At 71.6% G+C, this 53,395-nt stretch carries 60 protein-coding genes and 4 pseudogenes (1 of these 64 cut by a window edge); 25 read left to right on the top strand and 39 right to left on the bottom strand.

Annotated elements, in window-relative coordinates:
* Window positions 1–331: the 3' portion of an AraC family transcriptional regulator gene (locus tag HZS56_RS17885; RefSeq protein WP_216721702.1), read on the top strand. The gene continues 539 nt to the left of window position 1, outside the view; the window shows 331 of its 870 coding nt (coding positions 540–870); its start codon lies off the left edge, out of view; the stop codon is at window positions 329–331.
* 20 nt (window positions 332–351) lie between these two features.
* On the opposite strand, the gene HZS56_RS17880 is transcribed toward HZS56_RS17885, so the two are convergent.
* A complete protein-coding gene (locus tag HZS56_RS17880) occupies window positions 352–732 on the bottom strand; it encodes a VOC family protein (RefSeq protein WP_216721701.1) in 381 nt (126 codons plus the stop codon).
* Between the two features lie 446 nt (window positions 733–1,178).
* On the opposite strand from HZS56_RS17880, the gene HZS56_RS17875 reads away from it, so the two are divergent.
* The 3 genes from HZS56_RS17875 to HZS56_RS17865 all read left to right on the top strand — a co-directional run bounded on the left by HZS56_RS17875 (window position 1,179) and on the right by HZS56_RS17865 (window position 5,429).
* A complete protein-coding gene (locus tag HZS56_RS17875) occupies window positions 1,179–2,687 on the top strand; it encodes a peptide MFS transporter (protein ID WP_216721700.1) in 1,509 nt (502 codons plus the stop codon).
* Window positions 2,688–2,789: 102 nt separating this feature from the next.
* On the top strand, window positions 2,790–4,796 hold the full coding sequence (locus HZS56_RS17870; RefSeq protein WP_216721699.1) for a CocE/NonD family hydrolase: 2,007 nt from the start codon (window positions 2,790–2,792) through the stop codon (window positions 4,794–4,796).
* Between the two features lie 327 nt (window positions 4,797–5,123).
* Window positions 5,124–5,429 carry a hypothetical protein gene (locus HZS56_RS17865; protein ID WP_216721698.1) on the top strand — a complete coding sequence of 102 codons (306 nt, stop codon included), beginning with the start codon at window positions 5,124–5,126 and terminating at the stop codon, window positions 5,427–5,429.
* 118 nt (window positions 5,430–5,547) lie between these two features.
* Here the strand turns inward: HZS56_RS17865 and HZS56_RS17860 are convergent, their stop codons facing one another.
* The 7 genes and pseudogenes from HZS56_RS17860 to HZS56_RS17830 all read right to left on the bottom strand — a co-directional run.
* Window positions 5,548–6,513, bottom strand: coding sequence for a phosphotransferase family protein (locus tag HZS56_RS17860; RefSeq protein WP_216721697.1), 966 nt, complete (start codon window positions 6,511–6,513; stop codon window positions 5,548–5,550).
* Window positions 6,510–7,037: a DinB family protein gene (locus tag HZS56_RS17855; RefSeq protein ID WP_216721696.1), complete on the bottom strand. Its 528-nt coding sequence runs from the start codon at window positions 7,035–7,037 to the stop codon at window positions 6,510–6,512. The genes HZS56_RS17860 and HZS56_RS17855 overlap by 4 nt, the downstream gene beginning before the upstream one ends.
* On the bottom strand, window positions 7,034–8,077 hold the full coding sequence (locus HZS56_RS17850) for an NADP-dependent oxidoreductase (protein ID WP_216721695.1): 1,044 nt from the start codon (window positions 8,075–8,077) through the stop codon (window positions 7,034–7,036). The genes HZS56_RS17855 and HZS56_RS17850 overlap by 4 nt, the downstream gene beginning before the upstream one ends.
* Window positions 8,078–8,125: 48 nt before the next feature.
* On the bottom strand, window positions 8,126–8,716 hold the full coding sequence (locus HZS56_RS17845; RefSeq protein ID WP_216721694.1) for a TetR/AcrR family transcriptional regulator: 591 nt from the start codon (window positions 8,714–8,716) through the stop codon (window positions 8,126–8,128).
* 50 nt (window positions 8,717–8,766) lie between these two features.
* The gene (locus HZS56_RS17840) at window positions 8,767–9,045 is read right to left on the bottom strand and encodes a hypothetical protein (RefSeq protein WP_216721693.1); all 279 of its coding nucleotides are present in this window, start codon (window positions 9,043–9,045) and stop codon (window positions 8,767–8,769) included.
* A gap of 302 nt (window positions 9,046–9,347) precedes the next feature.
* Window positions 9,348–9,875, bottom strand: coding sequence for a hypothetical protein (locus tag HZS56_RS17835; protein ID WP_216721692.1), 528 nt, complete (start codon window positions 9,873–9,875; stop codon window positions 9,348–9,350).
* Window positions 9,876–10,005: 130 nt separating this feature from the next.
* Window positions 10,006–10,501, bottom strand: a pseudogene (locus HZS56_RS17830) (GntR family transcriptional regulator); the annotation flags it as partial.
* 219 nt (window positions 10,502–10,720) lie between these two features.
* On the opposite strand from HZS56_RS17830, the gene HZS56_RS17825 reads away from it, so the two are divergent.
* Both HZS56_RS17825 and HZS56_RS17820 read left to right on the top strand, forming a co-directional pair.
* Window positions 10,721–11,110, top strand: coding sequence for a hypothetical protein (locus HZS56_RS17825; protein WP_216721691.1), 390 nt, complete (start codon window positions 10,721–10,723; stop codon window positions 11,108–11,110).
* 222 nt (window positions 11,111–11,332) lie between these two features.
* The gene (locus HZS56_RS17820; protein WP_216721690.1) at window positions 11,333–12,019 is read left to right on the top strand and encodes a siderophore-interacting protein; all 687 of its coding nucleotides are present in this window, start codon (window positions 11,333–11,335) and stop codon (window positions 12,017–12,019) included.
* A gap of 140 nt (window positions 12,020–12,159) precedes the next feature.
* Here HZS56_RS17820 and HZS56_RS17815 read toward each other — a convergent pair.
* Window positions 12,160–12,498: pseudogene (locus HZS56_RS17815) on the bottom strand (Uma2 family endonuclease); the annotation flags it as partial.
* Window positions 12,499–12,904: 406 nt separating this feature from the next.
* A complete protein-coding gene (locus HZS56_RS17810; protein ID WP_216721689.1) occupies window positions 12,905–13,666 on the bottom strand; it encodes a phosphoglyceromutase in 762 nt (253 codons plus the stop codon).
* Between the two features lie 258 nt (window positions 13,667–13,924).
* Between HZS56_RS17810 and HZS56_RS17805 the strand changes: the two genes are divergently transcribed.
* Window positions 13,925–15,238 (top strand): MDR family MFS transporter, encoded by a 1,314-nt coding sequence (locus HZS56_RS17805; protein ID WP_216721688.1) that lies wholly within the window; start codon window positions 13,925–13,927, stop codon window positions 15,236–15,238.
* A gap of 28 nt (window positions 15,239–15,266) precedes the next feature.
* Here HZS56_RS17805 and HZS56_RS17800 read toward each other — a convergent pair whose 3' ends face one another.
* Window positions 15,267–15,731 carry a DUF2000 domain-containing protein gene (locus HZS56_RS17800; RefSeq protein WP_216721687.1) on the bottom strand — a complete coding sequence of 155 codons (465 nt, stop codon included), beginning with the start codon at window positions 15,729–15,731 and terminating at the stop codon, window positions 15,267–15,269.
* Between the two features lie 49 nt (window positions 15,732–15,780).
* On the opposite strand from HZS56_RS17800, the gene HZS56_RS17795 reads away from it, so the two are divergent.
* The gene (locus HZS56_RS17795; protein ID WP_216721686.1) at window positions 15,781–16,605 is read left to right on the top strand and encodes a helix-turn-helix transcriptional regulator; all 825 of its coding nucleotides are present in this window, start codon (window positions 15,781–15,783) and stop codon (window positions 16,603–16,605) included.
* Window positions 16,606–16,615: 10 nt separating this feature from the next.
* Here the strand turns inward: HZS56_RS17795 and HZS56_RS17790 are convergent, their stop codons facing one another.
* Both HZS56_RS17790 and mshA read right to left on the bottom strand, forming a co-directional pair.
* Window positions 16,616–17,161 (bottom strand): type III secretion system chaperone family protein, encoded by a 546-nt coding sequence (locus HZS56_RS17790; RefSeq protein WP_216721685.1) that lies wholly within the window; start codon window positions 17,159–17,161, stop codon window positions 16,616–16,618.
* Window positions 17,154–18,539, bottom strand: coding sequence for a D-inositol-3-phosphate glycosyltransferase (mshA, locus tag HZS56_RS17785; RefSeq protein WP_216721684.1), 1,386 nt, complete (start codon window positions 18,537–18,539; stop codon window positions 17,154–17,156). Before mshA ends, HZS56_RS17790 begins: the two co-directional genes overlap by 8 nt.
* 309 nt (window positions 18,540–18,848) lie before the next feature.
* On the opposite strand from mshA, the gene HZS56_RS17780 reads away from it, so the two are divergent.
* The 3 genes from HZS56_RS17780 (at window position 18,849) to HZS56_RS17770 (ending at window position 22,964) form a co-directional block, all read left to right on the top strand.
* Window positions 18,849–19,664, top strand: a complete 816-nt coding sequence (locus HZS56_RS17780; protein WP_216721683.1) for a class I SAM-dependent methyltransferase — start codon at window positions 18,849–18,851, stop codon at window positions 19,662–19,664.
* Window positions 19,665–19,845: 181 nt separating this feature from the next.
* Window positions 19,846–21,051, top strand: a complete 1,206-nt coding sequence (locus tag HZS56_RS17775; RefSeq protein ID WP_216721682.1) for a C40 family peptidase — start codon at window positions 19,846–19,848, stop codon at window positions 21,049–21,051.
* Window positions 21,052–21,419: 368 nt separating this feature from the next.
* Window positions 21,420–22,964: a PP2C family protein-serine/threonine phosphatase gene (locus HZS56_RS17770; protein ID WP_216721681.1), complete on the top strand. Its 1,545-nt coding sequence runs from the start codon at window positions 21,420–21,422 to the stop codon at window positions 22,962–22,964.
* A 55-nt stretch (window positions 22,965–23,019) separates the two neighbouring features.
* Here the strand turns inward: HZS56_RS17770 and HZS56_RS17765 are convergent, their stop codons facing one another.
* The 4 genes from HZS56_RS17765 to HZS56_RS17750 all read right to left on the bottom strand — a co-directional run bounded on the left by HZS56_RS17765 (window position 23,020) and on the right by HZS56_RS17750 (window position 25,913).
* Window positions 23,020–23,355, bottom strand: a complete 336-nt coding sequence (locus tag HZS56_RS17765) for a DUF2516 family protein (protein WP_216721680.1) — start codon at window positions 23,353–23,355, stop codon at window positions 23,020–23,022.
* 147 nt (window positions 23,356–23,502) lie between these two features.
* Complete coding sequence (locus HZS56_RS17760) at window positions 23,503–24,153, bottom strand: hypothetical protein (RefSeq protein ID WP_216721679.1); 651 nt, start codon at window positions 24,151–24,153, stop codon at window positions 23,503–23,505.
* Between the two features lie 47 nt (window positions 24,154–24,200).
* Window positions 24,201–24,683 carry a helix-turn-helix domain-containing protein gene (locus HZS56_RS17755; RefSeq protein ID WP_216721678.1) on the bottom strand — a complete coding sequence of 161 codons (483 nt, stop codon included), beginning with the start codon at window positions 24,681–24,683 and terminating at the stop codon, window positions 24,201–24,203.
* An 87-nt stretch (window positions 24,684–24,770) separates the two neighbouring features.
* Window positions 24,771–25,913, bottom strand: a complete 1,143-nt coding sequence (locus HZS56_RS17750; RefSeq protein WP_216721677.1) for an FAD-dependent oxidoreductase — start codon at window positions 25,911–25,913, stop codon at window positions 24,771–24,773.
* Window positions 25,914–25,966: 53 nt separating this feature from the next.
* Here HZS56_RS17750 and HZS56_RS17745 point away from each other — a divergent pair, with 53 nt between their 5' ends.
* Window positions 25,967–26,659 (top strand): TetR/AcrR family transcriptional regulator, encoded by a 693-nt coding sequence (locus HZS56_RS17745; protein ID WP_216721676.1) that lies wholly within the window; start codon window positions 25,967–25,969, stop codon window positions 26,657–26,659.
* A 78-nt stretch (window positions 26,660–26,737) separates the two neighbouring features.
* On the opposite strand, the gene HZS56_RS17740 is transcribed toward HZS56_RS17745, so the two are convergent.
* Together HZS56_RS17740 and HZS56_RS17735 are read right to left on the bottom strand one after the other, a co-directional pair.
* Window positions 26,738–27,106 carry a VOC family protein gene (locus tag HZS56_RS17740; RefSeq protein WP_216721675.1) on the bottom strand — a complete coding sequence of 123 codons (369 nt, stop codon included), beginning with the start codon at window positions 27,104–27,106 and terminating at the stop codon, window positions 26,738–26,740.
* Between the two features lie 104 nt (window positions 27,107–27,210).
* Entirely contained in the window at window positions 27,211–27,984 is a 774-nt protein-coding gene (locus HZS56_RS17735; protein WP_216721674.1) for an oxidoreductase, read from the bottom strand.
* A 79-nt stretch (window positions 27,985–28,063) separates the two neighbouring features.
* Here HZS56_RS17735 and HZS56_RS17730 point away from each other — a divergent pair, with 79 nt between their 5' ends.
* From HZS56_RS17730 to HZS56_RS17720, 3 genes are all read left to right on the top strand, one after another.
* Window positions 28,064–28,642 (top strand): TetR/AcrR family transcriptional regulator, encoded by a 579-nt coding sequence (locus tag HZS56_RS17730; RefSeq protein WP_216721673.1) that lies wholly within the window; start codon window positions 28,064–28,066, stop codon window positions 28,640–28,642.
* 246 nt (window positions 28,643–28,888) lie between these two features.
* Window positions 28,889–29,737: a helix-turn-helix domain-containing protein gene (locus HZS56_RS17725; protein WP_374201178.1), complete on the top strand. Its 849-nt coding sequence runs from the start codon at window positions 28,889–28,891 to the stop codon at window positions 29,735–29,737.
* A 108-nt stretch (window positions 29,738–29,845) separates the two neighbouring features.
* On the top strand, window positions 29,846–30,988 hold the full coding sequence (locus HZS56_RS17720) for a glycerol dehydrogenase (protein ID WP_216721671.1): 1,143 nt from the start codon (window positions 29,846–29,848) through the stop codon (window positions 30,986–30,988).
* A 29-nt stretch (window positions 30,989–31,017) separates the two neighbouring features.
* Here the strand turns inward: HZS56_RS17720 and HZS56_RS17715 are convergent.
* From HZS56_RS17715 to HZS56_RS17700, 4 genes and pseudogenes are all read right to left on the bottom strand, one after another.
* Window positions 31,018–31,266 (bottom strand): annotated as a pseudogene (locus HZS56_RS17715) (AAA family ATPase); the annotation flags it as partial.
* A gap of 46 nt (window positions 31,267–31,312) precedes the next feature.
* Window positions 31,313–32,392, bottom strand: coding sequence for an aminoglycoside phosphotransferase family protein (locus tag HZS56_RS17710; protein ID WP_216721670.1), 1,080 nt, complete (start codon window positions 32,390–32,392; stop codon window positions 31,313–31,315).
* Window positions 32,393–32,602: 210 nt separating this feature from the next.
* Window positions 32,603–33,355 carry an HAD family hydrolase gene (locus tag HZS56_RS17705; RefSeq protein WP_308408094.1) on the bottom strand — a complete coding sequence of 251 codons (753 nt, stop codon included), beginning with the start codon at window positions 33,353–33,355 and terminating at the stop codon, window positions 32,603–32,605.
* Complete coding sequence (locus tag HZS56_RS17700) at window positions 33,355–34,230, bottom strand: GntR family transcriptional regulator (protein ID WP_253914432.1); 876 nt, start codon at window positions 34,228–34,230, stop codon at window positions 33,355–33,357. Before HZS56_RS17700 ends, HZS56_RS17705 begins: the two co-directional genes overlap by 1 nt.
* Window positions 34,231–34,459: 229 nt before the next feature.
* On the opposite strand from HZS56_RS17700, the gene HZS56_RS38280 reads away from it, so the two are divergent.
* Window positions 34,460–34,648 carry a hypothetical protein gene (locus HZS56_RS38280; protein ID WP_253914437.1) on the top strand — a complete coding sequence of 63 codons (189 nt, stop codon included), beginning with the start codon at window positions 34,460–34,462 and terminating at the stop codon, window positions 34,646–34,648.
* A gap of 21 nt (window positions 34,649–34,669) precedes the next feature.
* Here the strand turns inward: HZS56_RS38280 and HZS56_RS17695 are convergent.
* Window positions 34,670–35,578, bottom strand: a pseudogene (locus HZS56_RS17695) (winged helix-turn-helix domain-containing protein); the annotation flags it as partial.
* 153 nt (window positions 35,579–35,731) lie between these two features.
* Here HZS56_RS17695 and HZS56_RS17690 point away from each other — a divergent pair.
* Window positions 35,732–35,917, top strand: a complete 186-nt coding sequence (locus HZS56_RS17690) for a hypothetical protein (protein WP_030403580.1) — start codon at window positions 35,732–35,734, stop codon at window positions 35,915–35,917.
* 214 nt (window positions 35,918–36,131) lie between these two features.
* Here HZS56_RS17690 and HZS56_RS17685 read toward each other — a convergent pair whose 3' ends face one another.
* From HZS56_RS17685 to HZS56_RS17675, 3 genes are all read right to left on the bottom strand, one after another.
* Window positions 36,132–37,388, bottom strand: a complete 1,257-nt coding sequence (locus HZS56_RS17685) for a GNAT family N-acetyltransferase (RefSeq protein ID WP_216721668.1) — start codon at window positions 37,386–37,388, stop codon at window positions 36,132–36,134.
* 236 nt (window positions 37,389–37,624) lie between these two features.
* Window positions 37,625–38,707 (bottom strand): asparaginase, encoded by a 1,083-nt coding sequence (locus tag HZS56_RS17680; protein ID WP_253914431.1) that lies wholly within the window; start codon window positions 38,705–38,707, stop codon window positions 37,625–37,627.
* Between the two features lie 86 nt (window positions 38,708–38,793).
* A complete protein-coding gene (locus tag HZS56_RS17675) occupies window positions 38,794–39,414 on the bottom strand; it encodes an RsiG family protein (RefSeq protein ID WP_216721667.1) in 621 nt (206 codons plus the stop codon).
* A 185-nt stretch (window positions 39,415–39,599) separates the two neighbouring features.
* Between HZS56_RS17675 and dtd the strand changes: the two genes are divergently transcribed.
* Window positions 39,600–40,025, top strand: coding sequence for a D-aminoacyl-tRNA deacylase (gene dtd, locus HZS56_RS17670; RefSeq protein ID WP_216721666.1), 426 nt, complete (start codon window positions 39,600–39,602; stop codon window positions 40,023–40,025).
* Between the two features lie 32 nt (window positions 40,026–40,057).
* Here dtd and ygfZ read toward each other — a convergent pair whose 3' ends face one another.
* Window positions 40,058–41,023 carry a CAF17-like 4Fe-4S cluster assembly/insertion protein YgfZ gene (gene ygfZ, locus HZS56_RS17665; RefSeq protein WP_216721665.1) on the bottom strand — a complete coding sequence of 322 codons (966 nt, stop codon included), beginning with the start codon at window positions 41,021–41,023 and terminating at the stop codon, window positions 40,058–40,060.
* 10 nt (window positions 41,024–41,033) lie between these two features.
* Window positions 41,034–41,483, bottom strand: coding sequence for a Fur family transcriptional regulator (locus HZS56_RS17660; protein ID WP_216721664.1), 450 nt, complete (start codon window positions 41,481–41,483; stop codon window positions 41,034–41,036).
* A gap of 87 nt (window positions 41,484–41,570) precedes the next feature.
* On the opposite strand from HZS56_RS17660, the gene HZS56_RS17655 reads away from it, so the two are divergent.
* Window positions 41,571–41,921: a DUF6247 family protein gene (locus HZS56_RS17655; protein WP_308408093.1), complete on the top strand. Its 351-nt coding sequence runs from the start codon at window positions 41,571–41,573 to the stop codon at window positions 41,919–41,921.
* A 27-nt stretch (window positions 41,922–41,948) separates the two neighbouring features.
* Here the strand turns inward: HZS56_RS17655 and HZS56_RS17650 are convergent, their stop codons facing one another.
* From HZS56_RS17650 to HZS56_RS17640, 3 genes are all read right to left on the bottom strand, one after another.
* Entirely contained in the window at window positions 41,949–42,524 is a 576-nt protein-coding gene (locus HZS56_RS17650) for a heme-binding beta-barrel domain-containing protein (RefSeq protein WP_216721663.1), read from the bottom strand.
* A gap of 172 nt (window positions 42,525–42,696) precedes the next feature.
* Window positions 42,697–42,990: a DUF397 domain-containing protein gene (locus HZS56_RS17645; protein WP_216721662.1), complete on the bottom strand. Its 294-nt coding sequence runs from the start codon at window positions 42,988–42,990 to the stop codon at window positions 42,697–42,699.
* The gene (locus tag HZS56_RS17640; protein ID WP_216721710.1) at window positions 42,972–43,811 is read right to left on the bottom strand and encodes a helix-turn-helix domain-containing protein; all 840 of its coding nucleotides are present in this window, start codon (window positions 43,809–43,811) and stop codon (window positions 42,972–42,974) included. The genes HZS56_RS17645 and HZS56_RS17640 overlap by 19 nt, the downstream gene beginning before the upstream one ends.
* Window positions 43,812–43,983: 172 nt before the next feature.
* Here HZS56_RS17640 and HZS56_RS17635 point away from each other — a divergent pair, with 172 nt between their 5' ends.
* The 4 genes from HZS56_RS17635 to HZS56_RS17620 all read left to right on the top strand — a co-directional run bounded on the left by HZS56_RS17635 (window position 43,984) and on the right by HZS56_RS17620 (window position 46,836).
* Window positions 43,984–44,376, top strand: coding sequence for a hypothetical protein (locus HZS56_RS17635; protein WP_216721661.1), 393 nt, complete (start codon window positions 43,984–43,986; stop codon window positions 44,374–44,376).
* A complete protein-coding gene (locus tag HZS56_RS17630; protein WP_216721660.1) occupies window positions 44,373–44,639 on the top strand; it encodes a hypothetical protein in 267 nt (88 codons plus the stop codon). Before HZS56_RS17635 ends, HZS56_RS17630 begins: the two co-directional genes overlap by 4 nt.
* A gap of 29 nt (window positions 44,640–44,668) precedes the next feature.
* A complete protein-coding gene (locus tag HZS56_RS17625) occupies window positions 44,669–45,031 on the top strand; it encodes a DsrE family protein (protein WP_003974797.1) in 363 nt (120 codons plus the stop codon).
* A 236-nt stretch (window positions 45,032–45,267) separates the two neighbouring features.
* Complete coding sequence (locus tag HZS56_RS17620; protein WP_216721659.1) at window positions 45,268–46,836, top strand: S1 family serine peptidase; 1,569 nt, start codon at window positions 45,268–45,270, stop codon at window positions 46,834–46,836.
* Here HZS56_RS17620 and HZS56_RS17615 read toward each other — a convergent pair.
* Together HZS56_RS17615 and HZS56_RS17610 are read right to left on the bottom strand one after the other, a co-directional pair.
* Window positions 46,826–47,212, bottom strand: a complete 387-nt coding sequence (locus HZS56_RS17615; RefSeq protein WP_216721658.1) for a VOC family protein — start codon at window positions 47,210–47,212, stop codon at window positions 46,826–46,828. The genes HZS56_RS17620 and HZS56_RS17615 overlap by 11 nt on opposite strands.
* Window positions 47,213–47,239: 27 nt before the next feature.
* Window positions 47,240–47,572, bottom strand: a complete 333-nt coding sequence (locus tag HZS56_RS17610) for a DUF3099 domain-containing protein (protein WP_216721709.1) — start codon at window positions 47,570–47,572, stop codon at window positions 47,240–47,242.
* A gap of 345 nt (window positions 47,573–47,917) precedes the next feature.
* Here HZS56_RS17610 and HZS56_RS17605 point away from each other — a divergent pair, with 345 nt between their 5' ends.
* A complete protein-coding gene (locus tag HZS56_RS17605; protein WP_253914435.1) occupies window positions 47,918–49,651 on the top strand; it encodes a sodium:solute symporter family protein in 1,734 nt (577 codons plus the stop codon).
* Window positions 49,652–49,718: 67 nt separating this feature from the next.
* Window positions 49,719–49,850: a putative transporter small subunit gene (locus HZS56_RS17600; protein WP_216721657.1), complete on the top strand. Its 132-nt coding sequence runs from the start codon at window positions 49,719–49,721 to the stop codon at window positions 49,848–49,850.
* A 110-nt stretch (window positions 49,851–49,960) separates the two neighbouring features.
* Here HZS56_RS17600 and HZS56_RS17595 read toward each other — a convergent pair whose 3' ends face one another.
* The 5 genes from HZS56_RS17595 to HZS56_RS17580 form a co-directional block, all read right to left on the bottom strand.
* Window positions 49,961–50,248 carry a DUF1416 domain-containing protein gene (locus HZS56_RS17595; RefSeq protein WP_216721656.1) on the bottom strand — a complete coding sequence of 96 codons (288 nt, stop codon included), beginning with the start codon at window positions 50,246–50,248 and terminating at the stop codon, window positions 49,961–49,963.
* Between the two features lie 40 nt (window positions 50,249–50,288).
* Window positions 50,289–51,134, bottom strand: a complete 846-nt coding sequence (locus HZS56_RS17590; RefSeq protein WP_216721655.1) for a sulfurtransferase — start codon at window positions 51,132–51,134, stop codon at window positions 50,289–50,291.
* A gap of 144 nt (window positions 51,135–51,278) precedes the next feature.
* Window positions 51,279–51,359, bottom strand: coding sequence for a putative leader peptide (locus HZS56_RS39085; protein WP_350240574.1), 81 nt, complete (start codon window positions 51,357–51,359; stop codon window positions 51,279–51,281).
* Window positions 51,360–51,636: 277 nt separating this feature from the next.
* Entirely contained in the window at window positions 51,637–52,374 is a 738-nt protein-coding gene (locus HZS56_RS17585; protein ID WP_216721654.1) for an LmeA family phospholipid-binding protein, read from the bottom strand.
* A gap of 175 nt (window positions 52,375–52,549) precedes the next feature.
* Window positions 52,550–53,395, bottom strand: an 846-nt coding sequence (locus HZS56_RS17580) for a hypothetical protein (RefSeq protein WP_216721653.1), incomplete at its 5' end; no start/stop codon positions are given.

The following is a 53,395-nucleotide window of genomic DNA, read 5'->3' as shown; positions in this document are numbered from 1 at the left end:
GGGCCTGCTCGCCGTCTGCGACGACCTGGCCCCCGACAACTCGGAGGGCAGCGAGCTGACGTACCTGCACGGCGTCGCCGTCTCCGCGGCCACCCCGGTCCCCGACGACCTCGACGCCATCGAGGTACCGGCCGGCACGTGGGCGGTTTTCCGCAGCTCCGGCGCCTACCCGGAGACCCTGCAGACGACCTGGGCGGCCACTGCCGCCGAGTGGTTCCCGTCCAACCCGTGGCGGCTGCGTCCGGGCCCGTCGGTCGTGGCGATCCTGGACCGCGCGGAGGACTTCACGACGGCGACGAGCGAGCTCTGGCTGCCGGTCGAACCGGCGTAGGCCGGTTCGACCGGGTCCGGTCAGACGGGGTTGAGGCGGGCCTTGAGCAGGCAGAACTCATTGCCCTCGGGATCGGCGAGGACATGCCACTGCTCCTCGCCGGTCTGGCCGATGTCGGCCGGGCGCGCCCCGAGCGCCAGGAGGCGTTCGAGCTCGGCGTCCTGATCTCGGTCGGTGGGGTTGACGTCGATGTGCAGCCGGGTCTTGCCGGGCTCGGGCTCGTCCCGGCGGCTGAGGATGATCGTCGGCTGCGGTCCGCCGAACCCCTCACGCGGGCCGATCTCGAAGAACTCGTTCCCCTCGCGGTCGAGCACGACGAAGTCGAGCACCTCGCACCAGAATCGCGCCAGCACCTCGGGGTCGCGGCAGCCGAGCACGAGCTCACTGATACGACATGCCATGGACGGAACCTGCTCTCCTCGTGGGGCGGATCAGGGACGCCCGCCCGGAACGCGCTGGTGACCGTACCCGGCGGGACGGGCGGACGCGACAGGTTTTCGAAAGCCGGAACCGGGCCGGGGCCGGACCGGAGAGGGGCTCCGGCGGACGCGGGACGGACCCCCGACGGACGCGGGGCGGACCCCCGACGGACGCGGGGCGGACCCCCGACGGGCGCAGGACGGACCCCTTGACGGGCGCAGGACGGACCCCTTGACGGACGCGGGACGCCCCCCCCGACGGACCCGGGCCGGACCCCGACGGACCCAGGCCAGACCCCGACGGACCCAGGCCAGACCCCGACGGACGTCGGCCGGCCCCCGACGAACCCGGGGCGGACCCCAACGGACGTGGGGCGGATCACTCGGTTAAACAGGTTATTCGCCGACTGGCTGGAAAGCATCGCCAAGTGTCCCAAACCGACGTGAAGAACGCACAGCCCGACGGCCCGCCCCCCTCCTCCAAGGACGACGCCGCCTTCTTCGGCCAGCCCCGAGGCCTGCTCACCCTCTCCGGACTGGAGGTGTGGGAGCGGTTCTCGTTCCTCGGCATGCAGGCGATCCTCGTCCTGTACTTCGCGGACACGGTCGCCAACGGCGGCCTGGGCATGGAGGCCGGCACCGCCGCGTCGGTCTCCGCCGCCTACGGCACCCTGGTCTACCTGGTCTCCGTCGCCGGCGGCTGGCTCGCCGACCGCATCCTCGGCTCGTACCGCGCGGTGCTGTGGGGCGGCATCCTGATCGCCTGCGGCCACTACGCGATGGCCGTCCCGACCGGCGCCATGACCTGGGTCGGCCTCGGCCTGATCAGCGCGGGCACCGGCCTGCTCAAGCCCAACGCGGCCACCATGGTCGGCAAGCTCTACCGCACCGACGACGAGCGCCGGGACGCCGGGTTCGCCGTCTACTACATGGCGATCAACATCGGCGCCTTCGCGGGCCCGCTGGTCACCGGCTGGCTCAGCGACCACCAGGGCTGGCACTGGGGCTTCTCGGCGGCCGCGATCGGCATGACGCTCGGCCTCGCCCAGTACGTGCTGGGCCGCCGCCACCTCGCCGGACGCCGGCACGCGGCCGAGTTCGCGCTCGCGCCGGACGCCATGCGCCGCGCGGTCCGCCGGATCGCCGCCGGGGTCGTCGCCGTGGCCCTCGTCGCCACGGTGCTCGCACTCGCCGGGTGGCTCACCATGAGCCGCTTCGTCGACCTGCTCACCCTGATATCGGTCCTCGCCCCCGTGGCGTACTTCGCGGTGATGTTCGCCAGCCCGCGGGTCACGTCGGAGGAACGCGGCAGGCTGAAGCCGTACGTGGTGATCTTCCTGGCCTCCACCGTCTTCAACTACATCCTGTTCCAGGCGTACTCGACGATGATGCTGCTGGCCTCGACGAACGCCGAGACGACGATCCTCGGCTTCGACTTCCCCGCCAGCTGGTACGCCTCGGCCCTCGGCGCCTTCGAGGTGGCGCTCGCGCCCGTGGTCGCCGCCCTGTGGGTGCGCATGGGCCGCAGGCAGCCGCACGCCTCCAACAAGATCGCGATCGGCGTCGTCCTGGGCGGCCTCTCCTTCCTCCTGATGGTCCTGCCGACCTCCGGGGACACCTCCGGCGGGCACCTGATGTCGGCCTGGTGGATCGTCGGCTCGTACCTCCTCCTGGGCCTCGGCGACATCGTGCTGGAGACCTCCGGCATGTCGGCCACCACCAAGCTGGCGCCGACCGCGTTCTCCAGCCAGACCATGTCCCTGTGGTTCCTGTCGCTGGCCCTCGCCAACGGCATCCAGGCCCAGACCGTCAAGCTCTACGACCACGTCTCCCAGCCCGCCTACTTCGGCGTGAACGGCGCGATCGCGGTGGCCGCGGGCCTCGCGGTGATGGCCGCCGCCCCGTACCTGCGCCGCACCATGCACCCCGTCCACTGAGGCTCCCGGGAGCCCTCTCCCGGAAGAACCCCCGCACGTTTCTCCGGGAGACCCCCTCCCGTTTGTCCCGGAAGAACCCCCTCACGTCTCTGGAAACCCCTCATGCACATCCGCACCGCCTTCCCCCACCCCACCACCTGCGAAGACGTCCGCATCCCCCTCCCCGACGGCACCCGCCTCTACGCCCGCGTATGGCGCCCGGTGACCGACGCCCCCGTACCCGCCCTCCTCGAATACCTCCCGTACCGGGTGACCGACTGGACCGCCCCCCGCGACGCCCAGCGCCACCCCTACTACGCGGGCCACGGCTACGCCTCCGTGCGCGTGGACGTGCGCGGCCACGGCAACAGCGAGGGCGCTCCGGGCGACGAGTACTCGGCGGCGGAGCTGGCCGACGGCGTCGCGGTGATCGAGTGGCTGGCGCGGCAGCCCTGGTGCAACGGCCGGGTCGGCATGTTCGGCATCTCCTGGGGCGGCTTCAACTCCCTCCAGATCGCCGCCCTCGCCCCCGAGCCGCTCAAGGCGATCGTCACCGTCTGCTCCACCGACGACCGCTACGACAACGACGTCCACTACATGGGCGGCTCCGTCCTCGCCGTCGACATGCACGCCTGGGCGTCGACGATGCTCGCCTTCGCCTCCCGCCCGCCGGACCCCCGGTACGCCGGCGAGGGCTGGCGGGAGATGTGGCGCGACCGCCTGGAGCAGCTGGACCCCTTCATCCACACCTGGCTGGACCACCAGACGCGCGACGCCTACTGGCGCCACGGCAGCGCCTGCGAGGACTACGACAGGATCGACGCGGCGGTCCTCGCGGTGGGCGGCTGGCACGACCCCTACCGCGACACGGTGTTCCGCCTCCTGGAGAACCTGCCCGCCGACCGCGTCCGCGGCCTGATCGGCCCCTGGTCCCACCAGTACCCGGACCGCGGTCTCCCCCCGGGTCCGGCGATCGGCTTTCTCCAGGAGACCCTGCGCTGGTGGGACCACTGGCTCAAGGGCGAGGACACCGGCGTCCAGCACGACCCCGCCCTCCGCGCCTACATCAGCGACTCCCACCCTCCGGCCACGGTCTACGACGCCCTCCCCGGCCGCTGGGTGGGCGAGCCGTCCTGGCCCTCCCCCCACGTCACCGCTACCCCCCTCGCCCTCCAGGGCCGTCCGGTCCCGGTCCGCTCGCCGCAGCACACCGGCCTCGACGCCGGCCGCTTCTTCCCCTTCGGCAACGACGCCGATCTGCCGCCGGACCAGCGGGAGGAGGACGCCCGCTCGGTCTGCTTCGACTTCGACGTGGACGCGGAGACCTGGATCCTCGGCCGCCCCCGGGTACGGCTGCGGATCAACTCGCAGGCGCCCCGCGGCCAGGTCGTCGCCCGCCTCTGCGACGTGGCCCCGGACGGCTCGTCGACCCTGGTCACCCGAGGCGTCCTCAACCTCTCCGCCCGCCACGGCCGCGACAGGGCGGAGGCCTGGCCCCCCGGCGCCACCGAGGACGTCGTCTTCGACCTCAACGGCATCGGCCACACCTTCCCGCCCGGCCACCGCATCCGCCTCGCCGTCTCCTCGGCGTACTGGCCGTGGATCTGGCCCCAGCCGGGCTCGGAGGCCGGATTCACCCTGGACCCGGCGGGCAGCACCCTGGAACTCCCCGTCCGCACCCCGCAGTCGGCCGAGGACGGCCGGGGCATCACCTTCGCCGCCCCGGAGCAGTCCCCGCCCCTCGACGTCCGCACCCCCGCCGGCCCGGCCGAATCCCCGCGCCCCGAGCGCCTGTTGACCCGCGACGTCGCCAAGGGCACCTGGCGCCTGGACGTCGACCCGCGCTACGGCGGCACGCGCGTGTACCCCGACGGCCTGGAGTTCACCGAGGACGCGCTGGAGACGTACACGATCCAGGAGTCGGACCCCCTCTCGGCCCGCACCCGCTCGGACTGGGCCGTCCGCCTCCACCGCCCGGACCTCGGCTGGGACACCCGGGTCCGCACCCGCTCCGAAATCACCTGCGACGCAACGCACTTCATCACCTCGAACGAGGTCACGTGCACGGAGGGCGAGGAGGTCCTCTTCCACCGCACCTGGGAGCGGCGCATCCCGCGCACGGCCGGCTGACCCGCCGCATCCGTCAACCGATCACCGACACCACTGCAGGGAGCATGAGGGGGCAGAGGCCGGGCAGAACCGGCAATCCGGCCCGGTCCCCGGACTGTGATAGTCCCGTAACAGAGAATTCTGAGCCCTTGAAGCGTCATCCGAACGCGTGATGGTGTCCAGATGTCCGAAAAAATCTTGGAGTGCGGGGAAGCGCTTCGACTCGGCCGGTCACGGCACCGGCCGAGCACGGACCGGCCGGTCCACCCGCACCCAGTGACAACCGGACCCGCACGCCGTCCGGGCGTGCACGCACGACCGCACCAATGAACGTGAAGAGGGGAAGACATGCGCAAGTTCCAGCGCGCAGCAGTCGCCGCCGTCGGCCTTCTGGCCTTCGCCGGCATCACCACTCAGTCCGCTCAGGCCGCTCAGGCCGACCCGTCCCCCCGCGGCGGCGGGTACGTCGCCGGCACCTACGGGAGCTGGTCGGCCTGCAACTCGGCGGCCCAGAGGTACAAGAACGCCTTCTGCGACGAGAACGGCAAGGGCGGCTGGTGGCTCATGGTCGTCGAGGACAGCTGTAAGCAGATTGTGAACAGCACTCCCGCTCAGGCTTCCACCAAGGACGGGATCTCCACGCGGGGATGCTGAGAACTCCTCGGCACGGATCCCGGTGACCGTCGGCTGACCGCCCGGTCCAGGTCAGGGGATCACGCAGAACGCTCGGCCGGTGTCCGTCGGCCGGGCGTCCTGCCTGTGGTGCAGGCCGTCAACGCAACGCGCCGCCCATCAGAGCCACGACATAGGCATCCAGCCGCTCTTCCACCACACGCGCCGTCAGCTCAATCCGTCCTGCCTCCCGCCACGGCCGCACCACCTGCGACACCTCTTCCGAGCACGCCAGCGCGTCCCGCACCCGCCAGTACAGCCGCTCGCTCTCCGTCGCGGCCAACACCCCGCCGGCCTCCTCGTACGCCCGGGAGAACCGCAGCCCCCACGCCGGTCCGTGCAACTGCGCGAGGACGGCCGAACAGTGCGCCACGTCGAGATCGGCCGGCCCCCAGGAGACCGACGCCCAGTCGACAACTCCCGTGATGCGAGCCCTTGCCGGGTCTGCGGACGCCACGTCGGACAGCACGTTGCCGGGCTGGAAGTCCCGGTGCAGGAACCGCCCCTCGTAGGACGGCCTCGGCCTCCGGATCACGTCGATCGCCGCAGCCCACACCGCCGCGTCGGCACACTGCGGAGTGACGACCGTGCCGGCGGTCGTCAACGCCGTGAACTCCGGCGGCCGCACGGCGGGCCGCACGGCGTGGATGGCCACGAGTTGGCGGGCCAGCCGGCGTACACGGTTCTCCAGCCCCGCATCGGTGAGGACGGTCCGGCCCGGCAGGTGCGTCATCAGGAGCGACGGATACTCGCAGTGCGCGGCGGTCGGATCGACCGCGACCAGTCCAGGTGCCGGCACGTCGGTCGCCGCCAGCCCGGTCAGGGCGTCGGCCTCCCTGTTCAGCGCGTCCTCGGCGTGCTCCACGTGGGAGGGCTCGACGAAGGACCTCAGCACCAGGCGACGCGTGCCTCCGTCGCGGGTACGGACGGTCAGTCCCCGCATCTCGGCGGTGATCCCGCCGTGCAGCACGTCGCTTCCCACGATCCGCTCCCCGACATCCAGCTGCCGACGGACCCAGGCCAGTGCAAGCGGCGGGACGACCACGGCCTCCCCGTACGTGCTCATGGGCGGCCCTCGTCGCCCGCGGCCGCCCGTATCATCAACAACTGTCCCAGCTCGGCGGCGTTCTTGGCGAGTTCGACGTTGACCCAGGCACACATGTCGCCCATGGTGAAGCCGGCCTCGACGGGCCACGGATATGCGGAAGCATCGTCCATGGTGTCGGCGCCGGCGAGCGCTCTGCTCCACTCGCTGTGCAGGGACCGGAGCCAGTCCGTCGTCGAGGCGGCGTCGCCCGGCCAGTGCGCGTCCTCCCGCGCCGGCACGCGCGCACCGGTCAGGTGGGCGAGCGCGGTACTCCACCACCAGCCGACGTGCCAGGTCACCCACGCCGCCGTGGGCACCGGGACGGGAGTCGGCTCCACGTCGGCGAAGTCGGGAACCCACAAGTCCCCCACCCGGCGGACCGCCCAGTGATGGTCTGCCGGTGCCCAGTGCAGATCGTCGTCGCCCAGTCGCTCGAGGTGGTGGTCCATGAGCGCCCAGGCAATGCCCAACTGCCGCTGGAGAAGCCGGCGCTCGGCACTCATAGGGCGGCCTCCTCACACTCTTCACCGGCACGGACACGCACCAGGCGTTTCCCGAGGTTTGTTCCGTCGAAGAGTCCCTGCAGCGCCGCCGGGGCCGAGTCGAGACCGTCGACGACGTCCTCAGCCCACCGCAGTCGGCCGGAACCGGCCCAGCCCGCCAGCTCACCGAACGCGGCCGGGAAGCCGGCCACATGGTCGAGGAAGATGAAGCCTTCCATCCGCGCCCGCTTGAAGGCGAGTTGCATGTAGTTGGCCGGACCGCGCCCGTAGCCGGACGCGGTGTACCCGGACGAGACCGAGCCGCAGAGCGCGATCCGTCCGTGGAGCGCGAGGTGGTCGAGTGCGGTCTCCAGCAGCGGGCCGCCGACGTTGTCGAAGACCGCGGTCACACCGTCGGGCGCGAAGGCACCGAGCGCCTCACCCACGTCGTCGTGGCGGTCGACGCAGTCAAAACCGGCGACGTCCCGCACCCAGTCCACCTTGCTCGCGGTGCCGGCGGTGCCGATCACCCGCGCACCGCGCAGCCTGGCGATCTGTCCCGCCAGGGACCCCACACTGCCGGCCGCGGCAGTGACGAGGACGACGTCGCCCTCGGTCACCCGCAGCACCCGCTCGATCCCGATGTACGCGGTCAACCCACTGACCCCGAACACGCTGAGCATGTGCCGGGGATCGACACCGGGCGGCACCGGATTGACGCCGAAGAGCCCTTCGCCACGGGCCACGGCGTACTCCTGCCAGCCGAGCGTGCCGTAGACCCACTGCCCCTCGGCCAGCCCCGGGTCACGGGTGGCGACCACGCGGCCGACACCCGCACCGCGCATGACCTCTCCGACGCCGACGGAGTCGATGTAGGTGGAGGCCGGGTTGAGCCAGGTCCGCTGGGTGGCGTCGATCCCGAGCCAGGCAACCTCAACCAGCGCCTCGCCGTCGGCCAGCGGTCCGACCGGCGCCGTCTCCACCCCGAACGTGTCCGGAGTGATCCGCCCGGCCGGGCGTTGGCGCAGAACGAGACGACGGTTGTGCGTCGTCGGCACCATGGGCTCCCTTCCTTCTCAGCTGTCAGGGGCGTGCACATTCGGTCCGGTTCAAGCACGGGTGGCATGCACGAAGTTCGCGACGAGCTCGTCGGCGACGGCGCCCTCGGGACCCTCGGCGGCGATACGCACGGCTTCGCCGTCGAGTGCGCGGCGCAGCAGCCGCGCCATCACCACCCGATCGAAGCGACGCATCTCGCCCGCATCCTGCCCCTGCTCGAAGATGGCGATCAGGTCCCCGAGCGACTCGTCCACCATCGAGTCGTAGTCCGGGCCGCCGGTCGTCGTCCGGTGCGAGACGACCGCGACGAGGGCCCGGGTCCGGTCCGGCTCGCGCGCGCAGTAGGCCGCGAAGGTACGGATGTACTCGGAGAGCTTCGCGATCGCGCGCTCCTCTCCGTCCGTCCGCTGCCGCAACTCCGCGCCCAGGTCGCTCACCACGACCTGGACGACGGCGTCGAGCAGCTGATCACGCCCCGAGAAGTTGCTGTGGTAGGCCCCGCGGCTGTACCCCGCCCCCTCGGCGATCGCCTCGACCGACACACCCGACACCCCATGGCTCGCGAAGAGCCCGATCGCGGCCTCGACCAGGCCGGCACGCGTCTGTTCCCGCCGCTCGACGCGGGTGAGTCGCTTCGTCACCCACTCAAGATACCGACCCGTATCCAAATACGGAACCGTATTTCAGGTGCCTACCCGGCAGACCCGATACGGAGGACGGCGGCGCCCTTGCGGATCTCGGCAATCTTCAGGCTCATGGCGTCATTGATGGTCGCGGCAGGTCCCTCGCCACACTTCATCGTGACGCCACCGCCGCCGTTGGACGACGTACCGCCGCCCCCGGAACAACCCGCGACGCTGAAGCCCGACCTCGTGAGCGGGGCGACCATCTCGACCTCATCGCCACTGATCGCCGTCACCTCGATCGGCCCGAGGCCGTACGCCTCCGGCACGACCAGTACGTCCCCCACGGCGACCTCGACCTCACACGTTCCGTCGGCACACGGCCCGGTCGGCGAGGGCGACGGCGGGTCCGTCTCCGCGGGGCCGGACACCGACGGCTCGGCACCGGACCCGCCGGGCCGGCTCTCGGCGGGCGCCCCGCCCGAAGAGTCCGAGGAACACGAAACGAGAAGGGCGAACACAGCAGCGACCCCGGCGGCAGCAACGGCGGTCGAAGAAGTCCTACGCATCATGGACGCCATGGGACCCCACTCCGGACGGGACCCGTCCCGTCGGACGTGCGTAGCACCTGCCACCAGGCGACGGCCCATCAACCGCAGTAGCTGTTGCGCAACAACGTGTTGATCCGCTTGCCGTCGGCCTCGGTCACCTTGTGGTTCCCGACACTGAACCGCTGCGCGGCGAGCCGGTCCGGGTTGGCGACGTTGCGCTGGAGGTCGGCGCACTGGGCATCGGCCTTGGCGTCAGCCGCGGCCAGGCTCTCGGGCTCGCCCAGCGCCGGATCGATATACCGCAGCCCGCTCTGAAGAGCGACGCTACGAGCAGCACGAAACGCCTCGTCGACGACATCGCCCCCGCCCGTACCGGGATCGGGGCCGGGGTCCACAGGAAGGTCGGCACCGGCGTCGGGGGACGAGGCACTCGGGCTGCCGGCGGGCACGGCGTCCGGCCCCGGTGACTGCGCGGTCGCGCCCGCCGACGTCCGGGCCGCACTCGGCCGGTCGGCGACGGCTTCATCCGTCTCGCCGCTCCCGCACCCCGCCAGCAGCAGTACCGCGCCGGGGGCGAAGAGCAGGGGGAGGACGCCGGGGTGCCGCTTGCAAAGCCTCCGAAGCATGGGCTCCCCTCCGTGGCTCAGGACCAACGGCTGTTGGTGACGCAACCACACTCGCGCACCACGGCCGGGACCGGTCCCGGCCGCGCGAACTCGCCCCGGGACGTCATGCCTCAGCCGCTCCTCGATCCCACCCCGCGACCAGAGCGGTGGGCAGGTAACTCGTCGCGAGCAGAACGGGCTTGCCGTCCAGGACGAAGCGCCGACGCCTCACGCACACCGTCTCGTCGTCGGCCAGGTCCAGCACCGCACCGACACGTCGGGCGCGGCTTCCTCGGACACAGTGATCTGGTCCACCCCGAGTGAGCGGTCCTCGGCGTCGGCCGACCAGATGGACCGGCCGTTGCCCCACTGCTGTTGGGCCAGGCGCTGAATGCCCCGGCGCCGGAGGGGCGGAACTCCCGGACGAACACGCCGGCGCCCTTGCGGGCTTCGGCGACCCCTTCGTCCCTCAGAACACCCAGGGCTTGGCGAGCCGTCGTGCGGGCCACACCGTGCACGTTCATCAGGTCGTTCTCTCCCGGGAGCCGGTCACCGGGACCATACTCACCCGCCCGGATCGCCTCTCGCAGCGTGTCCGCAATCCGCTGGTACTTGGGCCGACGGTCGTCTCCGGTGTTGGTGGCCATCGGGTGGGCCTCCTCTCCCAGGGACAGTGGTCTCCTTCAGGATGGCGCGTGCCTGGTCGGAACCCTGATGGAGCCGGGCACAGCCGCCTGTTGTTGCAGCGCCGCCAGCATAGGGTGCGTCGCGAGGGCGTCCGCGTCGTTCGCCGCAAGACGATCCAGGCACCCTCGTTCTCGTCTCGGCAGGCCCCCCCCTTGGCCCTCACCACAAGAAGGACCCAGGTGTCGTCCACGCAACCGCTCACTCCTGAGGAAAAACTCGCCGACGCGAAGAGGCAGTTGGGCCTCCCGCATATTGTCGTGATCTGCGGCTCCACCCGCTTCATGACCGAGATGACCGAGGCCGACCTGCGGGAGACCAGGGCCGGGAAGATTGTCGTCAAGCCGGGTTTCGACATGAAGTCGCCGCACGAACTCTGGTCCGATCCCGTCGAGGCCGAGGCGCTGAAGGCTCGACTCGGCGACCTGCACCGGGCGAAGATCCGGCTCGCCGACGAGGTGCTCGTCGTCGGCGACTACGTCGGAGACAGCACCCGAGCCGAAATCGCCTACGCCCGGTCGCTGGACAAGCCCGTGCGGTTCACGCACCCCGAGATCGCCCCCGACGCCTGACCGCCCACGCGGACGGGACGGGCCGCGCATTGACGAGCCGGGCGGCTCATATCCGGGCGAGCCGGGCGAGCAGTGCGACGGTGTCCGACTCCTGTGAGGCGAAGACGCCGTGGTCGCCGCCCCAGGTGACCATCGCGTACTGTCGCGATCCCCCACAGACGCGTACTATCGCGTTCAGCCTCTCGCTGAGTACGACAACTCGCCCCCGTTGAGGAGCCCTTCATGCCTGCCCTCCTGGACCCCGTCCTCGAACTTCTGACCGTACGTGGCACCGTCACCGAGGCGGAGCAGATCACCGCCCGGATGCGTCGGCTGCGCATCGAGGACGAACAACTGGCCGGTCTGGAGGTCCTGCCAGGCCAGCAGGTGCGGGTCCTGGTCGGCGGACTCACCCTCCGTACGTACTCGATCTGGCGCTACGACCCGTCCGGCGGCCTCGAGTTGTGCGTACTGGACCACGCGGCGGGCGGACCGGGCGCCCAATGGGGCCGCACCGTCGCACCGGGCGACCAGGTGCGACTGCGACGGCCCGAGGGCACCTTCACGCTGCGTCCCGACGCCGCCCGCCACCTCTTCGTCGGCGAGGAGACGGCCTCGGTCGCGTTCGGTGCGATGCTCGCGGCACTGCCCGGGGAGGCCGTCGTCTCCGGGTGCGTCGAGACGGCGACAGCCGCGGACCGGCTGCCCCTGGCGGGCGGCGACCGGCTCGACTGGGTGCTCCGGGGCGAGACGTCACTGCCGGACGCGGTACGACGCCTCGCCCCCGAACCTGGCGGGATCGCGTATGTCGCCGGGGAGGCACGGGAGGTGCAAGCAGTACGGCGGGTGCTCGTCCAGGAAGCGGGGTGGGACCGGCGTGCGGTTCTGACCAAGCCGTTCTGGACACCGGGCAGGAAGGGCATGGACTGACGCGCGGAGGTCTACGCGTCCCTCCCGCCGTAAAGCCCGGCTGACCGTTCGCGGCAGGCGACTTCTCAACGAGCGTGTCCGCACGGGCGGTCCGGTCGCGCATGTCGCTGCCGGCCGGGCATCTCCCGCGTCCTGCCGGTTCAGACCTGGCTGAGGTCGATCTCCACAGTGAAGGGGGCGGCAGCCTTCACGAACCCGGTGAACAGGTCCCCTTCGCGGTACGCCTTCGTCGCGGGGTCGAGCAGGTAAGTGTACACCAGAGGCACACCCGTCGCGGCCGGCTCGATCCGCCAGTAGAAGCCGATACCGGCCTTGGCGTACTGGTCGACCTTCACGATCCGGTCGGTGGTCTCCGAGCCCGGCGACACCACCTCGGCCACCAGCAGTACGTGCTCGGGGCGCGTGGGTGTGACGTCGAGCGTGTCGGCGCGGTAGACGATGACGTCGGGGCGCCGGCTGGTCAGCGGGACGTCCTGCACTCCTCCGCCGTGATATCCCCGTGCATCCGCGCCGAGGGCACCATCTCGGCAGTCATGACACGCCTCCCGGACGCCGCGCGGCGGGCCTGGTCCCGCTGGACTCAGCGTACTGTCTCCACCTTTCGGTGATGCGCCGCTCGGCCTGCTCACGGGCGTTGTCAGTGCCGGCGGCTAGGGTCGCGGACGCGCGGTCGGCTTCCGAGGTGTCCAGCTCCGGAGAGCGGCTGCATCCCCGCCTTGTCCGGGGGTGGCCCGGGCACGACCCGGGACCCAACCGACAGTCGGGCTTCGTCGATGGCCAAGAGGGAACCTGTCAGCGCCGGCCGCGCACCGCCCAAGGAGAACGCAGCTCGGCCCCCGCCCGGGAAGTGACCGCGGGTCGGGGGCCGAGAAGGCGTACGTACGACTACTTCTTCTTGCCCTGGTTCTTCACGGCCTCGATCGCCGCCTTGGCCGCGTCCGGGTCCAGGTATGTGCCGCCCGGGTTGACCGGCTTGAACTCGGCGTCGAGTTCGTAGGTGAGCGGGATGCCCGTCGGGATGTTCAGGCCCGCGATGTCGGCGTCGGAGACGCCGTCGAGGTGCTTGACGAGGGCGCGCAGCGAGTTGCCGTGGGCGGCTACCAGGACGGTGCGGCCGGTGAGGAGGTCGGGGACGATCGCGTCGAACCAGTACGGGAGCATGCGGCCGACGACGTCCTTGAGGCACTCCGTCTGCGGGCGCAGCTCCGGCGGGAGGGTCGCGTAGCGGGCGTCGTCGAACTGGGAGTACTCGGCGTCGCGGTCCAGCGGGGGCGGCGGGGTGTCGTAGGAGCGGCGCCACAGCATGAACTGCTCCTCGCCGAACTCGGCGAGGGTCTGGGCCTTGTCCTTGCCCTGGAGGGCGCCGTAGTGGCGCTCGTTGAGGCGCCAGTGGCGGTGGACCGGGATCCAGTGGCGGTCGGCGGCCTCCAGCGCGAGCTGGGCGGTGCGGATCGCGCGCTTCTGGACGGACGTGTGGACCACGTCGGGCAGCAGGCCGGCGTCCTTGAGCAGCTCGCCGCCGCGCGTCGCCTCCTTCTCGCCCTTGGGAGTGAGGTTGACGTCCACCCAGCCGGTGAACAGGTTCTTCTCGTTCCACTCGCTCTCGCCGTGGCGGAGCAGGATCAGCTTGTACGGTGCGTCGGCCATGGGTCCGAGCGTAATCCAAGGGGCCCGGCCACCGCTCCGGGCGGTCACCTCGACCGTCCTGCCCACCGCTCCGGGCGGTCGCCCCGACCGTCCTGCCCAGCGCTCCGAGCGGTCGGGGCGCGGACGGTTGACGGGAAGTGTTAATCGAGTGGCTCCCGGAGGGGTGCGTTTGTAAGTTGTGCTTGCGGCATTCGCCGCTTACACCGCTTACATCTGCACGGCGCCGGGGTGCGTCGTGTACGTCCGCACGGGGGTTCCATGTCAGTCGTCGGTCTCAGGCGTGCCCTGAGTGAGTCCGTGTCCGGGCTGCCGCGCGCGTTCTGGTGGCTGTGGGCCAGCACGCTCGTCAACCGGCTCGGTGCCTTCGTCGCCACCTTCATGGCGCTGTACCTGACCATCGACCGTGGTTACTCCGCCTCGTACGCCGGTCTCGTCGCCGCGCTGCACGGGCTCGGCGGGGTCGTGTCGTCGGTGGGAGCCGGGGTGATGACCGACCGGCTGGGGCGGCGGCCGACCCTGCTCGTGGCGCAGGTCTCCACCGCGCTGTCGGTCGCGCTGCTCGGATTCGTGCGGGACCCCGTCGCCATCGCCGCCGTCGCCTTCCTGGTCGGCATGGCCAGCAACGCCTCCCGGCCGGCCGTGCAGGCGATGATGGCGGACATCGTGCGGCCCGAGGACCGTATCCGGGCGTTCTCGCTCAACTACTGGGCCATCAACCTCGGTTTCGCCGTCTCGTCCGCGGGCGCCGGGTTCATCGCCGAGTACAGCTATCTCGCCGGGTTCCTGATCGAGGCCGCGATGACGCTGGTCTGCGCGGTTCTCGTGTTCGTGAAGCTGCCCGAGTCGCGGCCGGTGGAGGCGGAGGTCGCCGACCTCGGCGCCGGATCCGCCGCCGTGTCCCTGTGGACCGTGGTGCGCGACGGGCGGTACATGAGTGTGGTCGGGCTGTCGTTCCTCGTGGCCGTGATCTTCCAGCAGGGGTATCTGGGGCTGCCGGTCGCCATGGGCGAGGCCGGGTTCACGCCCGCAGACTTCGGGATGGCCATCGCCGTCAACGGGGTGCTGATCGTCGTACTGCAGATTCCCGTCACCCGGTTCATCGAGCACCGCGACCCGCGGCTGCTGCTCGTCGTCTCGTCGCTGCTGGCGGGGTACGGGTTCGGGCTGACCGCCTTCGCCGGGTCGGTCGGCGTCTTCGCCCTGACCGTGTGCGTGTGGACGCTGGCCGAGATCGTCAACGCCCCGACCCAGACCGGGCTCGTCGTCCGCCTCTCCCCCGTGCAGGGGCGCGGGCGCTACCAGGGCATGTACACCATGTCCTGGGCCGTCGCCGCCCTCGTCGCCCCGCTGATGTCCGGCTTCGTCATCGACCGCTGGGGCGCCGAGTGGCTGTGGGGGATCTGCGCCGTCGTCGGTACGGTGGCCGCGGCCGGGTACTGGGCGCTCATGCGGGGGCTGCCGGACGAGACGCCCGCCGTCGCCGTCACCGCCGTGACCGCCGTGACCGCCGCCGGTGAGGCTTCCGGGCCGGCGGCCGAGGGTGCGGACGACGGCAGGGTCGGCGCCCTCTGACCGCGCCCCCTGCGCCGGCCCCGCCCCCTCACGGGTGCATCCGCGCGCCCTTCAGGACCTTGTCCACCGCGTTCTTCGGGCCGTGCACGGCGAGGCCCACCAGGTCCAGCTCCGCCGTCGGCACGGCCCTGACCGCGGCCCGGTTGTCGCGGTCGTTGCCCGTGCCGAAGAGGTCGGACGTGAACAGGGCGCGGGGCAGGGCACGGGACAGCACGCGCGCGTGGGCGTTGGTCAGCGTCTCCTTCGTACCCTCGAAGACCAGTACCGGCTGGCGGAACATCGGCAGGTAGCCGACGGCGTCCGCGTCCTCGTACGGCTCCCCGATGAGTTCGGGGAACTGGTTGCTCAGGCCGCTGACCAGGAAGGCTGTGACGTTGAGCCGCTGCCAGGTCTCCAGGTCCTCGCGCAGCAGGACGGCGATCTTGGTGTCGAAGCGGATGGGGGCGGCCCCGGGTTCTGCGGGGACCGCGGGGGCCTGCTCGTGCGTGGTCATACCGTGAGACTGCCGCCCCGGACTCCGCTCCGTCTTGTACGTTTTTTGCATGGCCCGCCAGCGGAACGACCAGCGGAACGTGTCCGCCTGGCGACCCCGCGTGCCGGGCGTCGTCGAGGTCTTCCACGCCCACTACACCGAGTACGCCTATCCGATGCACGTCCACGACGCCTGGACGCTGCTCATCGTCGACGACGGCGCCGTACGGTACGACCTGGACCGGCACGAGCACGGTACGCCGCACGACACGGTGTCGCTGCTGCCGCCGCACGTGCCGCACAACGGCTCCCCCGCCACCCCGGACGGCTTCCGCAAGCGCGTCCTGTACCTGGACGCCTCCCGCCTCGGCGACGATCTGATCGGGCCCGCCGTCGACGGCCCCGACCTGCGGGACCCGGTGCTGCGGCGGCGGGTGGGGCAACTGCACGCCGCGCTCGCCCTCCCGGGCGAGGAGCTGGAGGCGGAGAGCCGGCTGACGCTGATCGGTGAGCGGCTGCACCGGCACCTGCGGCACCGGGGCGACGACGCGGGTGCCGTGCGGCGGGATCCCGTGCTCGCGCGGCGGCTGCGGGAGTTGCTCGACGAGCGGGTCGTCGCCGGGATCGGGCTGGAGGAGGCGGCCGTGCTCGTGTCCGCTCACCCCGCCCACCTGGTACGGGCCTTCAGCGGCGCCTACGGGATCGCGCCGCACCAGTATCTGATGTCCCGCCGCGTCGACCGGGCCCGGCGGCTGCTGCTGGCGGGGCGGCCCGTGGCGGACGTCGCCGGCGCCACCGGGTTCTACGACCAGGCCCATCTGACCCGGCACTTCAAGAGGCTGGTCGGGGTCACTCCGGGGCGGTACCGCGGCAGTGGCGGCCCCGGGGTCCGCTAGAGGCAGGTCCTCAGTCCCCGCCGCGCTCGATCAGGTGCTGGAACGCCTCCAGGTTGCGGGTCGACTCGCCGCGCGCGGTGCGCCACGCGTGCTCCTTGCGGATGGCGGAGGCGAAACCCAGCTCCAGCAGGCTGTTGAAGGCGCCGTCGGCGGCCTCCAGTACCTGGCCGAGGAGGCGGTCGATCTCGTCGGGGGTGACGGCGGCCAGGGGGAGCTTGGCGGTGACGTAGACGTCGCCGAGGCGGTCGACGGCGTACGCGATGCCGTAGAGCTTGAGGTTGCGCTCCAGGAGCCAGCGGTGGACGGCCGGTTCGTTCTCGTCGGGGTGGCGGACGACGAAGGCGTTGAGGGAGAGGGAGTGGCGTCCGACCAGGAGGGAGACCGTCGTCGAGAGCTTGCGGGTGCCGGGGAGCTTGACGACGAAGTTGCCGGGTTCGGGGCTCTCCCACTCCAGCCCGGCGTCCTTCAGCGCCTCCTCGAGGACCTGCGCCGCCGCCGTCGTCGGACCAGCGTTCTGCGAAGCCTTCTGCGCCGCCCTACGTCCTGCCTCAGCCATGGTGCGAGCGTACGCGACCCCGCTGGGCCTCCCGGTGGGCCTGGATCGCGGCCGTGTAGACGTCGGCCGTGGCCGCGGCGGCGCTGTCCCAGCCGAAGGACTGGGCGTGCCGGGCGGCCGCGTCGCCCATGCGGGGCGTCAGCTCGGGGTTGTCGGCGAAATCGCGCAGCACGCGCGCGTACTCGGCCGGATCGTGGCCCCGCACCAGGCGGCCGGTGTGTCCGTCGCGCACGGCGACCGGGAGGCCGCCGACCGCCGCGGCGAGCACCGGGGTGCCGGCCGCCTGGGCCTCTATGGCGACCAGCCCGAAGGACTCGCTGTAGGACGGCATGACCAGCACGGACGCCGCCCGGAACCAGTCGGCGAGCTGCTCCTGCCCGACCGGCGGCCGGAAGCGTACGACGTCGGCGATGCCGAGCCGCGCGGCGAGCTTCTGCAGGCCCTCCGGCTTGGCGAGGCCGCTGCCGCTCGGGCCGCCGACGACGGGGACGACGATGCGGGAGCGCAGTTCGGGGCGTTCGTCGAGGAGTACGGCGACGGCGCGCAGCAGGATGTCGGGGGCCTTCAGGGGCTGTATGCGCCCGGCGAAGAGCGGGATCAGCGCGTCCTGCGGCAGGCCGAGGCGGGCGCGGGCGGCGGCACGGGCGTTGCCGTGCTGGCCGGGTCCGGGGATGGCGCCCCTGGGGAAGGGGCGGAAGCGGTCGAGGTTCACGCCGGGGTGCACCACGGCGACCTTCGCGGGGTCCGCGGCGTAGTGCCGGACGAGTTCGTCGGCCTCCTCCTCCGTGTTGGCGATCAGCCGGTCGGAGGCGGCGACGACCTGGGTCTCACCGATGACGCGGGCGGCCGGCTCGGGTGTGTCGCCGTCGGCCAGGTTGGCGTTCTTGACCTTGGCCATGGTGTGCATGGCGTGCACGAGGGGCGCGCCCCAGCGCTCGGCGGCGAGCCATCCGACGTGGCCGGAGAGCCAGTAGTGGGAGTGGACCAGGTCGTAGTGACCGGGCCGGTGTCCGGCCCAGGCCTGCATCACGCCGTGCGTGAAGGCGCACAGCTGGGCGGGCAGTTCCTCCTTGGCCAGGCCCTCGTACGGACCGGCGTCGACGTGCCGGACCAGGACGCCGGGGGTCAGCTCGACGGAGGGCGGGAGGGCCGCGGTGGTGGCCCGCGTGAAGATCTCGACCTCGATGTTGATGTCGGCGAGGCGCTGGGCGAGCTCGACGATGTAGACGTTCATGCCGCCGGCGTCGCCGGTGCCGGGCTGGTGCAGCGGTGAGGTGTGTACGGAGAGCATGGCCACCCGGCGGGGCCTGCGCGGCAGCCGGAGCCGGGGGCCAGCCGTCGGTGAGCGACGTCCCAGCCTGCTGACGTACTGGCTCACGAGCCGTTCCTCCTCGCTGCGGGCATGCCGGGTGGAGGACGATCACGGCCCTCCAGGAGGTGGGAACGCCGGACGGGGCATGCTCCATTCCGGTTTTCCGGTCTTTGCCGAATCATTACCGCCGGTCGCTCAACCGTTCGAGGGCCGGACGGGTCCCGGTTCCAGTCCCCCCCGGAACCCGCCATGTCGTTTCCACGGCGGCCATGGCGGCTCCACGCGGAGGTCGGGTACCGCGGAGGTCGGGTACCACCGTTCCGCGCGGGGATGCCCACCGGCGGCCACCCTCCGCCCCGGCATACCCTCGGAGGCATGCCAGCCCGCGCCACCGCCCTTCGCCCCGTGGGCACGGTCACACGCGGGACGACGAATCCGAACCGCCTGCGCCGCATGGACCGCTGGATCGCGGCCGTCCACGGCGCCGAGCTCCGCCGCGCCGCCGACCCCGTCGCCGTCGACCTCGGCTACGGCGCCGCCCCCTGGACGGCCGTCGAACTGCTGGGCCGGCTGCGCGAGGTCGCACCGCACGCGCGCGTGGTGGGCGTCGAGATCGATCCGGCCCGCGTGTCGGCGGCCGAACCGTACGCCCGCGCGGGGCTCGATTTCCGGCACGGCGGCTTCGAGGTCCCCGTCTCCCGCCCTCCACTGCTGATCCGCGCGGCGAACGTGCTGCGCCAGTACGACGAGACCGAGGTCGCCGCCGTCTGGCAACGGCTGTGCGCACGGCTCGCGCCGGCGTCGGAGCACTCGCGCGGCGGGCTCCTGGTCGAGGGCACCTGCGACGAGATCGGACGCCGGCACGTGTGGGTCGCCCTCGGCCCCGAGGGGCCGCGCACGGTGACCCTCGCGACGCGGCTCGGCTCCCTGGACCGCCCCTCCGACCTGGCCGAGCGGCTGCCGAAGGCGCTGATCCACCGGAATGTCCCCGGTGAGCCCGTGCACGCCTTCCTGCGCGACTTCGACCGCGCCTGGGCCGCCGCCGCGCCCTACGCCTCCTACGGCGCCCGCCAGCGCTGGATGCGGGCCGTGCGCGACCTGACGTCCGGCTGGCCGGTGACCGACGGGCCGGCGCGGTGGCGTCAGGGCGAAGTGACGGTGGCGTGGGAGGCGTTGGCGCCGCGCGCATGACCGGGAGTCGGGAACGATCTCGGTGCGACGTTCGTCACACAGCAGGGGGAATCGTCGTACGGCGCGGCAGGAGCGGAGGAAGCCGGAGGAAATCACGGCCTCTGTCGCTTTCCGCGCCGGCGTGGCACGATCCCCGGACGGCCTAAGTTACCGACGGTTAACAACCTTTGGGGGACGAGGTATGCGTACGGGGAAGTACGGCCTGACGACCGCCGCCGCCGTCGCCGTGGTCTGCGCGGTCACCGTGCTGGCGGCACCGGGTACGGCGTTCGCCGACCCCACTCCCTCGTCCTCCTCCTCGCCGTCAAAGTCCTCGCCGTCGGAATCCTCGCCGTCGGACACCTCCCCGGCCTCCCCCGCCTCGTCGGGCAAGGACCTCGAAGCCGTACGCAAGAAACTCGACAAGCTGTACCGCGAGGCGGCGTCGGCCACGGACGCGTACAACGCCGCCGAGGAGAAGGCCGAGAAGCAGAACGCCGAGATCGTCGAGCTGGCCAAGAAGATCGTCGAGGGCGAGGAGGAACTGGACCGGCTCAAGGAGCGCGCCGGCGCCGCTGCCCGCGCCCAGTACCGCACCGGCGGCCTGCCCGACGAGGCCAAGCTGATGCTGAGCGACGACCCCGAGGACTTCCTCGACGGCACCGGCCGGGTGATCCAGGGCCAGCGCGCGACCAAGGGCCTGCTCGGCGAGCTGACCCGCGCCCAGGAGGACCTGAAGACCTACGCGGCCGACGCCTCCGCCCACTTCAAGAAGCTGGAGGCGAACCGCAAGGCCGAGGCCACCGCCCAGCAGAAGATCGAGAAGCAGATCGCGGCGGCCGAGAAGGTGGAGTCCGAGCTGGAGCAGGAGGAGAAGGAGCGCCTCGCCCAGCTGGAGCGGGCGGCCCAGGAGAAGGCGCAGACCGCCTGGCTCGGCTCCGGCGTCCTGAAGGACCTGGACGACACGGCGACCGAGCAGGGCCGCAAGGCGGTCGAGTACGCCACCGCACAGATCGGCAAGCCGTACCAGTGGGGCGCCGAGGGCCCGAAGTCGTACGACTGCTCCGGCCTCACCTCGCAGGCCTGGGTCTCGGCCGGGCAGACGATCCCCCGCACCTCGCAGGAGCAGTGGAAGCAGCTCGAGCACGTCGGCGTCGAGGACATGCGCCCCGGCGACCTGATCATCTACTTCGACGACGCGAGCCACGTCGGCATGTACGTGGGCGACGGCTCGATGGTGCACGCCCCGCGCCCCGGGCGCTCGATCACCGTCGCGGGGGCGGGCACGATGCCGATCCTCGGAGTGGTCCGGCCGGACCCGGCCGGCGCGTCGGACCAGGCCGCCGGATCCGACCAGGCCGCCGGACCGGACGAGGAACCCGCGTCGGCATCCGCACCGGAGGACTGACGCGGACCACGCGTCGGAGCCGGGTGCGCGGGGCGGGCCGAGCCGGTCCGGCCCAGGGCGTGAGCCGGACCACGCGTCGGAGCCGAAGGCCGCGGGACGGGCCGTACCCGTCAACGCCCGGCGCGTGAGCCGGGCCACGTGACCCAGTCCACGCCGGGCGCCGCGCCACGCGTGACGTTCGTCATTCCGGCCCCCCGGCCGACCTGTCCAACTGCGGGGGATAACGCGGCATATGACAGTGGCCGTTGGCTGCGCAACGTGTCCTGAACCATTCCGCAGCGGCGGCGTCACCCGCTATGGTCCCCGTCGGTGGGTCGAGGTCCCTCGCCCCAGCATGCCCTCGGGGGGAGGGAAGGAAACCGAAGACGATGCCCGTACCCGTACCGCGGCAGAGGGCGATCCCGGCCGTGGAGTGTGGTCAGGCGCCCGCCGCGTCCCCGGACAGCGGCCCTTCCACGGAACAGGCCCCGTCCGGGACGAACCCGGCCGAACACCCCACCACCCGACGAGAGCACCCCACGGAGAAGCGCGAGAAGCCCACGGACACAAGCACAAGCACAGGTACAAGCACGAACACCGGCACAGGAACCGGCACCGGCACGAACATCAGCACCGGTACGCCCACGGACCGTACTCCGGACAGCAGCGCCGCCCACGGCGCCACCGCCCCCACCAACCTGACGCTGCTGCTGATAGAGGACGATCCGGGCGGCTCACCGATCGTGCCCGACCTGCTCGACCAGGCCGGCAAACCGATCCGCGTCCGTACCGCGCGCAACCTCACCGAGGCCGAGCGACTGCTGACCGACGACGTCCACTGCATCCTGCTGGACCTCGCCCTCTCGGCCCCGGCACCGGCCCGCGGCGGCGGCGGCGGAGAAGGCAACGGCGGCGGCAGCGGAAGCGGCGCCGGCGACGGTGAGGACGACGGCGAGGGCACCGACGAGCTGGCGGTGCTGCGGCACGTGCTGGAGCTGGCGCCCCGGCACGCCGTGCTCGCGCTCACCTCCTCCAGTGACGCAGAGCGCGGCGCGGAGGCCGTGGCGGTGGGCGCCCAGGACTACCTGTTCCGCGACGAGCTGGACGGCCGTCTGCTGAGCCGGGCGATCCGTTACGCCGTCGAGCGCAAGCGGTCCGACTCGGCCGAGCGGCGGCTGGCCGAGGGGCGGCTGCGGGCGCAGGAGAACCGCCGCCTGGAGCGCGGCCTGCTGCCCACCCCGCTGCTCGCCGGCTCCCCGCTGCACTTCGCCGCGCGCTACCGTCCAGGTCGCTCCCGTGCCCTCCTCGGCGGCGACTTCTACGACGTCGTACGCACCCCGGACGGCACCGTGCACGCCATGATCGGCGATGTCTGCGGGCACGGTCCGGACGAGGCGGCGCTCGGCGTGGAGCTGCGGATCGCCTGGCGGGCGCTGACCCTGGCGGGGCTCTGCGGAGACGAGCTGCTCGGCACGCTGCAGCAGGTGCTGGAGCACGAGCGGGCGGACGAGGAGATCTTCGCGACGCTCTGCGCCGTCGACATAGCCCCCGACGGCCGCAGCGCCGGCCTGTGTCTGGCCGGGCACCCGTCCCCGCTGATCGCCGGTCCGGGCACGCCCGCGCGACTGCTGCCCTACGACAACAACGGCCCGGCGCTCGGGCTGCTGCCGGGGGGCCGCTGGCCGCGGACACAGGTGGAGCTGGGTGCGGAGTGGAGCCTGATGCTCTACACGGACGGGCTGATCGAGGGGCACGTCGGCGAGGGCCGGGAGCGGCTCGGTCAGGACGGCATGGTGGAGATGGTCCGCCGCCAGATCGCCGGGGGCCTGCAGGGCGAACGGCTGCTGCGGGCGACCGTCAACGAGGTCCGCGAGCTGAACGGCGGCGAACTGGCGGACGACGTGGCCGTGGTCCTGCTGGACCGCACACCCTGAACCGCCACGGCGGCCGCCCCTGCCCGTCCGCCGCTGCCGTCCAACCCCTTCTCGTCTATCGTCCGCCGTTGTACGGGCCGTAGGGACCGTCGCTGCTGGAACCGCGGCGGCTGCTGCGGCCACCGCCGGGCAGACCGCGCAGCGCGGGCCGTACGTCGACCATGTACACGATCGTCGCGATGAGACCGATGATCGGCAGGAACGACAGAACGTTGAAGATCAGGTTCACCACGAAGGCGAGCCCGAGGATGATCAGCCAGAAGGGCTTGGTCTTCTTGTCGGCCGCGCGGTAGGCGTCCTCGCGGCGCGTGGCGGCGTCGAACAAAGCGAAGCCGCTGAAAAGGATCAGGGCGACGCTCAGCAGCCACATCAAGCCTGCGAACCCCTGCATCAGCACAACGTCCACCACCAGAATCGGATCGTCTCTACGCGGTCACCGTACCCGGACAACGGGCCGGACACCCCAAGGGTGCCCGGCCCGCTCTCCTACGGGAATCCACTGGACCCCGCCGACGGCGCCCCGCCGCCACTTCGCGCGTTACTTCGCGGGCGGGGTGGTCTTCTTCGGGGTGCCGTTCTTCCTCGCCGGGGCCTTGCGCGCCGCGGGGGCCTTCTTCTCCGCGGCCGGCTTGTCCTCGGTGACCCGCACCGGCTCGGACTTGGCCGGCGCCGCGGGCCGGGTGGCCGCGGACCTGGCCGTGGTGGCCGCGGGCTTGGCGGGCTCGACGGCGACGGCGACGTCCTCCACGTCCTCGGCGAGGTCCTCGATGCCCTCGGCGGCCTGACCGCGCCAGGTGCGCACCGCGTGCTCGCCGCGCTCGGCGACCTTCTCGTAGGTCTCGCGGGCCCTGACGGCGTACTCGGCGGCGACGCCGACCGAGCGCAGCGCGAGGTCCTGGGCGGTCTCGCCGAGCTTCTTGAAGTCGGCGTCGAGGGAGCCGAAGAGCTCGTTGGCCTTGGTCTGGAGGCTTCCCTGCGTCTCCTTGACGCGAGCCGTCGCCTTCTCCTGGACGGCCTTCGGGTCGGTGTTGCGCACGGCGTCGATCCGCGCCGGGGCCTCGGCACGCAGCTGCTCCACCAGCACCGGCACCTTCTTGGCCTGCTGGAAGGCGAGGTCGGCGGTGCCCGCCGCGAAGTAGAGGGGGGTGGGGTCGCTGAAGGTCTTGCGCAGGTCGTCGGTGATGGCCATGGTGATGGTCCTCCGGAATTACGTATGGCTGAGGGTTTTCGTGCTGCTCATCCGGCCGTCTGCTGCGGCCCGGACCCGGGTATGGAGGCGGCCCCGTCGGCACCGGCACCGACGTCGGCGGCGGTACCGAACTCGGTGGCGGTACCGTCCTCGGCGCTCACCTCCACGTCGGCCTCGGCCCCGAACCCGTTCTCCTTGCGGAAGGACTCGTAGACCTGGAGCAGCACCTGCTTCTGGCCCTCGTTCAGCGAGGGGTCCGCGAGGATGACCGCTCGGGTCTCCACGTCGTCCCGGTCCCGCTCGGCGTCGAGGATCCCGGCGCGGACGTACAGCGTCTCGGCGGAGATGCGCAGCGCCTTGGCGACCTGCTGCAGCACCTCCGCGCTCGGCTTGCGCAGCCCGCGCTCGATCTGGCTGAGGTACGGGTTGGACACGCCCGCGGCGTCGGCGAGCTGCCGCAGCGACAACTGCGCGTTGCGGCGCTGCTCGCGCAGATACTCACCGAGATTGCCGACATTGAGCGAGGCCATGCCTCCACCATGCCCCACCCCGCTAACTATTGCAAGCAGCCCGCTTGCAATAGTGCACCCGCGGGCCGGCGCCCCCGCACTCGGCGGTCAGGACGGCTGGACTTCGTCGAAGAGGGCGAGGGCTTGGGTGGGGTCCGGACTCACCAGGCGTTCCAGGCCGGCCGTGGTGATCCTCGCCCACCGGCCGGCCCGCGCCCACATCCGTTGCTCGAAGGTGCGGACGGCGTCGTCCAGATCCCCAGGGCCGGTACCGGTGGCGAAGGCGGCGACGGCCTCGGCGAGTTCGGCGCCCTCCAGCATCGCGAGGTTGGCGCCCGCGCCCAACGGCGGCATCAGATGGGCGGCGTCACCCAGGAGCGTCACCCCGGGGACGTGGGCCCAGGTGTGGGACACGGGCAGAACGTGGAGGGGACGGTGGACGAACGCGGTGCCGTGGCGGAGGAGGTCGAGGACGGGAGCGGCCCAGCCGTCGAACAGAGCCAGCAGAGCCGACCGCACGGTCTCCGCGTCGGCCAGGTCCAGGTTCCTGTGCCAGTCCAGCGGCGCGCGGAACTGGGCGTACACCTTGACGTGGCCTCCGCTGTTGCGCTGGGCGACCAGAGCCCGGTTCACGCCGTACACGGCCACGGAGCCGTCGCCGGTCAACCGGGCGAGGTCGGGGTGGCGGGTGTCGACGTCGTCGAGGGAGGTCTCGACCGAGGTGACGCCGGTGTAGTGGGGCGTCTCCGACGAGACTGCCGGGCGGACCCGGGACCAGGCGCCGTCCGCGCCGACCACGAGGTCGAACGTCTCCTGCCGCCCGTCCGCGAAACGGACCAGCGGGCCCGGTACGCCGTTCCGGGCCCCCGGTACCACCTGCGTCACACCCCGTCCCCACTGGACGTCGAGAGGGCCGAGCAGCAGGTCACGGAGTTGGCCGCGGTCGATCTCGGGGTTGGCCCGGACATCCGGGCCGGGGCGCCAGTCACGCAGGACGGTCCCGGCCGTGTCCAGGATGCGCATGGCCTGCCCCTCGGGACGGGACAGTGCCTGGAACTCCGCCAGCAGCCCCGCCCTGTCCAGCGCGAGCTGGCCCAGCCCTTCGTGCAGGTCCAGCGTGCCGCCCGGGGGTCGGGCGTCGGGGGCGGGATCGCGTTCGAGGACGGTGATGGGGTGGCCATGGCGGTGCAGGACACGGGCGAAGGTGAGGCCGGCGGGGCCGCTCCCGACCACAGCGACACGATGTCTCATGGCGATACACTGTATTGCTACTCTACGGCGTATCGCAACAGTACGATGTGACCATGACTGTGTGGGACCGGCCGGAGCCGCCGGCTCGCCCCGTGCCGCTCGACCGGGAGCGGATCGTCGCCACCGCCGTCGCGCTGGCCGACGAGGGCGGGCTGGAGGCGGTGTCGTTGCGCAAGGTCGCCGGTCGGCTGAACGCCGGACCGATGCGGCTGTACGGCTACATCTCCACCAAGGAGGAGTTGTTCGACCTCATGGTGGACGAGGCCTACGCCGAGATCCTTCCCGAGGAGCAGCCCGCTGACTGGCGGGAGGCGCTGCGCCTCCTCGCGCACCGGACCAGGGAGGCGGCCCTCCGTCACGAATGGCTGGCCGACCTGCTCGGCCGCCGCCCGGCCCTGGGCCCGAACGGCCTCGCCGTGACCGAGGCCACGCTGGCCGCCCTCGACGGCCTCACCGGCATCGACACCGTCATGCGAGCAGTGGAGACGGTCAGCGCCTACTTCACCGGCGCGATCAGGCGCGAGATCACGAACCTGCGGGCCGAGCGCGCCACGGGCCTTTCCAAGCACGACTGGCAGCGCGCCCACGGCCCGCATGTGACGAGAATGCTGGCCACGGGCCGCTTCCCAGCACTGGCCAAGGCCGTGCACGAGGGCACGGACGTGGACGCCGAGACCTCCTTCACGACCGGCCTCGACTGGGTTCTCGACGCCGTCGCCGCCCAGCTCACCCGGCCGTCGGCGTGACGGTCGGCTCCTGCCGCACTCGGTGCCGTTGCAGGCCGGGCGGGACCGCTGCGGCGAGCCGTTGTGAGGGGTGGGGTCTCAGGCCGCGCGCAGGCAGAAGGGGTGTCCGGCCGGGCTGGCGTAGACGCGGCTGCCGGTGCGGGTTTCCGACGTGATCCCCTCGGTGGGCCGCAGGCGGGTGGCGCCGGCTTCGGTGGCCGTGCGGTCGGCGGTCACGAGGTCCTCGACGCCGAAGTCCAGGTGCATCTGCTGGGAGGCGCCGTCCGGCCAGCTCGGGGCGACGTGTTCCGGGGCGGACTGGACGACGACGACCGGGAGGCCGGGGGCCTGAATGAAGTGATGCGTCGGCGTGCGGTGGACCGAGCCACCGAGCAGCCGGTGCCAGAAGGCGCTCTCCGCCTCGATCTCGCCGGCGTCGATGATCACGGAACTCAGAGTGATGGACATGATGACGGTCCTGTTCCTCGCGCTGGTAGTGGTCTTCTTCGCACTGCTACTGGTCTTCTTCGCACGCCGGTACTCCCCCCTCCGGCGCCGATACTGGTCGTTTCTCAGACGGTCGGGATGATGCCGCCGTCGACGCGGAACTGCGCCCCCGTGAGCCACTTCGCGCGGCCGGAGGCGAGGAAGGCGATCATCTCGGCGACGTCCTCGGGATCCCCGGGGTGGCCCATGGGAACGTTCAGGTGGTCCACGAGCTGCTGCGTGACGTCCTCGGCGGTCACGCCCCGGGCCTCGGCCATGTGCCGGAGGTGTGCGGTGGCGCCTTCCGTGACGACGAAGCCGGGAAGGACGCAGACCACCCGCACTCCGTGCGCGCCGACCTCGGTGGCCAGTTCGCGACTGTAAGTGTTGAGCGCGGCCTTGGCGGCGGCGTAGGACACCTCGTCGCGCTGGGGCAGTCGGCTGGCGATCGAGGAGACGTGCACGACGACGCCGGAGCCCCGCTCGACCATCCCGGGCACCAGGGCCCGGTCCAGACGCACGGCGCTGAGGAGGTTCATCTCCAGGTCCGCCTGCCAGGATGCGTCGGACCGGCTCAGGGTCGGCGCCGGGACGCCGGCCGCGCCGGCGTTGTTCACGAGCACGTCCACTCCGCCCACCCGGTCGACGACCCGGCGGCCGAGCTCGGCCACTCCCTGCTGCGTCGAGAGGTCCGCCGGCACGTAGGTGGCGCCGCCGTCCTCCTCGGGCCGGCCGCGGGAGGCCGTCAGCACGGTCGCGCCCGCGGCGACGAAGCGACGCGCGGTCGCCGCGCCCAGGCCCCGGCTGCCGCCGGTGACCAGCACTCGCAGGCCGTCCAGGCCCTCGTCGATGTTCGGCACGGGAAACCTCTCCGTAAGATGAACCTGACTCCGGAAACGGTACACGTAAACGGAATCAGACTCACCTTATGGAGGTTCCTTGCCGTCATCACGCCCCCTGCGCGCCGACGCGCGACGCAACCGCGAGGCACTGCTGTCCGCGGCCCGCCAGGCCTTCCTCGGCGGCGACACCGACACGCACGTGGAGGACATCGCCCGCAGCGCCGGCGTCGCCGTGGGCACGCTCTACCGCCACTTCGAGACCCGCGAGGCCCTGGTCGAGGAGGTCTACCGCAAGGAGGTCGACGACCTGTGCACCGCGCCCGACGACCTGCTGAACCGGCACGCCCCGGACGAGGCCCTGCGGAGGTTCCTGCTGCTGCTCGTGGATCACGCCGCCGTGGGCAGGGGGATGTCCGTGGCGCTGGAGAGCATCATGGCGACGGACTCACCGGTCTTCGACGACGCCCGCACCCGCATGGGCGACGCCCTCACCCGGCTGCTCGACGCCGGCAGCGCGGCCGGCACCGTCCGCGACGACGTCAGCGGACCCACCCTGCTGCGGGCCCTGGGCGGCGTCTGCGCCCTGCGCGCGACCGAGGGATGGCTCGACGAGGCCCGGCAGATCACCACCCTCATCCTCGACGGCCTGCGCCACGGGGCCCCGCGCGCGGGCTGAGCCGGAGGACTCGCACGCCCGGCGCCCCGCCTCGGACCCGCTCCCGTCGTCGCCCACAGCACGGCGACGTCGAGGGCCGAGCCGTGCGCGCCGAGCCACCCCTCCGCCCCGGCGCGACAGCCTGGAGGGAGATATGGGATACCAGATTGCCGCCCCCGCCCTGCTCACCGCACGGCCGGCCGACGCGACCCCTGTGCGGATGGCCACGGTCCGGCCCCGTCCGGCTCGGCGCTTCCCGTCGGTAACATGGAAGTGCACATGCTGGCGAGGCATTTTCCGGCCGGAGGGAGGCGCGAGGTGGCCCTCAGTCGTCGTGAACGTATCCGCGCCTCCTGGAACCGCTGCGCGGAACGGGGTCTCGCGGAGGACTTCCTCCGGGTTCCCTTCAGTTCCGACATAGATGTCGATTCACGCCTGGTCCACTATGCGGCACCGGTATTGACCGCATTGAAATCGAGCCTCGCGAATGAGCCGATAGCCGTCCTGCTCTCCGACCGGTCCGGTCTCGTACTCCGCCGGGAATGCGACGATCCGGCATTCGTGAAAGCGCTGGACGGCGTGGTCCTGGCACCGGGCGCCACCTACTCGGAGGAGGCCGTCGGCACCAACGGCTTCGGGCTGGCCCTCGCCGACGACCGGGTGTCACTGGTCGCCTCCCAGGATCATTACAACCACTCGCTGCGCGACTACATATGCGCCGGGGTGCCGATCCACGACCCCGTCGACGGCGGGATCGTGGGGGCGCTGAGCCTCACCGTCTGGTCGAGCACCCCCACTGAGCTGCTGTCGGCCCTCGCCGCGCAGACGGCGATGAACATCGAGGCGCGGCTCCCCCGCCCGGCCGGAGCGGGCCGGGCCGTCCCGCAGGACCAGGGCCGCCGCGTCCGGCTGAAGCACCGGCTGACGCGCATCGAGACGCTGGAGCGCGACGCGATCCTGGACGCCCTGACGCGCACCGGCGGCGACGTCGGCGGGGCCGCGGCCGATCTCGGCATGTCGCGGGCGACCGTGTACCGCCGCATCAAGTACTACGGGCTGGAGAAAAGGCGGGGGTTCCGGTCCGGCAGCGAAGGACCACCGACCGTCTCAATCTGAGAATCGCGCCTTTCCGGCTGGCCGATTCTTGTCGTTCCTGGAAATCGGCTCCTAGCCTTCAGGCGTCATCGCCTCGGGCGAGAGCCGAACTCACCACCGGGAGATTCCATGTCACGCGCGCTCCGTACCGTCATCAGCCCCGGCCGGTACGTTCAGGGCAGGGGAGCGATACACCAGCTCGGTGACTACCTCAAGCCGCTCGGGTCGTCGCCGCTGATCATCGCCGACGATCTGGTGTGGGGCCTGGTCGGTCACGACGTCGAGGCCTCGCTGAAGTCCGCCGGGCTCCCCGCCGTCCGTGAGCGGTCCGCGGGGATACCGAGCGCCAGTGAGGTGGACCGGCTCGTCGGCGCCATCGAGGCCGCCGGGGCCGACGTGGCGGTGGCGGTGGGCGGTGGCAGCACCATCGACGCGGTCAAGGCCGCCGGGCACCTCGCCGGGATCCGCTGGGCCAACTGCCCGACCGTCGCCTCCACCGACGCGCCGTGCAGCGCGCTCTCCGTGATCTACACCGAGAGCGGCGCGTTCGAGGAGTACCGCTTCTTCCCCCGCAATCCCGACCTCGTCCTGGTCGACTCCCAGGTGGTCGCCAACGCGCCGGTCGCCACGCTCGTGGCCGGCGTGGGGGACGCGCTCGCCACCTGGCTGGAGGCCCGCGCCACCGCACGGTCGAACTCGGCGACGATGGCCGGCGGCCTGCCCACGCTCACCGGCACCGCGCTGGCCCAGCTGAGCTGGGACGTCCTGTGGGAGAACGCGCTGCCCGCGATCGACGCGGTCACGGACAACACCGTGACCCCCGCCGTGGAGAAGGTCATCGAGGCCAACACGCTGCTGTCGGGTCTGGGCTTCGAGTCCGGCGGTCTGGCCGCCGCCCACGCGATCCACAACGGCCTGACCGCCGTCCCGGACACCCACGGCCTGGCACACGGCCAGAAGGTGAACATCGGGTCGCTGACCCAGCTCGTCCTGGAGGGCGCGCCGGCCGGTGACATCCGGGACTTCATCACGTTCACGACCCGGGTCGGCCTGCCCACCACCCTCACCGAGGTCGGGCTCTCGGTCGACGACGAGGCGGCCCTGAAGCAGGTCGCCGACGCGGCCACCGCCGAGGGCGAGACGATCCACTCCATGCCCTTCGACGTCCGCAGCGAGGACGTGGTCAGCGCACTCAAGTCCATCGAGCGCCTCGCCGTACGGGTCCGCAGCGACGCGGACCTCCCCGCACCGGTGCGCCACCTGGCCCACTGACGGGGAGCCCGGCGGCGCACCGAGGAGTGTCAGAAGGGCAGCGGGCGCGCGTGCACCACGTCCAGGTGTGACACCGCGCGGGTGAGGACCACGTAGAGGCGGTGCAGGCCGCGCCCTCCGGGGCCCTCCGCCTCGGTGATCGCCGCCGGTTCGACGGCGACGACGTGGTCGTACTCCAGCCCTTTGACGAGGCCCGCCGGGACGACGGCCACCCTGGCGTCCAGCGCCTCGGGCCCCGCGGCCGGGACCCCGGCCGCATCCAGCGCCTCCCGCAGCCGGAAGGCTAGCGCCTCGCAGGGGCCGCTCAGGCACGGGTCGGGGCGGTCACTCCGCGGGGAGGGCGGCGGTCTCGCGGTGCCAGCGGGCCAGCGCGGCCATCACCTGCCGGCGCCCCGGCACCGCGTCCAGGCCGAGCGGCCCGGCGGCCGCGGCCACGGCGCCCTGCAGTTTCGCGGCCACCCGCGGGAGGGCGGCCCAGCGGAAACCCGTTCCCTCCCGCAGGGACAGCGCGGCGCGGACGGTGTCCGTGTAGAGGGACTGCGCCCGTTTGAAGCCGGTGATCAGCGGCAGGTCGTGCTCCCACGCCCGGGAACTGCCGGGGCGGACCTCCTCCACGACCTCGCACCACTCACGGATCATCCGGGCCTCCTGGTCGGCCGGGTACCGCATCAGGTAGAGGTGGGTCGCGAGGTCGTAGAGCGGGTCGCCGACCATCGCCAGCTCCCAGTCGATGGTCCACAGGCCGCCGCGCGGGTCGACGACGAAGTTCTCGCGGTGCAGGTCGCCGTGGAGGAGGCAGAAGGGCCGCGGGGTGAGCCCGGCCACGTTCTTCTCCAGGTGGACGAGTGCCTCGTCCCGTACGCCGAGTTCCGCGAAGAGGCCCCCGAACACCGGGCGGTTGGCGGCGTAGACCTGCTCCTCCACGAAGACGACGAGGCGTTTGAGGAAGGCGTCGGTGTCTCCGTCCTCCGGGGCGTCCTCGGGCGAGCAGCGCCGCTGGACGCGCAGGGTCCCGGCGGTGATCCGCGTCAGCTGCCGGAAGAGGTCGACGATCTGCCCGAACACCGCGTCCGGCACCGGCCGCCCCCGCCACCGGTGCTCGCCGAGGGTCCGCCCCTCGATGAACGTCTGCAGCCCCATGCCCTCGACGTCGACGATGCCGGGCACCCGGTCGATGCGCCCCTGCAGGCCCCGGAGCAGTTCCTCCTCGGACTGGAAGCAGCGGCGGTCGAACCACAGGCTCGTGGAGCGCGGCTCACGCAGCTTGACGGTCACCGACCCGCCGGGCGGCGAGAGCACGTACGTCTCGTGGTGGTACCCCTTCAGCGGGCCCCTGACCAGGGACGAGCCGTCACTCATCGCTTCGGCCCGCTGTCTGGCGGGCGAGACCGCTTGAGGTGTCATCGCGTGCGTTCTGCCCATCCCGGTGGCGCCAATGGGGTAAGAGAGCAGCACGCTACTCCACGGGACCGTGGCACGGGCGCAGAACCCGGCCGCCCGGACACCCCCGTCCCCGCCCCGGGCGAACCGGCGCACACCCGAGCGGAGTCGGGCCGAGTCGGGCCGAATCGGGCGGCGGCGGGCGGCGGCGTTCGAAAGGCGCGTCGGCGGTGGTCAGGCTCCGGTGTGCGCCGCGTTCTCCCAGAGCAGCTTCAGTACCGGCTCCAGCGACTCCACGACCGTGTCCGCGCCCGCCTGCCTCAGCGCCTTCGCCTTCTGCTCGCCCCCCGCGTAACCCAGGAACGGCACGCCGGCGCGGCGGGCGGCGGTCAGGTCGGAGGGGGAGTCGCCGACCATCAGCGCCCGGTCGGGGGCGACACCCATCGCGCTGAGGGCGCGGTTGAGGCAGTACGGGTCGGGCTTGAGCAGGTGCAGGTCCCGGGTACGGCCGTAGATGTGCGGGGCGAAGCAGTCCAGCAGATGCCGGCCGGCGAGGTACTCGCCCACCACGCGCGGCGCGTTGTTGGTCGTGACCGCCAGTCCCACCCCGAGCGCCGACCAGGTGCGGATCAGCGCGTCGGCGTACGCCGTCGGCCAGGCGGTGGCCACGGCGCGGAGTTCCTCCCGGGTGAGGCGTTCCTCGAAGTCGGCGACCAGGTCGCTGCGGTGGCGCCTGCGGTTGACCGCGCCCAGCAGTACGTGCGGGTCCGGGTGGACCTGCTCCTCCCGGGTCAGCAGGCCCTTGAGGCCCTGGCCCTCCAGCCAGTCGACCAGTTCGCCCGCCACCCGGTCCGCGGAGTAGCCGGCGAACAGTCTGCAGATCGGGCCGTCGAAGTCCCACAGGACCACGCGGGCGCCCACGACCAGCTCCCGCAGGCCGGGGTGGCGCCCGGCCACCGGTTCCGTCTGTTCCGTGTCGGAGGTCACTAGGAGAGTGTCATGTCCGTGGTGATGGTTTCCCAGAGGGCGTCGAACCACTTCTGTGATTCCTCCACGAACACTCCGTCCCGGTGACCCGCGCGCTTCAGGAACGAGAACAGCAGCGACTGCGAGCCGAGGGCGTCGTACATCTCCAGCGTCCGGCTCTCGTACTCCTCCTCGCGGCGGGTCAGCATGTAGTAGCCGAGCAGGGCCTCCTCGCCGTTGAGCAGGTACAGCTTGGTCGGCGGGGTGAACGGCAGGGCGCGGAAGGCGATGCGCACGTCGATGCGGTGGGTGGAGCGCACGGCGTGCAGGTTGTGCTGGAGGACCCGGGCCTGGGCGTTGCGCATCTCCAGCCAGCGCTGGTGGAGGGGGTCGTCCTCCTCGTCCTCGACCAGGACGGGGAAGGCCAGCGGGATGTCGCGCGAGGGCATCAGGACGCGGAACTCGATGGCCTCCGGGCGGACTCGGTCCTCGTGGATCAGGCGGAGCGGCTCGCTGAGGGCCAGCATCAGCGTCTCCGAGGTGTGGCAGACGACGTCGACCCGCACGCGCGGCGCCGCGAACGCCTCCGCGAGGCGCGGCCCGAGCGAGACCATCGTCGGCTGCGGCTCGGCGCGCGGCGCGGCGGGCTCGGCGATGCGGGGCGGGCTGCCCTTGCTGACGTTGGTGAGCAGGCCGTCCTCCTGGAGCGCCCGCAGCGCCTGGCGGACGGTGCCGCGCTCGACGCCGAACTCCTCGGCCAGCTCGGCCTGCGTGGGCAGCCGGTCGCCCGCCTTGAGGTCTCCCCCGCGGATCCGCTCCCGCAGGACCTCGGCGATCTCCTGGGACGAGAGCCTTCTGCTGCCGTTCACGGACACGTTCTCCTGGGTCACGACCAAACGCTACAACTTCGACCTACCTATAGGGAGTTGTTTGAAACTTGTTTATAGGTAGCAGCCAAGTGGGGACAACCTAGGTGGAGTTGGTTGCCAACTTGGATCGGTTGGTGGAAGTTTACCCTCCCGACTTCCCCGGCTCCTCGAACTTCCCGAAGTCCCCGAGCCCTCCGAGCCCTCCGAGCCTTCCAAGCCCTCCGAACTCCCCGAACTTCCCGAAGGGGGGAAGACCATGCCCGTCCTCGCCCTGGTCTCCGCGGTCTTCGTCATCGCCTTCGAGCAGATCGTCCAGTGGAAGTACGGTGCCACCGGCATCGTCGGCCTGCTCCTGCTCACCATCGGCATCAAGGCCAAGAGCCCCTCCGTCAGCTCCGCCGGCGCGGTCCTGCTGGCCCTCCTGGTCGCGGGTCCCACGCGGTGACGCCGGGGACGGCCGGGTGCCGAGCACCAGCTCGGAGCTGATCGTCCCCCACAACGCCTCGAACCACAGCCGGGACTGCTTCACGAACACACCGTCGCGCAGGCCACCGCTCTGCTCGAAGGCGAACAGCGTCGACCGGATGCCCTCCGCGTCGTACATCTCCAACTGCTCCCGGCCGACCTCCTGTTCACGTCGGCTCAGGGTGTAGTAGGCGAACAGGGCCTCGGAGCCGTTGAGCACGTAGAGCTTCACGGGCGGGGTGAAGGGCAGCGCCCGGAAGGAGACCCGTACGTCGATGCCGTGGGTGGCGCGCAGGCTCAGCAGGCTGTGCCGCAGCACCCGCGCCTGGGCGTTGCGCATCGCCAGCCACCCCTCGTGCACCGGGTCGCCGACCGCGCCGCCGCCGCCGGACACCGCCACCGGGAAGGCGAGGTCTATGTCCCGGCTCGGCAGCAGCACCCGGACGTCGATCTTGGCCGGTTTCAGTCGCCCCGCGTGGATCTGCCCCAACGGCTCCCCGATGGCGAGGGTGAGGGAGACCGAGGTCAGACACAGCGCGTCGATCTCCACGTGCGGGGCGGCGAAGGCCTGCGCCACCCGGGCACCGAGGGCGACCGTGGTGGGCATCGGACGGGCCTGCGGACCGGCCCGGGGGCCGTGCGGGTCGGGTGCGACGGTCGCGGGGCTCCCCTTGGACACGTTGGTGAGCAGACGTTCCGACTGCAGGATGCGCAGCGCCTGGCGGACGGTACCGCGCTCCACGCCGAACTCCTCGGCCAACTGCGCCTGCGTGGGCATGCGCTGCCCCGGCTGCAACCGTCCGGACCTGATCCGGGCGCGCAGTTCGTCGGCCACCTCGCGATGTGTTGTCTGTGGCGGCTGCGGTCTCTTCCGCCCGTTGACGGGGGCGTGTTCCGGCTCCACGACCAAACCCTACAACTTCTCGCCATCTTTCGGCAGTTCGCGAGAAGGTGGTTATGAGACGCTTCCAAGCGGAGATAAGTACAGAGAAGTTGGCAGCCAACTTGAGCAACGTGGTCAAACCTTCCGGGGGTTGGCCACCACGGTGAACAGGGGGACACCATGCCGCTCATCGCCATCGTCGTCGCCGCTCTGGCCATAGGGTTCGAGCAACTCGTGCAGTGGAAGTACGGGCCGATGGGCATCATCGCGTTCGTCGCGCTGTCCGTCGGCATCAAGGCGAAGAACACCATGATCGGCGGTGTGGGGGCGGTGATCCTCGTGATGCTGCTCGCCCAGTCCGGCTGACCGGCACACTGTCGTCCGGGCCCCGTTCCGGAGGGGAGCCTGGAGCCCGGACAGACAGTCGCACCACGCACAACAACCACAACCACAACCACAACCACAACTGAAGAGCACAACCGAAGAGCACAACTGCACAACTGCACAACTGCTGAAGAAGCAGGTCGCGGTAAGCGCTACGGATGCGCACAGCCACCGTCACCGGCAGAAGGGAGCCGACTCAGAACATGTCCGGGCACCAAGGCCGCCTGGACGTACGCAGCAGGGCGTCGACCACACGGGCGGCGCCCGCTCGTTCTTCCCGCACCCGGCCGAGCGCGGCCAGCCGAACGGCCGACTCGTCACCCAGCCACAGTGCCGCGAGCTCGGCCACGTCGAGCACGAGGCCGGCGCTCTCGGTGGTCGGCACGCACGACGCCCCGTCCTCGCCCGCCTCCAGCCGCCACCGCCCGCCGGTCAGCCCGCCGCGGTCCACGACCTCCAGTACCAGCGACCCCTGCCCCTCGTACGTCCGCGCCTCCAGCGCCCGTACGACGTCCAGGATCCGCACCCACAGCCAGTCCGCCTGCGTGGTGATCCGCGCGGCCCGCGGGTCCGGCAGAAGGTGCGGGAGCAGGTCGTCCGGGGCCCGCCAGCCGCTCTTCACCGTCATGATCCAGTCGATCGAGCAGAGGAAGCGCCAGAGCGCGCGCTCGGCGTCCGGCGTCAGGGCCAGCAGCCAGTCGACGCTCGCCGTGTTCAGCGGCTGCTTGGCGTCGCCCCAGTGGTCGTCGGTCCGGTAGGAGGCCAGGCCCCGGACGTCCCCGTCCGCCGAGCGGTACAGGGCGTAGAAGGGCTCGGTCCACGGGGTGCCCTGCAGGTTCACCGCGCCGGTCCGGGACTGCCACCACAGCTCGTCCCGGCTGACCGCGCCCGGCTGGACCCGGCGCAGCCGCTCGTGCAGTTCGGGGCCGAGCTTGCGGACGTCCGCGCCGTCCACGAGGTCGATCCGTCCGCCGTCCTCCGGGGCGGCCCAGCGCCGGTCGAGGCCGGCCCTGGGCACGTCGACCGTCCACTCGGTCATGGTGGTGGCGGGCCCGAAGCCGTACCGGCCGTAGATCGGGTACTCGGCCGCGATCAGCGTCGCGACGACGTCCCCTCGGTCCTTGGCGGCGGCCAGGTCCTGCGCCATCATCCGCGTCAGCAGGCCGCGGCGGCGGTGGGTCGCGGTGACGGTCACGTTGGAGATGGCGTCGGCCTGGACGGGGGCGCCGCCGACGGCGGTCAGCTCCTGGTCGAAGGAGCGGAAGGTGGCCACACAGCGGTCGCCGTCGAAGGCGCCCAGCAGCCGCCCGGGCACGAACTGCCGCCGACGGGCCTCCAACTGCTCCGCTCCCACGGCGGGCGGCTGCAGGAACCCGGTGTTCAGAGCCCGGTTCCAGTCGGGCACCTCGGCCTCGGTGATAGGACGTACGTCTGTGTCGGCAGTGCTGGTCATGCCGCTCACGGTAGGCCGCCCCTCCGTCCCGCGTCGCGGGGATTTGCGGGGCCTCGCTCGGCCGGAAGAGCACTGGGACCGAGCCCCCGGTACGTCGGCGACGGCGCGGCAGTCGTGCCGCCCCGGGCCGGCGCCTCCTACGGCCGTGAACCCCTCGCACCCGGCCGCGACGCCGCACGGCCCCGGCCGGCACGCCCACGGACCCGGCCGCGACGCCCGCGCGGACCCGGCGCCCGTCAGAACGCCGCCCTGATCTCCCCCACCTCCCGGCCGCCCCCGAGCAGCGGGGCGCGGCCGATGCGGTCGACGACCGGACCCTGCACTCCGAGCAGGGTGAGGGCGCGGGCCAGGACCGGGCCCAGCGCCCGGGTCGCGCCGTCCTCGATCTTGAAGGCCAGGGCGCGGCCGTCCGGCAGGGCCACCGCCTGGACGGCCTCCGCGCCCATCTTGGCGAGCGTGCCGGGCACCTCGCGCATCAGCCAGGTGTCGGCGCGGCGCGTGCCCGCGACGTACTCGGGGTGGGCCCGCATCGCGTCGGCGACCCGGCGCTCCGCCGAACCGGGCTCGGCGGCCACGAAGGAGCGGAAGGCGCGGGCCAGCCCGACCAGGCTGACCGCCATCAGCGGCGCCCCGCACCCGTCCGTGCCGACGGCGGCGACCGGCTCGCCCGCCGCGTCCTCCACAACCCTGTGGATGGTGCGCTGGAGCGGGTGGCCGGGGTCGAGGTACGTCTCCAGCGGCCAGCCCCGCTGCACGCAGACGGCGAGCATCGCGGTGTGCTTGCCGGAGCAGTTCATGGTGACGCGGTCGGGTGCCGCGCCCGAGGACAGGTACGTCTCCCGCTCCTCGGGGTCCAGCGGCAGGTCGGGCGGGCACTGCAGGAGCGCCGGGTCGAGGCCGTGCTCGTCCAGCATCTTGCGGACCAGATCGCGGTGAAACGGTTCTCCCGAGTGGCTGGCTGCGGCCAGCGCAAGCCGCTCACCCGTGAGGTCGAGCCCGGCCCGCAGGACACCCGCCGCCTGCATCGGCTTGTTGGAGGAGCGCGGGAAGACCGGCGCCGTCACCTCGCCCAGCGCCAGCTCCACGGCCCCGTCGGCGCCCAGGACGACCAGGCTGCCCCGGTGCCGCCCCTCGACGAAACCCGACCGCACGACCTCGGCGAGGACCGGCGGCACGACGGGCGAGAGGGCGGACGTGGGCGCGGACTGCTCGGGCCCCGGCGACGGCTGGGGCTGGGGCTGCTGCGCCCGCTGGTTCTGCTGCGACGGCTGGGGCGATTGGGGCGATTGGGGCGACTGATGCGGTCGGGGCGCGGGCATCGGCGGTGGCCTTCCGGACGGGTGACCCGCCCGGCGACGGCCCGGGATCACCGGGCCCCGGGGCGGCGCGGAAGGCCGCCCCCGTGTCACACCAGCAGGTCGTCGACTTGTGCTTCTCCTTCACGGTACCGGCGGGCGATCTCGGCGCTGCAGTCGTCGGCGGTGCGCTGGAGCCGCTGCCGGCGCCGGGAGACCTGCTGCTCGTACCGCACGAGGCGGCCCATCCCGGTCGTCAGTTCGCCGTCGGTGCGGGCCGTCAGGTCGGACAGCTCCACCTCGCCGAGCATCTCGGCGGCCAGCCGCCGGCACTCCTCGGTGCGCGGCGTGCCCAGCGTCACGTGGCGGGCCGACGAACGCTGCCGGGCCGGCGCGTCGGCGAGGATCTCGGACAGCCGCTCGACCACGGAGCCGGTCGCCGCCGTCGTCACCACGGTCGCGGGCCCGCGCCGGGCCAGCTCCGCGCGCAGGATGTCGATACGGCCCTGGAGCAGCCGCCGCACGTAGCTGAGGTCGGCCTCCTCCCGCTGGGCGTCCCGGCGCAGGGCGCGCAGCTCCGGCAGGCTCAGTGCGCCCAGGTCGTGCGCCGGAGGATCCGGGGGCAGCCCCGGGCTGTCCGTGCGCTGCACGGGGGGCCTCAGGGCCTCCAGCGCGCCCGGCCCCGTCAACGCGACAGTGCCCAGCGACTGCCCCGTACTCGGTGTGCTCATGTACCTCTACCGTCCCCTCGCCCGGTCCTGGGGAGCATGGTGCCACCCCGCGTTGCCGCTATGTGACCGAGTGCCCGTGATCCGCCCCAGATGGGGGGTTAGGTGAGAAAAGAAGCCCCGTACGGGCCGTCGTACGGCGGCCCCCCTCGTCCGGGCGTCCCGGCGGCGCACGGCATCATGGCGGGATGCGTGCGGTGGTGCAGAGAGTGGACGGCGCGAGTGTCGTCGTGGACGGCGAGACCGTGGGGGCGATCGACGGCGAGGGACTGTGCGTCCTGGTGGGCGTCACCCACGAGGACACCAAGGAGAAGGCGGCGCAGCTGGCCCGCAAGCTCTGGTCGGTGCGGATCCTGCACGACGAGAAGTCGTGCAGCGACCTCGGCGCACCGCTGCTGGTGATCAGCCAGTTCACCCTGTACGGCGACGCGCGCAAGGGCCGCCGCCCCACCTGGAACGCGGCCGCGCCCGGCGACGTCGCCGAACCGCTGGTCGACGAGGTGGTCGCGCAACTGCGCGCGCTGGGCGCGACCGTGGCGACAGGCCGCTTCGGCGCGCAGATGCGGGTGTCCCTGACGAACGACGGCCCGTTCACCGTCCTCGTGGAAGTCTAGGAACTCGGTGGAGGTCTGAGACTCAGGGGTTCCTACGGCTCGACGACCGTCTCCTGCGCGGCCGCCGTGTCCTCGGCCGTCAGCCGGGCGTCCACCGGCACGTTCCGCTTGACCAGGGCGAGGGCGACAGGGCCCAGCTCGTGATGGCGTACGGACGTGGTGACGAAGCCGATCTTCCGGCCGTCGGGGCCGTCGTCGGCGAGGCGGATCTCCGCCCCGTTCGGCGGCAGGTGGACCTCGCTGCCGTCCAGGTGCAGGAAGACCAGCCGACGCGGCGGCTTGCCGAGGTTGTGCACGCGGGCGACGGTCTCCTGGCCCCGGTAGCAGCCCTTCTGGAGGTGCACGGCGGTGCCGATCCAGCCCAGCTCGTGCGGGATGGTCCGGTGGTCCGTCTCGAAGCCGAGCCGCGGCCGGTGCTGCTCGACGCGGAGCGCCTCGTGGGCGAGGATGCCGACAGCCGGGCCGGCGCCGGCGGCGAACGCCTCCAGCTCCTCCCTCGGCAGGAACAGGTCACGGCCGTACGGCGTCTCGCGGACGACGGCTCCCTCGGGGACCTCGGTGATCGACCCGGCGGGCAGGTGCACGAGGGCGGTGTCGGCGGTACGGTCGGCGACCTCGACCCGGTAGAAGAACTTCATCGACTCCAGGTAGGCGATCAGCGCCTCCTGGGTGCCGGGCTCGACGTGGGCCCAGACGGTGGTGCCGTCGTCGACGAGGTACAGGGCGTGCTCGATGTGGCCGTTCGCCGAGAGGACCAGCGCCTCGGTGGCCTCACCGGCCGGCAGCTCGCTGACGTGCTGGGTGAGCAGCAGGTGCAGCCAGCTCAGCCGGTCGTCACCGGTGACGGCGACGACACCGCGGTGGGAGAGGTCGACGAAGCCGGTGCCGTCGGCGAGGGCACGCTGCTCGCGGAACAGGTCGCCGTAGTGGGCGGCGACGCCTTCGTCCACACCCTCGGCGGGAACGGCGCCGGGCAGGGACAGCAGGGGGCTCTTCATGTCCCCCAGCCTACGACTCGGCAGTTGTACCCTTGGCCGCGCTCTTCGGGGAACAGTCCGCGCACCGCCCGAAGATCGCGAAGTGCTTCATGTCGGTGTCGAAGCCGAACTGCTCGCGCAGCTTGGCGGTGAAGTCGGCGGCCACCGACAGGTCGGCCTCGATGACGTTGGTGCAGTCCCGGCAGACCAGGTGGATGTGGTGGTGCCGGTCGGCCAGGTGGTACGTCGGCGCCCCGTGCCCGAGGTGGGCGTGGCTGACCAGGCCCAGCTCCTCCAGCAGCTCCAGCGTGCGGTACACGGTGGAGATGTTGACGCCCGAGGCGGTCTTGCGCACCTGGCCGAGGATGTCGTCGGGGGTCGCGTGCTCCAGGGTGTCCACGGCTTCGAGCACCAGCTGCCGCTGCGGGGTCAGCCGGTAGCCGCGCTGCCTGAGGTCACTCTTCCAGTCGGTGCTCACCACACCCCAGAGTCTAGGCCCGGCGGCCCGCGTCATGCTGTGAGCGTCCAGGAAGCGCCCCGCACGGGCCCTTGATCCGGAGGACTCTCCGTGACGGCTCACCGCCCGGAACCGCTCGCCGAGCCCCTCGTCCCCATGCCCGCCCTCACCCCGGAGGCGCTCCATACTGCGGTCGCGAGCCTGACGCCGGGCCGGCTGCCCGCGTTCGTTCAGGATCTCGTCGAGGCGACGACCAGCGCGCAGCAGACCCGGTCCCTCGCACCGCTGCGTACCTTCGTCCACACCTGGGGAGTCTTCGTGGCGATCCAGCGCCGGCCGTCCCGCGCGACGCGCCTGCGCCGCTTGGAAGAGGTGGTGAGCACGGGCACGGAGGATCCGACCGACGCCATCGCCGAGATGCGGAGGATCCACTCCGAGGCGGAGGCCGAGGCGGGCCTGTGAGCGGGGGCCGTGGGAGCTACTCGGGGACTACTTGAAGAAAGCGATCCCGTCGTCCGGCATGTCGTCCGGGAGGGCCTTGGCCCAGCGTTCGACGTCCTCCGGGGAGACGACCTTCTTCAGGTGCGCCGACATGTACGGGCGCAGCTCGACCTCGGGGGTCTGCTTCTCGCCGACCCACATCAGGTCGCTCTTCACGTACCCGTACAGCCGCTTGCCGCCGGTGTAGGGCTGGGAGGCCGCCGTGCGGGCCACCGCGTCCGTCGCCAGGTCGATCTGCGGCTTCTGGTCGGCCAGCTCGCCGTACCAGACCTCGACGACGCCGTCGTCCCGCACCATCGTGACCTCGACCTTGCGGTTCGGGTCGATACGCCAGTAGCCGTGCTCCGACTCCAGCGGCCGGACCTTGTTGCCCTCCTGGTCCAGGACCCAGGTGTGGGACTGGTACTCCAGGAAGTCCCGGCCGTCGTGGGTGAAGGACACCTCCTGGCCGAAGTTGCACTTCTCGGCGCCGGGGAAGTCGTGCACGCCCGCGCCGGCCCAGTTCCCGAGCAGGAAGGCGAGGGGGACGAGGTCCTTGTGCAGGTCGGACGGGATCTCGATCATGATGAGCGGTACTTCCTGGCGTCGGTGATCAGCGCTGGCCCTGGTACAGCTTCTTCACGGTCAGACCGGCGAAGGCGAGAACGCCGACGCAGACCAGGACCAGCAGGGCTTCGAAGAAGATCTCCACGGGGTGCTCCTTGAGCGGGGGGCATACGACAGGGCCGCCCCCAGCTTACGCGGCCCACCTCGGCTCTTCCCGTCGGACTCCGTCCACGAACGCGGCCCACGCGGGTGCGGCGAAGAGGAGCGCTCCGCGGGCGGGGGCCTTGCTGTCGCGGACGGGGACGAGGGAGGGGAGGTTGGGGGCGACTTCGACGCAATCGCCGCCGCTCGTGTTGCTGTAGCTGCTCTTGCGCCAGTCGGCGGCGCGGAGGAGGTCGTCGGAGACCTCGATGCACTCGCCGCCGTCCTGGTTGCTGTAGCTGCTCCTACGCCAGGTGATGACGCTCAGGTCGATGTCTCGCATGGCGCTTCCTCCAGCATCCGGCCGATGAACTCCCGCGACGCGCCCGGCGACAGGGCCGTATCGCGTACTCGATCGTATCGGAGCTGCAGCTGGTCGACTGCCGTTGTTTCCTGGACCAGTTCGCCCGAGTAGCCGGTCTCGACCCAGGCGACGATCCGCCCCGCTCCATGCAGAAACATGGTGTGGGTGTTTGTCAGCGCGTGCAGCCCAGCCGACCAGGGAACCACCTGGACGCAGATGTTGGGGCGCTCCCCCATCACAAGCAGATGACGGAGTTGAGCGCGCCACTCAGCCGGACTGCGCAACGCACTGTGCAGCACCGTCTCCGAGAGGATGGCCCGGAACTGCGGCCCGCCCTCGGCCAGCAGCCGTTCGCGGCGGCCCATGCGCGCCGCCACCTGCTTGTCCAGCTCCACGCCGGTCTGCCCGCCCTGCCTGAGCAGCTCAGCCGCGTACTCCGGAGTCTGGAGCAGACCCGGCACGATGCTGGGCGAGTACTGCCACATACTCACCGCCTCGGCCTCCAAGACCATGTACCGGCGGTACCGCTCCTTGAACTGCGTAGGATCCGCCACCGCCAGCTCCCACAGCGTGAGCAGCATGCCGCCCGTGCCGTAGTACTGGTCGAGCGCCTCGACGATCTCCGGGCCGCCCAGCGTGTGGCCGTTCTCCATCTTGCCGAACTGGGACGCGTCCCAGCCGACCGCCTCCGCCATGCCCCGCAGGGACACGCCCCGCGTCTGCCGGAGCAGCCGCAGTTCCTCCGCGAAACGTGCCCTCGGTTCCTGACTGCGACCCGTGATCGCCCTCCGCTGCGGCACCGCCACCCCTCCCGACTGTGGAATTTGTGGAATTTGGAGCGCCTCTTGTGGCACTAGCGGCCGTTCCGCGCTTGGCGACCCCCGGCGTGGGTCATGCTCGTACTGCCCACCGCTACACAGAGTAGGGCAACTGTCGCATTCCGTATAGATGTTGACGTAAGGGAGCAGACCCGTGAGAACCGAACCGGCAGCCTTCGAACCCGGCAACGTGCTCTACGACACCGCCACGGCAAGGGTCGGCGCGTACCAGGGTCTGGCCGGGCCCCGCGCGCTGCTCCGCCCCCTCGGCGGCGGCCGGGAGTGGGAGGCGGAGCCGGCCGGGCTGCGCCGGGCGACCGACCGTGAGCGCATCGGGGCAGGCCTGCGCGCCGCGAACGAACGCACCCTCGCCCGGCCCCCGGACCCCTGCGCACTGGAAAGGCCGCCGCTGCCGGTCACCGGCTGCGAGGCCTGCGCCGGGCTGGCCGACCGGCGGGAGGCCGCGCGGGCGGCGTTCGACCACAGCGCGGTGACGGACGCGAACGTCCTGCTGCGCCAGCACCAGCGCGAGGAGCACGAGGGATGACGTACGACGGCGGACTGCCCTACGAGGAGTGCAGGCGGGCCCAGCAGGCCGCGCCCCGGCGAGACCGGGACCGGGCACCCCTCTCCCCCGGCTACGCGCTGCCCCCGTTCCACCCGGCGCACCCGCCGAGGCCCGTGCCGAAGCACCGGGCCAGGCCCCGGCCGCGGCACGGGCGGCGGCCGGACGGCGCCACCGTCAGCGCCCTGCTCACCGTCCTCTGCGTCGCGACGCTGCTGGTGACGATCACCTTCGCAGCGGTCTGACGCGGCCCCGCGAGGGCTACGCTTCCGGCATGGCGAAGAAGCTCGTGATCAAGGTGACGGCGGGGGCCGATGCTCCCGAGCGGTGTTCGCAGGCGTTCACCGTGGCGGCGGTGGCCGTGGCCAGCGGGGTGGACGTGTCGCTGTGGCTGACCGGGGAGTCCGCCTGGTTCGCGGTGCCGGGGCGGGCGGCCGAGTTCGAGCTGCCGCACGCCGCGCCGCTGCCCGACCTGCTCGACTCCCTCCTCGCGGGCGGCCGGGTGACGCTGTGCACCCAGTGCGCCGCCCGCCGCGACCTCACCGAGAAGGACGTCATCGAGGGCGTACGCATCGCGGGCGCCCAGGTCTTCGTGCAGGAGGCGCTGGCCGACGACACGCAGGCCCTCGTCTACTGAGCATCCTGTAGGGATTCGTGCCTGCGCGGGGCGCCGGTGCGAGACCGGGGAGTGAGCTGATACACGACTGAGTGGTTGCCGCGGTGCGCCCGCTGCGCGGGCGCGGCCGGCCGGAGATCCCCTGAGCCTACGGTCCGGGCCAAGGGGAACGGCCGGTGCCGTTCCTCCGTACGAGCCCGCGCGCCGACGCCCGGCGGCGGACGACAGGAGGCACTCATGCGTCACGGGAGTCACTCATGCGCCGATGGATGAGCCGCAGGGCGGCCGCCGTCCTGACGACGGGAGTCGTGGCGATCACGACCCTGTTCGCCGCTCTGCCGGCGCAGGCGGTCATCGGCGGCACCGAGTCCACCGAGCCGTATTCGTTCATGGTCTCGCTTCAGTACGACCCTCCGCGGCAGGACGGTCACCGGTGCGGGGCGGTGCTCATCGCGCCGCAGTGGGCGGTGACCGCGGGCCACTGCGCCAACACCCCGACCGGCTCGACGGCGGGCGTCCCCCGCGACTGGAAGGTCCGCGTCGGCTCGCTGGACACCACCGACGGCGGCGAAGTCACCGATGTCGACCGGTTCTACCGGCGCCACAACACCTACAACCCCGCCGGCGAGGACATCACCGTGCTGCACCTGCGCACCCCGGTGCGGGCCGAGCCCGTGCGGCTCGCCAAGACCACTCCCACCGACGGGACGGCCGTCCGCATCCTCGGCTGGGGCGCCACCGCGCAGTCCTGCGGCGACTTCGACGACCCCGACTGCTATCCCAGCAGGCTCCGCGAAGCGGACACCGAGGTGCTGCCGCTGGAGGAGTGCTGGGAGGGCGACGGCGAGACCCTGCCCCTGTGCGTGGGCAGCACCGACCCCGCCGTCGGGCCGGGGATGACGGACTCCGGGGGGCCTGCCCTGGTCCGTGAGGGCGACGCGTGGGCACTGGCCGGAACGGTCATCGGTCCCGGCAACAAGGGCTCCGACTTCCCCACCCTGTACACCGACGTCGCGGAGAACACCGACTGGATCAACGGCATCGTGGACGGAACCGACGTACCCCCGTTCGACCCGGTGCCGGACGTGGAAGGCTCCGCCACGGTCGGCACGTGCCACGGGTCGGTGGTGCGCGCTTCCACCGCGCGCCCCGAGGACCCTGCGCTGGCGCTGACCAACGGCCACTGCGTGCCGAGCGGGCGGCCCGCCCCGGGGACGGCGGTGGTGGACCGGCCCGCCGACCTGGAGGAGCCGGTCGAGGTCTACGACTCCGCCGGCTACACCCGCACCACGGCCCGCGCGACGCGGCTGATGTACGCGACGATGACGGGCACCGACGTCGCGCTGTACCGGCTGGACAAGACGTACGCCCAGCTCGCCGCGGAGGGTGCGAAGGTCTTCCGGCTGGGCACCTCCCCGATGCGCGCCGGCGACCAGTTCCTCATGGGCCGCCGGATCAACCGCCCGCTGTGCTCGGTGGAGGCCGTGGCGCCACAGCTGCGGGAGGGCGGCTACCAGCAGGACGACGCGGTGCGCTACGCCCCGGGCGACGACTGCGCCAGCAGGCCCGGTGACTCCGGCGCGCCGCTGCTGTCACCCGACGGCAACACGGTCGTGGGCATCAACAACAGCAGCAACCGCGACGGCGAGGAGTGCACGGAGGACAACCCGTGCGAGGTCGGCCCGGACGGCACCGTGACCGCGGTACAGGGCCGCAGTTACGGGCAGCAGGTGAGCGGGATCTCCGCCTGCCTGGCCGAAGGGTCGCGGTGGGACGCGGCCCGACCGGGCTGCGCGTCGGACGGTGCCGCACCCGTCACAGGGTGACCTGCGTCCACAGGCAGAAGGGGTGCCCGGCCGGGTCGAGCAGGACGCGGACGTCGTCCTGGGGCTGGTACTCGGCGAGCCGGGCACCCTCGGCCACGGCCCGCTCGGTCTCCGCCGCCAGGTCGTCGACCTGGATGTCGAGGTGCAGCATCATCTGCTGCTCGCCCGGTTCGCGGGACGGCCAGGCGGGCGGCACGTAGGCGGGCTCCGTCTCGAAGGCCAGGGACGTGCCGGCGGTGCCGGGCGGCGGGCCGATGAGGACCCAGCCGCCGTCCTCGGCACGCACCACGTAGCCCAGCAACCGCCGGTAGAAACCGGCGAGTTCCTGGGCGTCGTGCGCGTCGAGTACGACCGTGGACAGCTTCGTCGGGGACATGACCGCCATCCTCGCCGAGGGCCGGGCTCAGCGCGGGCGTTTCTTCCCGTCCAGTTCGTCCCACCACTCGTCGGACTGGGCGTCGCCCGACGGGCCGTCCCACCAGCGGTCGTCCGGGCCGCGCCGGTTGGCCGTCATCGCCGCCACCGGCGGGATGAGCATCGCCACCACGCACATGCCCACGGCGGCCGGGACGGACCAGAGGCGCACGACCGCCCAGGCCAGGACGAAGAGCACGATGCAGGTCCCCATCATGGCGAAGTAGACGTGCCGCCGCCGTGCGTACATGTCTCCAGGGTAGGCCGGTGCCGTCGTGGCGTCGCACCCGCCGAGCGAGCACTCGGGAACCCGTTCAACTATTTCTTTGCCATAACGAAGCGCACGGAATCGCATCCGCAATTAGCAAAGATGCCATCGCAAAGAAGCTTCACAAATGAGTAGCTTCCCGGCAAAGCAGTCGTCTGAAATGTCGGCGACCTGCCAAAAACATGCATAATTCCAGGTGACACCTCCCGTCCATCCCGACGCGACACGAACCCGCAACCGCTCAAATGTGCTGTTACCGTGCCAAGCGTTTGCAGGCCAAAAAAGTCTGCCTTTTTGTGAACGCTCCCGGTCCAGCGACGAGCTGCCGGGCTGGAGCCTGTCGCCGCCTCACGCGTGCGGGGCTCCACCGAGTCGAAGGAGGTGGCGCGTGTGGACGGAATGGAGACAGCCCAGTTCAGCGCCCTGGTAATCGTGGGTCTTCTGGTCTTCTTCTACGGAGGGACCTTCCTGATATCGACCCGCATCGGCAAGAAGGAAGAGAACGCCGACGGCTATATGACCGCCGGCAACAACATCGGTTTCGGAATATCCGCGGCCAGTATGACGGCGACCTGGATCTGGGCGTCGTCGATGTACGCCTCCGCGACATCCGGCTACACATACGGTATCTCGGGGCCCATCCATTACGGGCTCTGGGGAGCCCTGATGATTCTCTTCATCTACCCCTTCGGCAAACGGATCCGGGCCGTGGCGCCGAAGGCGCACACCCTCGCCGAGGTCATGTACGCCCGGCACGGCCGCTCCAGCCAGCTGATGCTCGCCGGCTCGAACATCGTCGGCAGCCTGATCAGCCTGATGTCCAACTTCATCGCGGGTGGCGTGCTGATCTCGCTGCTGTCGCCCTTCACCTTCACCCAGGGCGTCTTCGCCGTCGCCGCGGGCGTGCTGCTCTACACCCTGTGGTCCGGCTTCCGCGCCTCGGTGCTCACCGACTTCGTCCAGGTCGTCGCGATGCTCGGCGCCGTGGCCGTCATCGTCCCGTTCATCTTCTTCGCGGCCGACTTCCCGGCGGCCTTCGAGACCGGCGCCGGCAACCTGACCGCACAGCAGGGCGACTTCTTCTCCAGCCAGGCCTTCATGGAGCAGGGCGCACCGTACATCGCCGCGGTGCTCGCCTACGCGATCGGCAACCAGACCATCGCGCAGCGGCTCTTCGCGGTGAAGGAGAGCCTGATCAAGCCGACCTTCATCACGGCGACCGTCGGCTACGGCGCGATGGTCATCGGCGTCGGCATGCTCGGCGTACTCGCCCTCTACCTCGGCTACGAGCCGACCGGCGGCGACCTGAACAACATCATTCCCGGCATGGCCGCCGAGTACCTGCCGCCCGTGCTGCTGGCGCTGTTCTTCATCATGATCGTCGGTGCCCTCTCCTCCACCGCCGACTCCGACCTCGCGGCCCTCTCCTCCATCGTGATGGCCGACGTCTACGGCCAGAACGTGGCCGGCAAGGAGAAGGCCGACCCGAAGACCATGCTGCTCGTCGGCCGCATCACCATGGTGGTGGCGACCGCGGTGGCCGTGGCCTTCGCCAGCCTGCAACTCAACATCCTCGACCTGCTGGTCTTCGTCGGCGCGCTGTGGGGCGCCCTCGTCTTCCCGGTGCTGGCCAGCTTCTACTGGGACAAGGTCACCGGCAGGGCGTTCACCACCTCCGTGCTCGCGGCGCTCGCGGTGTTCCTGCCGGTCCGTTTCGGCTGGATCTCCGTGGACGGCTTCTTCGGCATCGTCGTGGACGTGCTGTCCGTCGTCGGGGTCGGCGTCGTCCTCGGCCTGATGGCGTTCGGGTTCTTCGGCGTCCGGACGGCGAAGATCGTCGGTGTGGTGGCGATCGTGGCGACCGCGCCGTTCGCCATCGGCTCCCTGCACGAGTACGCCACCCTGTGCGGCTCGCTGGTCGCCTACTCGGTGTCCACGGTCATCTGCTGGGCCATGTCCGTGCGCCGGCGCGAGGGCTTCGACTTCGCCGTCATCGCGCAGCGCACCGGCGACTTCGACGACGGCCCGGAGGCGGCCGCCGCGGGTACGGGCGCCGGTACGAGTGACGGTACGGACGCCACGTCCGCCGCCGCCGACGACGACCCGCAGCCCGCCGGGACCGGTACCCAGTGACGGCCGGCCGAGGCCCAGTGACGACCCGCCCGGCGACGACCCGCCCGGTGATTTCCGAGGAGGCACCGTGACCACCGCAGCCCTGACCGCGTACGTCCTGATCTGGCCCGTGCTCGTGGCCGTCGTCCTGGTCGTGATCAGCCGCGGCTTCCTCCGCGAGTGGCTGGAGGCCCGCCGCAACGGCGAGGACCTGATCTGATCCACGCCCGCCGCACCCCGTGCGGCGGGGTACGGAGACGCGGTGAGGGGCCGCGCCCGGGTGTCCAACCCGTGGGCGCGGCCCCTCACCGCATGGTGTACGCGGCGCCGTCAGACGGCGATCGCGACGTCCGCCAGACCGCCCTGCTGGGCCACGACCGTGCGGTCGGCGCTGCCGCCGGGGACGAGCGCCCGTACGGTCCAGGTGCCCTCGGCCGCGTAGAAGCGGAACTGGCCCGTCGCGGACGTCGGCACCTCCGCCGTGAACTCGCCGGTGGCGTCCAGCAGCCGGACGTAGCCCGTCACCGGCTCGCCGTCACGGGTCACCTGACCCTGGATGGTGGTCTCACCGGGCTTGATCGTCGAGGCGTCGGGGCCGCCGGCCTTCGCTCCGCACATGTCGTACTCCTGAGGGGTTGGGGGGCGGACTTGCCCGTTCTTACTTGTTGGCGCCGAGCTCGATCGGCACGCCGACGAGGGAGCCGTACTCGGTCCAGGAGCCGTCGTAGTTCTTGACGTTCTCCACGCCCAGCAGCTCGTGCAGGACGAACCAGGTCAGGGCCGAGCGCTCACCGATGCGGCAGTAGGCGATGGTGTCCTTCGCCAGGTCGACCTGCTCGTCGGTGTAGAGCTCCTTGAGCTCGTCGTCCGACTTGAAGGTGCCGTCGTCGTTGGCGTTCTTCGACCACGGGATGTTGCGCGCGGACGGGACGTGGCCCGGACGCTGCGACTGCTCCTGCGGGAGGTGGGCCGGGGCGAGCAGCTTGCCGGAGAACTCGTCGGGCGAGCGGACGTCGACGAGGTTCTGCGCGCCGATCGCCTGGACCACGTCGTCGCGGAACGCGCGGATCGCGGTGTTCTGCGGCTTGGCCTTGTAGTCGGTGGCGGGACGCTGCGGCACGTCGTCACCGGCGACCAGCTCGCGGGCGTCCAGCTCCCACTTCTTGCGGCCGCCGTCGAGAAGCTTGACGTTCTCGTGGCCGTAGAGCTTGAAGTACCAGTAGGCGTAGGACGCGAACCAGTTGTTGTTGCCGCCGTAGAGGATCACCAGCGTGTCGTTGGCGATGCCCTTCGCCGAGAGCAGCTTCTCGAAGCCCTCCTGGTCGACGAAGTCGCGGCGGACCGGGTCCTGGAGGTCCTGCGTCCAGTCGATCCGGATCGCGTTCTTGATGTGGTTCTTCTCGTACGCGGACGTGTCCTCGTCCACCTCGACGATCGCGATGTTCGAGTCGTCCAGGTGGTCCTGCAGCCAGTCGGCGTCGACCAGGACGTCGCTGCGGCTCATGTTTTCTCCTCCGGGGCAGTTGGCGGCGGGCGTGCGGTGCGAGAGTGCGCGCGCTCGGGCCGTGCGGCGGCGCGCGGGTGCCCACGACGGGCGGGGCGAGGGGTGAGGACGAGGGGGACGTGGACGGCGGCGTCGCCGTCCGCCTCAGGAGGTGCGACAGAGCATGGCGGCAACGCGGCACAGGTCCACTGCCCGCCGCTTCGTGAGGTCCGCCTGTCGCTTCATGGGACCGATCGTAAGGATTCAGGACGGGCCGTGTCACCGATGTGTCGCATGGTGAGACTCGATCGTCCGGAATGCGGGATCGGCGCCGCTCCCGAGGTGCCGCCGGGCGCCGACCTGGCCGGTCCGGCCGGTTCCCGCATCTGCGGTACGGACGACTCCGTCTCACTCTGCGGACCGTGGACCCGTACGCCATACGGTTCCGTCTTCGTACGCGATACGCGGTACGACGTAGACCCGCAGGCCCGTAGGCCCGTAGGCCCGTAGGCCGACCTTCGTCCTACCCGGCCAGCTTGACGTTCGAACCCTTCACCGTGATCTCGACGCCGTCCTTCGCCGCCTCGACCTTGTCCAGGTCGATGCCGCCCGGCAGCTCGTCGATGGTCTGCTGGAAGTCCGTGATGGCCCGGATCCGGGACTCGGCGAGCTGCTTGCCGCCGATCTGGGGCAGGCCGTCCGCGACGACCTCGACGTCGTTGTCCTTCACCTTGACCGAGCTGAGCACCTCGACCGGCTCGGGGTACTCCACGCCGAGCACCGTCGCCCGGACCGTCACCTTGATCTTGCCGTTGCCGCCGTCGGAGAGGCCGACGACCTTGGCGGTGACGCCGGGGGCGACGTCCGTGGACTCGGACCTGGTGGCCTTCATCAGCTCGTCGTAGCTCACGGTCGCCGTGCCGGTGGCGTCGGCCGCGGTGGCGGAGCTGTAGTCGCCGGAGAACTTGACGCCCGTCATGTGCGCGCTCAGGTCGTCGATGCGGACCTTTTCGCCGCCGTTGGCCGTGGTGGCCTCGTAGTCGTCGATGCCGACCTCCACCTCGTCCAGCTCGCCGCCGGCGACCTGGGTGAGGAAGGGGAAGCCGTTGATGGAGACGTCCGGCTTCGAGGGCAGGTTCTCGGTGCTGCGCAGCTTGTCCGCGACCTCGTCCTCGGCGAAGTTGACGGCGACACGGTCGGCGATCACGAAGAGGCCGCCGAGGATCACGACGACGATCAACAGTATTCGCAGTGCGCGCATGCTTGTCTTCCCCAACCCTGGACATCCTGGACGGTCCAACGACGGCGGTCCCCCGACGACCGGCGGTCGTCCAGCGCGAGCGTAACGCGGGCCGGCGGCACCCCCTGAATTTTGTCGAACAGCTGTGACGTGAGGCGGCTGTGACAGGAGGTGCCGTGCCCGTACCGGGCGCCGGTCAGGCCAGCGCCCGGCCCAGCAGGTACACCGCCGGGGCCGCGGCCGCGAGCGGCAGCGCCACGCCCGCCGTGAAGTGGACGAAGCGGGAGGGGTAGTCGTACGCCGCGACGCGCAGGCCGACCAGCGCGCACACCGCCGCACCCGCGCCGAGCAGCGCCCCCGACGACGCCCCGAAGTCCGTCATCGAGCCGACCGCGGCCCCCGCACCGGCCGCCGCGAGCAGCGCGACGACCACGGAGGCCGGGGTCGGCAGCGGTACGGCACGGGCCACGGCGGCGACCGCCACCGCGACCGCGCCGACCGACACGGCCTCCGCGTCGGCGGCCAGGTAGCCGCCCGCGACCACGGCCAGGGCCGCGGCGGCGACGGTCGCCATCAGGCCGTACATCCGCTCGTCGGGGTCGGCGTGCGAACGCAGGGTCAGGACGAGGGAGAGCAGCACCCACACCCCGAGCGTGCCGAGGATCGCCGCCGGTGAGCGGTCCGACACCAGCAGCGCCGCATCGGCGGCCAGCGCGCCCGCGAAGCCCAGCGCGATGCCCTGCCGGGCCGGCCACATGCCGTTCAGCCGGAACCAGCCCGCCGCGGTGAGGCCCTGGAGGGCGACGAGTGGGACGAGCAGGGCGTACGTGCCGAGCGCCGCGGCGCCGGACAGCAGCAGGCCGAGCAGCGCGGTGAGGCCCGCGGGCTGCATCCCCGGGTCGATGATCGGCGACCGGCCCTCGGCCCGGGCCCGCTGGGCGTCGGTGACCCGCGTGTTCCCGGCGACGGTCGCCGGGCCGTAGCCGGTGCCGCCGGAGGGGGCGGAGGAGGGAGAGGGAGAGGGGGAAGGAGAGGGGTCAGG

The organism is Streptomyces mayonensis, assembly GCF_018982965.1.
Classification (GTDB): domain Bacteria; phylum Actinomycetota; class Actinomycetes; order Streptomycetales; family Streptomycetaceae; genus Streptomyces; species Streptomyces mayonensis.
Note: the sequence above shows the minus strand (reverse complement) of the source record. Positions and strands in the feature narration are given on the sequence as shown.

What these genes read in the sequence shown, in the direction of transcription:
- HZS56_RS17880 (WP_216721701.1), bottom strand. Translation starts at nt 732, where the DNA reads ATGGCATGTCGTATCAGTGAGCTCGTGCTCGGCTGCCGCGACCCCGAG.
- HZS56_RS17870 (WP_216721699.1), top strand. Translation starts at nt 2,790, where the DNA reads ATGCACATCCGCACCGCCTTCCCCCACCCCACCACCTGCGAAGACGTC.
- HZS56_RS17865 (WP_216721698.1), top strand. Translation starts at nt 5,124, where the DNA reads ATGCGCAAGTTCCAGCGCGCAGCAGTCGCCGCCGTCGGCCTTCTGGCC.
- HZS56_RS17860 (WP_216721697.1), bottom strand. Translation starts at nt 6,513, where the DNA reads ATGAGCACGTACGGGGAGGCCGTGGTCGTCCCGCCGCTTGCACTGGCC.
- HZS56_RS17855 (WP_216721696.1), bottom strand. Translation starts at nt 7,037, where the DNA reads ATGAGTGCCGAGCGCCGGCTTCTCCAGCGGCAGTTGGGCATTGCCTGG.
- HZS56_RS17850 (WP_216721695.1), bottom strand. Translation starts at nt 8,077, where the DNA reads ATGGTGCCGACGACGCACAACCGTCGTCTCGTTCTGCGCCAACGCCCG.
- HZS56_RS17835 (WP_216721692.1), bottom strand. Translation starts at nt 9,875, where the DNA reads ATGCTTCGGAGGCTTTGCAAGCGGCACCCCGGCGTCCTCCCCCTGCTC.
- HZS56_RS17820 (WP_216721690.1), top strand. Translation starts at nt 11,333, where the DNA reads ATGCCTGCCCTCCTGGACCCCGTCCTCGAACTTCTGACCGTACGTGGC.
- HZS56_RS17810 (WP_216721689.1), bottom strand. Translation starts at nt 13,666, where the DNA reads ATGGCCGACGCACCGTACAAGCTGATCCTGCTCCGCCACGGCGAGAGC.
- HZS56_RS17805 (WP_216721688.1), top strand. Translation starts at nt 13,925, where the DNA reads ATGTCAGTCGTCGGTCTCAGGCGTGCCCTGAGTGAGTCCGTGTCCGGG.
- HZS56_RS17800 (WP_216721687.1), bottom strand. Translation starts at nt 15,731, where the DNA reads ATGACCACGCACGAGCAGGCCCCCGCGGTCCCCGCAGAACCCGGGGCC.
- HZS56_RS17795 (WP_216721686.1), top strand. Translation starts at nt 15,781, where the DNA reads ATGGCCCGCCAGCGGAACGACCAGCGGAACGTGTCCGCCTGGCGACCC.
- HZS56_RS17790 (WP_216721685.1), bottom strand. Translation starts at nt 17,161, where the DNA reads ATGGCTGAGGCAGGACGTAGGGCGGCGCAGAAGGCTTCGCAGAACGCT.
- HZS56_RS17780 (WP_216721683.1), top strand. Translation starts at nt 18,849, where the DNA reads ATGCCAGCCCGCGCCACCGCCCTTCGCCCCGTGGGCACGGTCACACGC.
- HZS56_RS17775 (WP_216721682.1), top strand. Translation starts at nt 19,846, where the DNA reads ATGCGTACGGGGAAGTACGGCCTGACGACCGCCGCCGCCGTCGCCGTG.
- HZS56_RS17770 (WP_216721681.1), top strand. Translation starts at nt 21,420, where the DNA reads ATGCCCGTACCCGTACCGCGGCAGAGGGCGATCCCGGCCGTGGAGTGT.
- HZS56_RS17765 (WP_216721680.1), bottom strand. Translation starts at nt 23,355, where the DNA reads ATGCAGGGGTTCGCAGGCTTGATGTGGCTGCTGAGCGTCGCCCTGATC.
- HZS56_RS17760 (WP_216721679.1), bottom strand. Translation starts at nt 24,153, where the DNA reads ATGGCCATCACCGACGACCTGCGCAAGACCTTCAGCGACCCCACCCCC.
- HZS56_RS17755 (WP_216721678.1), bottom strand. Translation starts at nt 24,683, where the DNA reads ATGGCCTCGCTCAATGTCGGCAATCTCGGTGAGTATCTGCGCGAGCAG.
- HZS56_RS17750 (WP_216721677.1), bottom strand. Translation starts at nt 25,913, where the DNA reads ATGAGACATCGTGTCGCTGTGGTCGGGAGCGGCCCCGCCGGCCTCACC.
- HZS56_RS17745 (WP_216721676.1), top strand. Translation starts at nt 25,967, where the DNA reads ATGACTGTGTGGGACCGGCCGGAGCCGCCGGCTCGCCCCGTGCCGCTC.
- HZS56_RS17740 (WP_216721675.1), bottom strand. Translation starts at nt 27,106, where the DNA reads ATGTCCATCACTCTGAGTTCCGTGATCATCGACGCCGGCGAGATCGAG.
- HZS56_RS17725 (WP_374201178.1), top strand. Translation starts at nt 28,889, where the DNA reads ATGGAAGTGCACATGCTGGCGAGGCATTTTCCGGCCGGAGGGAGGCGC.
- HZS56_RS17720 (WP_216721671.1), top strand. Translation starts at nt 29,846, where the DNA reads ATGTCACGCGCGCTCCGTACCGTCATCAGCCCCGGCCGGTACGTTCAG.
- HZS56_RS17710 (WP_216721670.1), bottom strand. Translation starts at nt 32,392, where the DNA reads ATGACACCTCAAGCGGTCTCGCCCGCCAGACAGCGGGCCGAAGCGATG.
- HZS56_RS38280 (WP_253914437.1), top strand. Translation starts at nt 34,460, where the DNA reads ATGCCCGTCCTCGCCCTGGTCTCCGCGGTCTTCGTCATCGCCTTCGAG.
- HZS56_RS17690 (WP_030403580.1), top strand. Translation starts at nt 35,732, where the DNA reads ATGCCGCTCATCGCCATCGTCGTCGCCGCTCTGGCCATAGGGTTCGAG.
- HZS56_RS17685 (WP_216721668.1), bottom strand. Translation starts at nt 37,388, where the DNA reads ATGACCAGCACTGCCGACACAGACGTACGTCCTATCACCGAGGCCGAG.
- HZS56_RS17680 (WP_253914431.1), bottom strand. Translation starts at nt 38,707, where the DNA reads ATGCCCGCGCCCCGACCGCATCAGTCGCCCCAATCGCCCCAATCGCCC.
- HZS56_RS17675 (WP_216721667.1), bottom strand. Translation starts at nt 39,414, where the DNA reads ATGAGCACACCGAGTACGGGGCAGTCGCTGGGCACTGTCGCGTTGACG.
- dtd (WP_216721666.1), top strand. Translation starts at nt 39,600, where the DNA reads ATGCGTGCGGTGGTGCAGAGAGTGGACGGCGCGAGTGTCGTCGTGGAC.
- ygfZ (WP_216721665.1), bottom strand. Translation starts at nt 41,023, where the DNA reads ATGAAGAGCCCCCTGCTGTCCCTGCCCGGCGCCGTTCCCGCCGAGGGT.
- HZS56_RS17650 (WP_216721663.1), bottom strand. Translation starts at nt 42,524, where the DNA reads ATGATCGAGATCCCGTCCGACCTGCACAAGGACCTCGTCCCCCTCGCC.
- HZS56_RS17645 (WP_216721662.1), bottom strand. Translation starts at nt 42,990, where the DNA reads ATGCGAGACATCGACCTGAGCGTCATCACCTGGCGTAGGAGCAGCTAC.
- HZS56_RS17630 (WP_216721660.1), top strand. Translation starts at nt 44,373, where the DNA reads ATGACGTACGACGGCGGACTGCCCTACGAGGAGTGCAGGCGGGCCCAG.
- HZS56_RS17625 (WP_003974797.1), top strand. Translation starts at nt 44,669, where the DNA reads ATGGCGAAGAAGCTCGTGATCAAGGTGACGGCGGGGGCCGATGCTCCC.
- HZS56_RS17620 (WP_216721659.1), top strand. Translation starts at nt 45,268, where the DNA reads ATGCGCCGATGGATGAGCCGCAGGGCGGCCGCCGTCCTGACGACGGGA.
- HZS56_RS17615 (WP_216721658.1), bottom strand. Translation starts at nt 47,212, where the DNA reads ATGTCCCCGACGAAGCTGTCCACGGTCGTACTCGACGCGCACGACGCC.
- HZS56_RS17605 (WP_253914435.1), top strand. Translation starts at nt 47,918, where the DNA reads ATGGAGACAGCCCAGTTCAGCGCCCTGGTAATCGTGGGTCTTCTGGTC.
- HZS56_RS17595 (WP_216721656.1), bottom strand. Translation starts at nt 50,248, where the DNA reads ATGTGCGGAGCGAAGGCCGGCGGCCCCGACGCCTCGACGATCAAGCCC.
- HZS56_RS17590 (WP_216721655.1), bottom strand. Translation starts at nt 51,134, where the DNA reads ATGAGCCGCAGCGACGTCCTGGTCGACGCCGACTGGCTGCAGGACCAC.
- HZS56_RS39085 (WP_350240574.1), bottom strand. Translation starts at nt 51,359, where the DNA reads ATGAAGCGACAGGCGGACCTCACGAAGCGGCGGGCAGTGGACCTGTGC.
- HZS56_RS17585 (WP_216721654.1), bottom strand. Translation starts at nt 52,374, where the DNA reads ATGCGCGCACTGCGAATACTGTTGATCGTCGTCGTGATCCTCGGCGGC.